The sequence below is a fragment of the Aeromonas sp. YN13HZO-058 genome, from assembly GCF_001921245.1.
Lineage (GTDB): Bacteria > Pseudomonadota > Gammaproteobacteria > Enterobacterales > Aeromonadaceae > Aeromonas > Aeromonas allosaccharophila.
Genome location: NZ_MQSY01000043.1, coordinates 1 through 56,440, shown reverse-complemented (window position 1 = coordinate 56,440; position 56,440 = coordinate 1). Strand labels below are relative to the sequence as shown.

Genomic DNA, 56,440 nt, shown 5'->3' with positions numbered 1-56,440 from the left:
TTGGTCATTACCAGATCCTGCTCCAGATAATCGGCCCCCATGCCATAGGCCAGCGCCTTGGACTCCAGGGTATGCTCGGGCAGGTAGCCGGAGGCGCCACGGTGGGCAATCACCACCTTGCCTTCATCGGCAGCAAACACGGGTAATGAGAGGGATGCCCCAAGGCTCAGGGCGATGAGGGAAACGGCGAGTTTTTTCATAGGTGAGGCTCTTTATTATTGTGTGTAGGTAATTGTTCTATCAGAGGTTTGTTGCATATTTACGGTAAAACGCGGTGGGCAGCAGCGCACTGCCCACCGTCACACATCAGCTCGCCTTGCGCAGAGCGTGATGATATTGGTCGAGCCAGATGTGCAGCATCTGCTGCTCTGACTCGTTCAGGCGCAGCCCCAGCTTGCTGCGGCGCCAGAGGATATCGTCCAGTGAACAGGCCCACTCCCGCTCGATGAGATAGCGCACTTCCGACTCGTAGAGGCCGCCACCGAAGTGAATGCCGCGATCCTCTTTCAGCCAGAGACGGGCATGGGCGCCATAGGCCTCGGCAATGCGCAGGGCGCTGCGATCGTCGAGCCAGTCAAACTCCAGCGCAAAGGCGCGGGCCAGCTCGCGCACCGAGCAGTCGAACTCGCCACCGGGCAGCCGGCTGGTCGCCGTCCAGTCATCCCCCATCTGGCTGAACCAGGGCTTGAGCTTGTTGCAGGCGGCCTGCGCCAGCTTGCGATAGGTGGTGAGCTTGCCGCCAAATACCGAGAGCAGCGGCGCACCGTCCGATTCGCCAGAAAGTTCAAGGGTGTAGTCGCGGGTCACCGCCTGCGGTGAATCTGACTCGTCATCGCACAGCGGACGCACCCCGGCATAGGTCCAGATCACATCCTTCGGGGCGATCTGGCGAGTGAAGTGGGCGTTGACCACCTTGCACAGGTAGGTGATCTCGGCCTCGCTGATCTTCGCTTCCCGCGGGCTGCCGTGGTGTTCCACGTCGGTGGTGCCGATCAGCGAATAGTCCTGCTGGTAAGGGATGACGAAGACGATGCGGTTGTCCTCGTTTTGCAGGATATAGGCCTCTTCGCGCTCATGGATGCGCGGCACTATCATGTGGCTGCCTTTAATAAGGCGAATGCCACGGGGAGATTTCTCGTTCAGGCTCTCGTCGTAGAAGGTCTTGACCCAGGGGCCCGCCGCATTGACCAGACCACGACAGGTGACGGTGAACTGCTCGCCGCCTTCTCGCTCCAGCGTCAGCGTCCAGTGTTTGGATCCGCGCACCGCCTTGATGCAGCGGGTGCGGGTCTGCACATCGGCACCCTTGTCACGAGCCATCATGGCGTTGAGTACCACCAGCCGGGCGTCGTCAACCCAGGCATCCGAGTATTCAAACCCCTTGTTGATCCCCGCAGTCAAGCCATCTTGCGGCAAGAAGCGCACGCCGCAGCTCCCCTTGAGCTTGTCGCGCTTGGCCAGATTGTCATACAGGAACAGACCGGCGCGGATCATCCAGGCCGGACGCAGGTGCGGACGGTGCGGCAGGCGAAAACGCATCGGACGGGCGATGTGAGGCGCCATACCGAGCAGCACCTCACGCTCCGCCAACGCCTCTTTCACCAGCCGGAATTCGTAATGTTCGAGATAGCGCAAACCGCCGTGGATCAGCTTGCTGGAGTTGGAGGAGGTGGCAGAGGCGAGATCTTGCGCCTCAAACAGGGCAACCTTCAGACCCCGTCCTGCCGCATCGGCTGCGATGCCGACCCCGTTGATGCCGCCACCGACGACGACCAGATCATAATGTTCGCTCATGTTCACCTACTTTCATTTTTATGATTGCTATAACAGCAATGTTTGATTTCGCTCATTTTAGAACATGAAAATACAACAAACGAACATTTTATGGCGAAAGTGTGATCGCCACAGCCCGCCAGAGGGGGCAAAAGTGGTACAGCAGGTGAGCGACAGGGATCAGGCTAAAACTGGCTGGTGAATAGCCAAAAAAGCCAGGCTGGAGAGTGGTTTTGGCAATACCCAGAAAGGGGTGAAATGAACGCGGAAATGGGGGCAGGAAAAGAAAGGAGGCCGCCCGAACGGGCGACCGGCACAGCCTTGGCCTCTTCAGCCGTCAGCAGATGTGGCAGGCGATCTGGTGTTGCGCCATCAATCGCGTCAGCTTTTCCGGTGGCTCCTGATCGGTAAAGAGGGCGTGGATCTGGTTGAGATTGCCCAGATTGACCATGGCATTGCGACCGAACTTGGTGTGGTCGGCGGCCAGGAACACCTGACGGGAGTGGGCGATGATGGCCTGGGCGATCTTCACCTCGTGATAGTCGAAATCGAGCAGGGAGCCGTCGTTATCGATCCCCGAAATCCCGATGACGCCATAGTCCATGCGAAACTGACCGATAAAGTCGCGGGTCGCCTCCCCCACGATACCGCCATCGCGGTTGCGGATCTCGCCACCGGCGATGATGACGGTGAAGTCATCCTTGGCCGTCAGGATGCTGGCCACGTTGAGGTTATTGGTGACGATGCGCAGCTCGCGGTGATCGAGCAGGGCGCGGGCAATCGCCTCGGTGGTAGTGCCTATGTCGATAAACAGCGAGGAACCGTCGGGGATATTGGCCGCTACCTCGCGGGCGATGCGCTCTTTCTCCTTGAGTTGCATCACTTTACGGGCGCTGTAGGCGGTATTGACGGTACTCGAATGCAGGGAGGCACCGCCATGATGGCGCCGGATCTTGTTCTGTTCGGCGAGATCGTTCAGATCCCGGCGAATGGTCTGGGGGCTGACGTCAAAGTGGGTCACCAGATCGTCGGTCGAGACAAATCCCTGCCGCGTCAGGACGTCCAGGATCTCCAGATGTCGTTGGGTTTGCTTCACGCTTGCACTCCGATGATGAAACGAAAAAAGGCCCCGGCAGATGCGGGGCCTTTTGGCAGTTTACCTGATCCCCTTTGGGATCAATAAGCTGACGATCACGTTTTATGCCTTATTGGCAGCCGCTTTCTTGGCCGCAACGGCAATGTTCTCGTGTTTGAGGGTCATCGCCAGCAGGATGATGGAGAGCACGCACGATACGGTCAGCACCAGGAAGCCGCCATCCCAACCGAAGTGGTCAACGGTATAACCCAGCATGGCGTTGGCTGCCACAGCGCCGCCCAGATAACCGAACAGACCGGTGAAACCTGCCGCAGTACCGGCAGCTTTCTTCGGTGCCAGCTCAAGGGCATAGAGGCCGATCAGCATGACAGGGCCGTAGATCAGGAAGCCGATAGCCACCAGCGCCATCATGTCGACGGTCGGGTTGCCGGCCGGGTTGAACCAGTAGACCAGCACAGCCACGGTTACCAGCACCATGAACAGGATACCGGCTGGCGCGCGGCGGCCCTGGAACATCTTGTCAGAGATCCAGCCACACAGCAGGGTGCCCGGAATACCGGCCCACTCGTAGAGGAAGTAAGCCCAGGAGGAGTTGTCGACGGTAAAGTGCTTGGCCTCTTTCAGGTAGGTTGGCGCCCAGTCCAGCACACCGTAACGAATGAGGTAAACGAAGGCGTTGGCAATCGCGATGTACCACAGCAGTTTGTTGTGCAGCACGTACTTGACGAAGATCTCCTTGGCGGAAAACTCCTGCTCATGGCTCGCGTTGTAATCCTTCGGATAGTCGTCCTTGTACTCCTCGATGGGAGGCAGACCGACCGATTGCGGGGTATCACGCATCACGAAGAAGGCGATCACCGCGATAGCAGCCGCAGCAGCAGCCGGCACATAGAAGGCACTGCGCCAGTCGTTGAACCAGCCCATCCCGAGGATAAACAGCGGGCCAATCATGCCGCCGCCCACGTTGTGCGCCACGTTCCAGACCGCAACCACTTCGCCGCGCTCTTTCTGTGACCACCAGTGCACCATGGTGCGACCGCAGGGCGGCCAGCCCATGCCCTGTGCCCAGCCGTTCAGGAACAACAGCACGAACATGATGGCGATGCTGGAGGTAGCCCAGTGCATGGTACCCATCATGAACATGATACCGGCCGAGAGCAGCAGACCGGCGGAGAGGAAGTAACGGGCGTTGGAACGGTCAGAGACGTTCCCCATCAGGAACTTGGACAAGCCGTAAGCGATGGACACCCCGGAGAGGGCCAGACCCAGATCGCCACGAGAGAAGCCCTGCTCGACCAGATAGGGCATCGCCAGACTGAAGTTTTTCCGTACCAGGTAGTAACCGGCATAACCGAAGAAGATCCCGAAGAACACCTGCCAACGCATGCGTTTGTAGAAGGGGTCGACCTTGTCAGCCGGGAGCCTGTCGATGTGCGCCGCAGGCCTGAAGAGACTAAGCATGTTCTGCTTCCTTATTGTTGTTATGGGCGGTTGAGGATGCCCTGACCATTCCGACGAACCATGTGAGTCCACTGATTCGTAAGCGAGCCCATTGTGCTCATATGCGCTCATTTAATCTGTGATGCATGCTCAAATATTTCATTTTTATTACAAATAAAAGTTCCAAATGAGCAGTTACTCATCTGCCTCAAACCCTTGCCGGACAAGGGATAGAGAGTACCCCCTTAGTGGTATTTTGCCGCCATCAAGTTGCTATACGTCACATTTTCTTAGCAATGAGTGGGATCTTGTCCACATTTCCCATGGCAGGGGGATGGTGAATTTCGCGGGAAGGTTTATTTTCTCTCTCGTCCGATAACGAGCGCAAACGAGCATAACGTTTGCGCAAGACGCAAAAACAACAAGGAAACGTTTTCGGCCGCAACGGATAGACACAAAAATGAAAAACGGAACATTAAACCTCTATGGCCTCTACGGGTGGATATAAGGAATAAAGATATGAGCATACAAAGACCCAATACCCTGCTTGGCGAATGCATCGCCGAGTTTATCGGAACCGGCTTGCTGATATTTTTCGGCGTCGGTTGTGTCGCCGCTCTGGTGCTGGCAGGCGCCAACTTCGGGCAATGGGAAATCTCCATTACCTGGGGTCTGGGCGTCGCGATCGCCATCTATGTGACCGGTGGCATTTCAGGTGCCCACCTGAACCCGGCCGTTACCCTGGCGCTGATGACCTTCTGCGGGTTCGACAAGCGCAAGGTAGTGCCCTACATCATCGCCCAGATGGCTGGTGCCTTCTGCTTCGCGGCCCTTGTCTACTTCCTTTATGGTAACCTTTTCACCCAGTGGGAAGTGACCCATAACGTGGTGCGCGGCAGCGTCGAGAGCCTCGGCACCGCCGGGATCTTCTCCACCTACCCGAACGCCCTGCTGACCAACATGCAAGCCTTCGCCGTCGAGCTGGTGATCACCGCCGTGCTGATGCTGGGCATCATGGCACTGGGTGACAACAACAACGGCGCCCCCAAAGGGTTCGCGGCCGCCCTGCTGATCGGTATCCTGATCGCCGTGATCGGCGCCTCCCTTGGCCCGTTAACCGGTTTTGCCATGAACCCGGCCCGTGACTTTGGTCCGAAACTGTTCGCGTTCTTTGCTGGCTGGGGTGATGTTGCCCTGACCGGTGGTCGTGACAACCCCTACTTCTGGGTTCCGATCCTTGGCCCCATCGTTGGCGCCCAGCTTGGTACCGCTCTGTATGTCAAAGTGCTGGCTCCCTGCGTCCCGGGCAACCGTGTTGCCGCCGCCGAGCAAGCTACCCAAACCACCAAAGAAGAGGCTGCCGCGTAAGACGGCACCCAACGTAGAAAATAAACGTGGAGAACATCATGTCTGCAGAAAAGAAATATGTCGTCGCTCTGGACCAGGGTACCACCTCTTCCCGCGCCATCGTGTTTGATCAGGACGCCAACATAGTCGCGACCTCACAGCGCGAATTTACCCAGCACTACCCGAAAGCGGGCTGGGTAGAGCACGACCCGATGGAGATCTGGGCGACCCAATCCTCCGTCTTTACCGAAGTGCTGGCCAAGAGCGGCCTGCGCAGCGAAGAGATCGCCGCCATCGGTATCACCAACCAGCGTGAAACCACCGTCGTCTGGGAAAAAGCCACCGGCAAGCCCATCTACAACGCCATCGTCTGGCAGTGCCGCCGTACCGCAGCCATCTGCGAAGAGCTGAAAGCGCGCGGTCTGGAAGAGTACGTCCGTGACAACACCGGCCTGGTGCTGGATGCCTACTTCTCCGGTACCAAGGTGAAGTGGATCCTCGACAACGTGGAAGGTGCCCGCGAGAAGGCAATGAACGGCGAGCTGCTGTTCGGCACCATCGACACCTGGCTGGTCTGGAAGATGACCAATGGCGAAGTACACGTCACTGACCCGACCAACGCCTCCCGTACCATGCTCTACAACATCCGCGACCTGAAGTGGGACGAGAAGATGCTGGACGAGCTGGGCATCCCGATGTCCATGCTGCCGGAAGTGAAACCCTCTTCCGAAGTGTACGGCTACACCACCCGTGGCGGCGGCTCCCGCATCCCCATCGCCGGTATTGCCGGTGACCAGCAGTCTGCCCTGTTCGGTCAGCTCTGCTTTGAAAAAGGGATGGCCAAGAACACCTACGGCACCGGCTGCTTCATGCTGATGAACACCGGCACCGAACCGGTTCGCTCCAATAACGGCCTGCTGACCACCGTTGCCATCGGCCCGAAAGGGGAAGTGAACTACGCGCTGGAAGGTGCGGTGTTTATGGGTGGCGCCACCATCCAGTGGCTGCGTGACGAGCTGAAGATCATTCACGATGCCCGCGATACCGACTACTTCGCCTCCAAGGTGGGTGACACCAACGGCGTCTATCTGGTACCGGCCTTCGTCGGTCTGGGCGCGCCCTACTGGGATCCGTATGCTCGCGGCACCATGGTCGGTCTGACCCGTGGCGCCAACCGCAACCACATCATCCGTGCCGCGCTGGAATCCATCGCCTATCAGAGCCGCGATGTGCTGGATGCGATGCAGCAGGACTCCGGCATCAAGCTGGCAGCGCTGAAAGTGGACGGCGGCGCCGTGGCCAACGACTTCCTGATGCAGTTCCAGGCTGACATGATGCACACCCCGGTGGTACGTCCGACCCGCATCGAGACCACCGCCATGGGCGCCGCCTTCCTGGCAGGTCTGGCAGTCGGCTTCTGGAAGAGCTCCGACGAGCTGGAAGACAAGTTCAGCGTGGACCGCGAGTTCATCCCGCAGATGGACAGAGAAGATCGCGCCAAACGCTACAGCGGCTGGCAGAAAGCGGTCGAGCGTTCACGCCGTTGGGCTGAAGAGGAGTGATCGGGCAACCGATATCCCGTTGAGATGAAAAGCAGAGAGGCCGACAGCAATGTCGGCCTCTTTTTTACTGCCTGCAGGGCGCCGTCTGAATAATTCACACATGCTGCACCAACGCCCTTGCGCGGCTACCCACCGCGCATCCGGGCCCACCGCATCAGAGTGAGTGGCTGCCCAGCTGTTCTTTAAGAAAATCGAGCCAGACCCGCAGCCGGATATCACGCTGGGCATCGGAGTAGAAGACCGCATTGATGGGGCGCGAGGCACCGCTGTTATTGCGGGCCAGCACCTCCACCAGCGCCCCGCTCTCCCGATCCTGCCCGGTCATAAAATCCGACAGACAGACGATCCCCTGCCCCCGCAACGCCAGCTGGCGCAAGGTTTCGCCGCTGCTGGCACGCAGGCTGGGGGTGATGGCAAAGCGATCCCCCTGCTCGGCACTGAGCAGCGGCCAGTGGTTGAGGTGATCGGGATGCAAAAAGCCGAGCAGCTCGTGACCGCTCAGCAGATCCGCCGGTTGGCGCGGGGTGCCACGCTCGCTCAAATAGCCGGGGGAAGCGAGCAGGCGCAGCCGCGAACGGCCCAGCGGCAGCGCCCGCAGGGAGGAGTCGGTCAGCTCGCCGATGCGGATGGCCATGTCCACCCGCCGCTCCATCAGATTGATAAAGCCCTCCGAGCTGTGCAGCTGCAGCTCGATGGCGGGGTAGCGGCGGCGAAACTCCCCGATGATCGGCACCAGCCGGTGCAGGATAAAGGGGGTGGCCGCATCGACCCGCAAGATCCCCTCCGGCTGCTCCCGGCGCATCAGCAAATGCCCCTCCGCCTCGCTCATCTCGGTCAGGATCTTCACCGCCCGCTGATAGAACCAGCTCCCCTCCTCGGTCAGGCTAACCCGCCTCGTGGTGCGGTTGAGCAGCACGGTGGAGAGCTTCTCCTCCAGCCGCTTGATGCCACGGCTCACCACCGAGTTGTCCATGCCGAGGTTCTCCGCCGCCTGGCGAAAGCTGCCCGCCTCCACCACGGCCACAAACAGGGTCAGTTCATCAGAATGGGTCTTCATTGCTGTTATCCGGACAAGAGTAATGGGCCTTTATAGGCGCAGCCGCTGTGGATTGGCAAGTATACGGTGAGGCCAGTTCTTTTTTTCTACAGAGAAAGAACGTGACCGCGAGCCCACATCATACCCACGATTTATCAGTACAATGCAGCCTAAAAAGCACCGTATGGCACCACTTATTTCACAAGGATCAAAACCATGACATTTGAAGCGCGGCTGGCCGCCGCCCATCAGGAGCTGGCTCACAAAGGGGTATGGCAGTCCAACTACAATCCCCCCTTGTTCTGGTTGTTGCGCCAACTGGGTTGGTCTGTCAAACCGCCACATTACGAGAGCTGGCTTACCAACTTTCTGGTATTTGGCATCGGCCTTGGACTGATCTGGAGCATACTGTTGTGGTTTTTCAGCTGGCAACCCATGGGAATGGATCTGCTATTTGCTCTACGTCAAACCGCCATTTTTGCGGGATTAATCGGCCTCATTATGGCCAGTGTCCTCAGGTTACGGCACAAGCAACTTAAACTGACCCCGTGGGAACAACTTGCTGAGCCCAGCGATGCTGATGATGAGGGAGAAAAACGACATGAACGTCCATGAAAAACTGAACTATGTGGAGTTTGCTGCACGGGATCTAGCAGCGACTAAAGCCTTCTTTCAGGCCGTATTTGGCTGGCAGTTTGTCGATTACGGTCCCGACTACTGCGCCTTTGCCGATGAGGGGCTGGATGGCGGATTCTATCGGGCAGATCAGTGCAACCTGACCACTCAGGGCGGCGCCCTGCTGGTGTTCTACAGCGCCGATATTGAAGCGACTCAAGCCAAGGTGAGCCAACACGGTGGCACCATCAGTCGCCCACTATTCGACTTCCCCGGTGGACGCCGTTTCCACTTCGTTGAGCCCAGCGGCAATGAGTTTGCAGTCTGGGCTGACAAAAACTGATGGAATATATTTAAAAACTAAAGGGATTTAATTATGTTTGGATTAGAAGCAGACAGAGGTAAGTTCAACAGTGACCCGTTAAGCTATAGCGCTCAGGGATTTCTTCAATGGCGTATGATTGAGTCAATAGTCACAAATTCAGACTTTGACCCATATACTCCCCCCACATACGAAATATTGAAAAATCCAATTTTATGGATATCACAAGCAGAAGCATTGACTCAAGCTGCAGTTACCATAATTAAGTCGGAGCCTAGGTTTGAAAACATGCCTATTCATTTTAGGGGTATATGTGATAGCCAATTTTGTGCCATAGGTCTGATGCTAGTTGGTTACAGTCTGGAAGTAGCTCTTAAAGCTATGATGGTTATCAAACATGGGACTGATGGTTATAAAGAGATTGAAAAGAAAAATAGACATCATCGCTTGCATGTCTTAGCCGAGCTTGTGCCAGATTTAACAAATAAAGATAAGGCTATCTTACGAGGGATAACACATTTTGTGTATTGGGCTGGCCGCTATCCTGATCCAGGCTCAGGACGAGAAGATGATGCTTCAGAAATATTTTTGATTGCTGAGGAAAATGAAATCACAGCCAAAGATATTTTTGATACAGCGTCAAAAATAATGTCTTACACAGTCAATATCGTTGACGAAAAACACGGATTTTAAAAATAACTCTCATTGTTGAATCCTTATCAATTCACTGTTGCACCAATAGCCCTGTTTCCAGCCAGTCACGGCAGGCATACTGATCCTTCGTTTTTGCCAAGGAGGTTCAGATGTCATCACCCGTGATTGTGATTGCCCAGCTTGAAGCCAAACCCGAATTCGCCGCCCAGTTCCGCGCCGCCCTTGAGCCGCTGATCGCGGCCACCCAGCAAGAAGCGGGCTGCCAGCGCTATCAACTGCATCAGGACTTGGACCATCCCCACAGCTGGATGCTCTACGAAGTGTGGGAGAGCGAAGCCGCCCTCACCGCCCATCAGGGCCAGCCCCACTTTACCGAATTTGTCGCCAAGGCCGAGCCCTGGTTTGCCAGCAGCACCATTCGCCGCTATCAGCCGCTGGTCGCCTGACTGGCCCTTGTGCCGCTTTCCGTTCAGCCCGCAAAGGGCCAACCACCACCCCATTGAGGAACGAGATGATCAATATGCCACCCATGGGTCTGGGCACCTTCCGCCTGAAGGGCGAGCCGCTGCTTGCCACCCTGACCAACGGTCTGGAGCTGGGCTATCGCCATATCGATACCGCCCAGATCTATGACAACGAAGCCGAGGTCGGCGCCGTGCTGACCCGCAGCGCCGTTTCCCGCCAGGATATCTATCTGACCACCAAGGTGTGGACCAGCGAATTTGGCCCAGGCAAGGTGATCCCGAGCCTTGAGGTGAGCCTCGAAAAACTGGGCACCGACTATCTGGATCTGGCGCTCATCCACTGGCCCTCCCCCAAGGATGAGGTGCCGATGGCGGTCTATCTGGAGCAGCTGGCCGAGGCCAAAACACAGGGCCTGACCCGCGAGATCGGGGTCTCCAACTTCACCGTGGCCCAGCTTAAAGAAGCCATCGATATTCTGGGGCCGGGGGCCATCGCCCACCAGCAGATCGAGGTTCATCCTCTGCTGCAAAACCGCAAGGTGGTGGAGTTCTGCAAAGCTCACGGTATCGCCGTCACCGCCTATATGCCGCTGGCCTATGGCAAGGTGCTGAGCGAGCCGCTGCTGATGGAGATTGGCAAACGCCACGGAGTGTCGGCGGCGCAGGTGTCGCTGGCCTGGCTACTGGCCCAGAAGATGGCGGTGATCCCGAGCTCCACCAAGCGGGAAAATCAGGCCGCCAATCTGGCCGCTCTCGATATCACCTTGAGCAGCGAGGAGATGGCCGCTATCGCCACGCTGGATCGGGGCGAGCGCTGCGCCAATCCCGACTTTGCCCCCGCGTGGGACTGACGCGAAAGGCGTGAGACTAACGCGAAAAAAGGGCAGGTTCTGCCGACCAGCCAGATAAAACAGGGAGAGCATCATGCTCTCCCTGTCTCTTTTCTTGCCTCACGCGTTGCCGCGCTTGCTGAACCTCCAGCCAACCTGCTGACGCCAGCTGCAGCCCCGCAATCAGGGTGCGTTCTGACAGAGGGCGGGATCGAACACCTGATTCCAGTCTGATTTCATATCGACCACCACCCAGCCCCGCGCTTTTGCCTGCGCCAGCCCGTCGATCAGCTTGCCGCTGGCTGGCGGATGGCTGTCGTAGGCGTATTCGCGCTTGGCATCGGTGTGGTGTACCAGCAGGCCAAAGGTGTGGTAATCCGGGTTGGTCGAGGTGTATTGCAGCATGGGCACGTCGCCATCACTGTTGCCAAAAGCCGCCACAGGGCGCTGTCCCATAAAGAGGTGAATAGCCGCCGGTTTCGCCTTGCCATCATCAAAGAAGGCGCCGTTCATGGTCTTGCGGATCTCGCTGCCCTCCCCGGTCAGGGCAAACTCGCCGAGGGTAAAGGAGCCAATCACCTGCTGGGGCGGGATGCCATACATCTGCTCGGACATCACCCGCATAAAGTCGACGCCACCGCCGGAGACAATCCAGGTCTGGAAGCCATTATCCCGCAGATACCCCAGCAGCTGCTTCATCGGCAGATAACCGAGCTGATCGTAGTGGCAGTCAAAACGGGGATCCTTGCTGCTGTTGACCCAGCGGCTGACCCGCTCGGCAAACTCGGTGGTGGTCATGCCGCTGTGGGTCAGCCCCACCAGCTTGGCGAGCCCCTTCTCCCCCGATTTGGCCACGGCCTTGAGGTCATTGTTCAGCACTGCCGCGACGATGGGGTCGGTCTTCCACTCCGGGTGTTCAGGGGCCAGGCGCTTGATCTCGTCCATCGCAAACTGCAGCTGATAGGTCATGGGCGCTTCCGGCCAGAGGGTGCCGTCATTGTCAAACACCACATGGCGCTTCTCTGGCGGAATAAAGGTGGGCAGCTGCTGATCGGTGGCATTGGTCACCCAGCGGGTAATCGCCTGCTTGGCTGCCGTGTCATTCCAGGCAGAGAGGGGATCGCTCTGGCCAGCCTGTACCGCAAAGGCACCGCACAGCAGCAAAAGAGAGGAGAGTCGGTTCAATGTCATCATGTTACCTGTCAGCTGGATATTGCCTGTAGATGAAAGCGCGCGGCCATCACACCACCGGCGCACATGGATTCAACACACACGGGTTTAACAGGGACAACCCTATGGCGGCCAGCTTGTACAGGAGCTTAAGCAAGCTCAGAAAAGGAGCAGCGCTTATCCCGTTCTGCGAGGCAGATCACTTCGTTACGCTCGCGCGGCGGGCAACGCAATCCCCTCCCACTCAGCGTTATTGCTGCTGATTTGGCAAAAGTAATTTGATGTCACCGTCATTTTTGCCAACAAATCGCATCGGCATACTGGCGCCATTCTCCCGTCGGGAGTCCCTAACCAAGGAGTTGTTATGCCACTGGCGTTATTTGCCCTCACCCTGAGTGCCTTTGCGATCGGCACCACCGAATTTGTGATCGTGGGGCTCATCCCCACCATAGCCCAGCAGCTCAATGTCTCGCTCCCCTCGGCGGGCCTGTTGGTCAGCCTCTATGCCCTTGGCGTAGCCATCGGCGCCCCCGTGCTCACGGCGCTCACCGGCAAGGTGCCGCGCAAGTGGCTGCTGGTGGGATTGATGGCGCTCTTTACCGCTGGCAACCTGCTGGCCTGGCAGGCCCCCGGTTACGAGAGCCTGATTGTGGCCCGCATCCTCACCGGATTGGCGCACGGGGTCTTCTTCTCGGTGGGCAGCACCATCGCCACCGGCTTGGTAGCCAAAGAGAAGGCGGCGAGCGCCATCGCCATCATGTTCAGTGGCCTTACCGTGGCGCTGGTGACCGGCGTACCGCTTGGCACCTGGATTGGTCAGGTCTTTGGCTGGCGTGAAACCTTTCTGGTGGTCAGCCTGCTCGGCCTGGTCGCCATGGTAGGTAGCCTGCTGCTGATCCCGAACAACCTGCCCAAGGGGGCGGCCTCGACCATCCGCGAACAGCTTTCGGTGCTCACCAAGAAACCGCTGCTGCTGGTCTATGCCAAAACCGCCCTCGGTTACGGCGGCGCCTTCACGGCGTTTACCTTCCTCGCCCCCATCCTGCAGCAGGTGAGCGGCTTTAGCGCCGGTGCAGTGAGCCTGATCCTGTTGGTGTACGGGGTATCGGTCGCCATCGGCAATATCTGGGGCGGCAAGCTGGCCGACAAAATGGGCCCCCTGCCCGCGCTGAAGCTGCTGTTTGCCGGTCTCGCGCTGGTGCTGCTGACCCTCACCTTCACCGCACCCCATCCGGTGCTGGCGGTACTGACCGTACTGGTGTGGGGCGCCTTTGCCTTCGGCAACGTGCCGGGTCTGCAGGTGCTGGTGGTCAAACAGGCCGAGCTGCACACCCCCAACGCAGTGGATGTGGCATCGGGCCTCAATATCGCCGCCTTCAACGTCGGCATTGCGCTGGGATCTGTGGTCGGTGGTTTTGTGGTGGAGCACCTCGGCCTGATGCACACCCCCTGGATCGGTGCCCTTATCGTGCTGCTGGCCTACGGGCTGACCCATGTCAGCGAGCGCCGCGAAGCCGTCCGGCTCGCCGCCTGTCAGGCATAAGCTGCGCCAGCAGGCAGCTCTGCCTTCTCCCGTCATCAAATAAAAACGAGCGGCTTATGCCGCTCGTCTCTTTTCACGCTCTGTTATTTTTGTTGGTTGTTATGCCGTGCGAGAAACCACTGCCCCCTTGTTCACCGCCCGCTTGAGCCAGTAGTCGAGACTGACGTAGCGGCCACCACCGTAAACCAGCAGCACCAGCAGCATCACGAAGTAGGTAGCAGCAAACTCCATCCCGTTGTTGAGCATCACGGGATCCCCGAGCTCGGTGATGTAGTTGTAGCGACCGGGGAAGTTGGCGGCCAGCCACTCGATAAAGCCGTTGAGGCGCACAGTGGCCTCCATGCTGCCGGTGGCGATGGCATCCCAGCCGTGCTTCCAGTGCACCATGGCGCTCGCCACGCTCATCAGGAAGATGGTGGGAATGGCCATGATGCGGGTAAAGAGGCCAAGGGCGATGCAGATGCAGCCCAGCACCTCGGTGCCCGCCGCCAGAAAGGCGAGCAGGGTCGGGAACGGCAGGTTGAGCCCCCCTTCCGAGATCGGCGCGCCAAACCAGGCGACCGTGCCGGCAAAGCCCATCACCTTGGAGTGGGCCCCCACATAGATGACCGGAATGAGATAGAGGCGAATGGCCAGCAGGGCCAGAAAATCGAGCTGCTTGCACTGGGCCACCGCCCGCTCGTACCACTGGATCAGAGTGTTGTTCATGGGAATTCTCCTTGGTGTTTGTTAAATGAGGGGCAAGGGGGCGCCGGTCTGGCGCTCGCCGACGGGCAGGATCAACAGACCCAGCCGGTGAAAATGGCGCGCCCACTCGATCAGATCAAAGTCACTGCGAACCTGTTGCACCTGTTGCTGGAACGCCGCTTGGGTGATCCCCGGCTGCTGTTGCAGCAGCTGGATCAGCGCGACATCCCATTCGCGCAACCGCTGGGTCACCACCTGATGATCCGGACTGCGAAACAGACCATAGAAGTGATTGCCCTGCCGGGTCGGCAGCACGCCGCTGCGACGAATGGCAAAGGGGAGCTCTAGCAGTTGCAGGGTGGGATTGAGCCCAAGCGGACTCTCCGCCGTTACCTCCTCCCCCGGCAACACTGACGGCACCACCCCTTGGTCAATCTCGACACAGAGGCAGGCCCACTCGTACTCCAGCAGCGCCAGCCGCTGTCTGGGCCAGTTGAGAGAGCCCTCGCTGTGGCGATGCTGCACATAGCGGACAAACTCGGTGGCGATATGGTGAAACTCGGGAGCTTCGGCGCCGTGCGCGATAACAAAGCCCTCCACCAGCTGCCACCTGTCCACCTGCGCCCAGTGAGCGTGGGTGAGCGGAAAAGCGCTCTCCAGCACCGACTCCACATTGGCGCGCACGCTGCGGGCATAGTGGCTGGCGATGCCATCCTGCGGTAGCCGCACCCGGCTCGCCAGCCAGGCGGTCTGCTGCTGCATCCGCTGTGGCGCCGTTTTGGGCGCAGTGATCAGTGATAACCGTCTATCCATAGCGTACCTCCCGCACCTGACTGTCGATCGCCTCGCAACAGGCGCCGTGCACCCGCGCCAGCTCGGCCTCCAGCTCTGCCAGCGGTGGCAGATGGTGATCCCGCTCCAGCAGCAGGGGGCGCAGGCCGTGGGTCTGTACCGTATAACGGGCCAGCGCCACCACCTCCTCACAGACCGGACGACCATGGGTATCCAGCAAGGTGCCGTCCGCCTCTTCCAGATGACCGGCGATATGGAAGTAACGGATCGCAGTGCCCGGCAGCCCGGCAATCATCCGCTTGGGGCAGTAACCGTGGTTGCGGCTGTTCACAAAGACGTTGTTGATATCGAGCAGCAGCTCGCAACCGCTGCGCGCCACCAGCTCGGCGAGAAAATCCTCCTCCGGCATCTCGTAGTCATAGCCGTGGTAGTAGGAGATATTTTCCAGCACCAGCGGGCGGGCCAGCGCCTCCTGCACCGGCGCGATCCGCTCTGCCAGATAGGGGATGTTCTCCCACTGGCGCGGCACCGGTAGCAGTTCGTAGAGATAACCCTGTTGGTCGCGGGAAAAGCTCAGGTGCTCGCTGTAGATCCCGATACCGAACTCATCCAGAAAGGTGCGGATCTGGCTGAGCAGGGTGCGGTTGAGGGGCTGACAATCGCCGAGGGAGAGGCTGAGGCCGTGGGCCACCAGCGGGTAACGCTCGGCCAGCTGATGCAGCTGCGCCCGCTTGGCTCCGCCTATAGCCATCCAGTTCTCCGGTGCCAGCTCGAGAAAGTCGATGCCGGGGCGGACGGGGCCGGAGCAGAGCGCATCCAGATGCTCCTGACGCAGCCCGATCCCCCGACTGCGGGAGCTTATTGGCCGCATACCCCCTCCGTCATCTTGCTGCCCTTGCTGGATGTATTGCCATCAATCCCCTCGCCCGCCACGCCACACTTGCCATCGCGGGCGCGCACCAGCCGCCCCTGCGGATCACTGTCGAGGGCCTGCTTCTCGAAGCGCTTCTCGGTGCCGCACTTGCCCGCCGCACACTTGCCGCCGTGCTGTTCGCTGGGGGCGGCCTTGACCGGCGCATCGCTCGGGGTGGCCGCCAGCGCCAGCCCCGGAGTCAGGGCAATCAGGCTGGTCATGGCGATGGAGAGGGTCAGTTTGCCGGTGGTTTTGTTGCTGCTTGAGTTACTCATGGGCGGACTCCTTGACGGATGAAACGGGATAGCTGGAGAGATCGCGGGCGGCCACGATCTGGCCGTGGAATTGCTGTTTGACGATGGCCATCGCCTCTTTCTTGTGATTGAGGCCAACCCCCATCCAGTGGTTGAGCACCAGCAGCTTGGGGTTTACCTCGGCGGCAATTTTGGCCACCACAGATGGCTTGGCATGAAGCGAGGCGGAGACCGGGTCGGCCCCTTCGTGGATGGCGAGCGGCATCACCAGAATGTCGGCCCCCTTGGCAAACGGCACAAAGGCCGGGTTGCTGCCGTTCTGATCTGCCGAGATAACGATGGTCCCCTCGGCGCTCTCGATGCGATAGGCCAGACAGGGCACGTCACCGTGAGGGATGCCGAGCGCCGTGATGGTCAGCCCATCCTGCTGATAGACGGTGTGAGGCTGCGGGCTCTGGTAGGGCACATCGTGCAAGGTGATGGGGAAGAGGCCATCGGTGCCATCCTTGAAGCCGCTCAGGTAGGCATAAGCGCCCTTGTCCTTGTTGAAGAGGGCATCGAAGTAGCCGCTCATGCTGGGGAAGGCCGAGCCGGCCTCTGGCCCCGCCAGATCCAGCGGATCGCTGCGCTCGAAGAAGTAGGCTCCCTTGAGCAGGGCGGGCAGGTCGGTCACATGGTCGGTGTGAAAGTGGGTGATGCCGATAAAATCGACCTCTTCGAGCTTGGCCCCCGCCTGGCCGAAGCGCAGGTAGACGCCGCCACCGGCATCGATCAGGATGCGGGATTTCCCCTTCCACCAGATCACCTCGCTGGAGGAGGCGCGAAGGTCGTCGGAGATGGGGCCGCCACTGCCGAGCACCTGCAGGGTGAAGGTTTTATCCAGTGGCGTCAGTTGTACCGGTTCGGCACAGGCCGGGGCGACGGTGAGCGCGCACCCGATGGCCAGCGCCACCGCTTTCAATCTCTGTTTCATCACAATTACCTGTCGGTTGGTTGTCGGTTGAAAGTGTGTCGTTTAAAGAGGGGGAGAGAGGGGCCGATGGCGACGTGTGAACGCCAGACACCGGCCGTGGCGGGGCGCGAGCCCCCCGCCGTCAGTTACCGTCCCGTTCGTCCGCCTGCCAGCGCGCTTCCAGCCAGAGCAGGTTGCACAGGCCCAGCAGCAGGGCGAATCCGAGGCCCAAAATCCAGGTGAAGTACCACATAGCAGATCCCTTGAGGTCAGTAGAGTTGATGGCTGTCGCGCTTGATGCGGGCGCGGTCAAGCTTGCCGCGCACCACCCGATAGACCCAGCCGGTGTAGCCGAGGTTGACCGGCATCAGCACCAGCACGATGCCAAACATGATGGCCAACGTCTTGTAGCTGGAGGTGCCATCCCACAGGGTCAGGCTGCTGACCGCATCAAGGGATGAGGGCAGCACGAAGGGGAACAGGGCGATGGCCACCGAGCAGAGCATGGCGGCGCAGGCCATGGCGCTGGCCAGCAGCGCCATCCGGCCCCGCTCCAGCCAGGCGGCAATCCCGCTCACCAGCGGCGCCAGCGCCCCGATGATCGGCACCAGCCACAGCAGCGGCTGCTCGTGGTAGTTGTGCAGCCAGCCAGCGACATACGGGGTGACCCCCTTCATCAACGGGCTGATGGCGGCATTCGGGTCAAAGGGTTGTGTGCCCACACCGGTCAGCTGAAACCCTTGCAGATCCACCAGATGCCAACCGGCCAGCAGGTAGCAGAGGGTCACCAGCGGGGCCAGCAGGATGGCGATACCCCGTGCGCGCAGGGCGGGCGTCCCCGTGACCTTGGCTTGCAAGAAGCTGGCGCCGTGCAGCAGCAACAGGCTGATAGCGGTGGCCAGCACCGAGAGCAGCCAACCCCAGTGGAAGTCGAACGCGCCATAGTGCAGACGCAGCGCCGTGTCGAAGCGAAACGGCAGCCCCTCCATCACCAGACCGATAGCAGCACCGAGGATCAAGGTTGGTATCAGGCCACCGGCCACCAGCGCCCGATCCCACCAGCGGCGCCACACCGGATCGGCCAGCTTGCTGCGATAGTCAAAACCGACCGGACGCAGGAAGAGCCCGAGCAGCAGCACCACCATGGGGATATACAGCGCCGAGAAAGCGGCGGCATAGACCAGCGGCCAGGCGGCGAACAGGGCGCCGGCCCCGGCGATCAGCCACACCTGATTGCCCTCCCACACCGGCCCCACGCTGTTGATCACCAGTCGGCGGTCGTCGTCATCTTTCGACACCACCGGCAGCAGCATGGCGATGCCGAGATCGAAGCCATCCATCACGATAAAACCGACCATCATGAAGAGCACCAGCGCCCACCAGATGAGTTTCAGGGTTGCGTAATCCATCAGGCGATCCTCGCAAGTTCGGGTTGTTCACCGCTGTAGCGGCCGGTATGGAGAATGGCGGGCCCCTTGCGGATCACATGGCGCAACAGGAACAGCTCCACCACCAGCAACAGGGTGTAGATGGAACAGATAGCAATCAGGCTGAACCAGAGTTGGCCCGGCTGAAGCAAAGAGACCGAGGCCGATACCGGCAGCACGTCGCTGATGGTCCAGGGTTGACGGCCGAGTTCGGCCACCAGCCAGCCTGCCTCGATGGCAATCCAGGGCAGCGGAATGCTCCAGAGCAGGGTCTTGAGCAGCCGTGGCGAGTCTTGCAGCCGGTTGCGACAGAGCTGGACAAAGCTCACCACCATCAGCCCCAGCATGGTGACACCAAGCCCCACCATCACCCGAAAGCCCCAGAAGAGCGGCGCCACTGGCGGGATGGAGTCATCGACCGCTTTGGCAATCTCCGCCTCACCGGCCTTGGCGATATTGCTGGCATAGGGGGTCAGCAGCATGCCGTAGCCGAGATCCTTGCCGTGCTGCTCGAAGCGGGCACGGTTGGCCGGGGTGTCATCGCCCTGCCGGATCTGGTCGAGGGCTTCGGCCGCCACCATGCCGCTGCGAATGCGCGCCTCGTTCTGCACCTTGATATCCTTGAGGCCGGTCACCGCCTCGTCGATGGAGCGGGTAGCGATGATCCCCATCAGATACGGGATCTTGATGGCTGCGTGGGTGGTTTCCGCCTGCTGATCCGGGAAGCCGAACAGGGTAAAGGAAGCCGGGGCTGGCTCGGTCTCCCACTCCGCCTCGATGGCGGCGAGCTTCACCTTCTGCACCTCGCCGGTGCGATAGCCAGACTCATCCCCCAGCACAATGACCGAGAGGATGGCCGCCAGCCCGAAGCCGGAGGCAATGGCAAAAGAGCGCAGGGCAAACTGCACTTCCGTCTTGCGCAGCAGATACCAGCTGCTCACCCCCATCACAAACATGGAGGCGGCCACATAGCCCGCCGCAACGGTGTGAACGAACTTCACCTGCGCCACCGGGTTGAACAGCACGGCGGCGATATCCACCAGCTCCATCCGCTGGGTCAGCAGGTTGAACTCGGCCCCCACCGGGTTTTGCATCCAGCCGTTGCCGATCAGGATCCACAGTGCCGAGAGGTTGGAGCCGAGCGCCACCAGCATGGTCACCAGCAGGTGCTTGCCGCGGGAGAGCTTGTCCCAGCCGAAGAAGAAGAGCCCCACCAGGGTCGATTCGAGGAAGAAGGCCATCAGCCCCTCGATGGCCAGCGGGGTACCGAAGATGTCCCCTACATAGTGGGAGTAATAAGCCCAGTTGGTGCCAAACTGAAACTCCATGGTGATCCCCGTGGTGACCCCCATGACGAAGTTGATGCCAAACAGTTTGCCCCAGAAGCGGGTGATGTCCTGATAGATCACCTTGCCGGTCATCACATAAGCCGACTCGGCGATCACCAGGATCCAGGACAGCCCCAGCGTGAGGGGCACAAACAGGAAGTGGAACAGGGCCGTGGCGCCAAATTGCAGGCGCGACAGGCTGACCACGTCATCCGGATTGATCATGCGTCACTCTCTTTTGTTGTATTTGCCTTGCACGTTTCGTGCGTGACAAGTACATCACGGAGCATGACACCTATAACAGATGCAGTTATATTGAATTACACCTATAACAGTTGATCCAGATCATGTCCCTTTACCAGCAGTTGGCCGACCGCCTGCAAAGCCAGATCGACGATGGCATCTGGCAACCGGGGGAGCGCATCCCCTCCATTCGCCAGAGCTGCAAGACCCACGGGCTCAGCCCCATGACGGTGTTGCAGGCCTATCAACTGCTCGAAAGTCAGGGGCGGATCCTCGCCCGCCCCCAGTCCGGCTACTACGTCAAAGCCGCCTCACCACAGGTCGTGCAGCACACGCCGAGCCAGACTCACTACAGCGGCTCGGTGGATATCAACGATCTGGTGTTCGAGGTGTTGCAGGCGAGCAAATCACGGGATCTGGTGCCCCTTGGCATGTCGGTAGCAGACCCGACCCTGTTCCCCCATCCCCAGCTCGGGCGGGCGATGGCCAGCTGCATGCGCAAGCTCGATCCCTTCAGCACGGTGGCCGACCTGCCCCCCGGCAACGAGGCGCTGCGCCGCGCCATCGCCCAGCGCTACGCCAGCGACGGGGTGGCGGTCAATCCGCAGGAGATCATCATCACCACAGGCGCCATGGAGGCACTCTCCCTCAGTCTGCAGGTGCTGACCGAGCCCGGTGACTGGGTAGTGGTGGAGTCCCCCACCTTCTATGGTGCCCTGCAGGCCATCGAGCGGCTGAAACTCAAGGCGGTGGAGATCCCGGTCATTCCGGGGGTGGGCATCGATCTCGACCTGCTGGCCGACGCCCTCACCCGTATTCCGGTCAAGGCGTGCTGGCTGATGGGCAATGTGCAGCACCCGCTGGGCCACACCATGCCGGATAGTCACAAAGCGCGGCTGATGGCACTGCTCAACAGCCATGGGGTGCCGCTGGTGGAGGATGACGTCTATGCGGAGGTCTACTTCGGCCGCGAGCGCCCCAAACCCATCAAGCACTGGGATCAGCGCGGTGACAGCCTGCTCTGCAGCTCCTTTTCCAAGTGTCTGGCGCCGGGCTTTCGGGTCGGCTGGGTGGTGGCGGGGCCCCATGCCGAGCGGGTGCAACGGTTGCAACTGATGTCCACCCTCTCCACCAATGTGCCGAGCCAGCTGGCGCTGGCCGAGATGCTGCGCCAGGGCGGGGTCGATGCCCACTTTCGCCGCCTGCGCCACACCCTGGCCCAGCGCCAGCAGCAGATGCGGGCGGCCCTGCAACGGCTGTTGCCGGGTGAAGTGAGCATCTCCTCCCCCGATGGCGGCTACTTCCTCTGGCTGGCGCTGCCTGCCCATTTCGACAGCCGTACCCTGCACGCCCAGGCACTTGGCAGCGGTTTTTCAGTGGCCCCCGGCGCGCTCTTCTCCAGTCAGGGGCAACACAACCACTGCTTGCGCCTCAATAGCTCCCATCCCTGGAGCGAGCAGCTGGAGCAGGCCCTCACCCGGCTGGCGGCACTGATTGCCGTACAGCTAGGCAAAGATCAACTTGGCGAAAACTGAAAACAACAACGCCCCTTGAGCGGGGCGTTATCGGCAATCCATGGCGGTGAGGGGTATCAGGCGGGGGCGTTAAGTTGCGCCACCTGCCGCTCGATACTTCCTTTCAGGTTCTCATCGAGCTTGAGGGCGCGTGCCAGCTCGTCGAGATAGCCTCGCTCCATAAAGTGATCCACCTCGATGGCAAGCAGGGAGGCGAGATAGACCTCGGTGGCCAGCTCCATGTCGGTCACTTCCCGCGCCAGCGCGTGGGGATCGAGGGGACGGGCCAGCTCAGCGTCAATCCAGCGGGCCACATCGCTCTGGCCCTGCTCGGTCAGGTACTCCTGAATTTTCTGGCGCTCGGCGCCGTCGATATGACCGTCGGCCCGGGCTGCCGCCACCATGGCGCGCACCAAAAGCGCCGCGCGGGCATCCAGCGCATTGCCTTCAAGAGAGCTGATGGGATGAGTGGGCTGGGCGGGTGCCGCCTGCTGGGCCTGCCAATCCTGATAGAGCTTGAAGGCCAGCCCGCCAAGGGCTGCAGCGCCGCCCACGGCAGCGGCCTTGCCACCATATTTGCGCACCTTTTTATTGCCCAGCAGCAGACCGAGCGCGCCACCGGCCAGCGCCCCCTGCATCTGCCCCTTGCGCTTGTCGCCCCCGTCATTGAGCCAGCCTTTGCCAGCCCCCAGCAACTGTTCCAGCATCTGTTTCATGGTGTCACTCCTGCGGCTATGTTCGCGTCGATAGAGCAAGATAGTGACCCCGCCCCCCTGAATCGGGGATGAACCCTTGACCGGGCAGCGCGATAGGGCAAAGCTCAGGGAAACTCTTCAGGCAATAAGGATGTGACTGTGCCCAATCGCGAACTGACCCTGCAATTTCTGGCCGAACCTTCCGACGTCAATTTCGGCGGCAAGGTTCATGGCGGCATGGTGATGAAGTGGATCGATCAGGCGGGCTATGCCTGCGCCGCGGGCTGGTGCGGCGGCTATGCGGTGACCGTCTATGTGGGGGGGATCCGCTTTTTGCGCCCCATCCAGATTGGCCAGCTGGTGGAGGTGCACGCTCAGGTGATCCACACCGGCACCACCAGCATGCATCTGGCGGTGGATGTCTACAGCCGCCACCCCACCGAGACCGAGCGCCACAAGACCACCCACTGCATCATCATCTTTGTGGCGATGGACGAGCAGGGCAAACCGACCCCGGTGCCCCAGTGGCAGCCACTGAGCGAGAGCGATCTGCAGTTGCAGCTCTACGCCAAAAAGCTGATTGCCCTGCGCGAGGAGATCGACAAGGAGATGCGCCAGCACCTCTGACCCGGGTGCCTCACAGCCCGATACCACGGGCGCTTTCGGCCAACGGCGGCGCCCCTGTATAATCCCCCCTCTTCCCGCAACCGGAACCCTGCCCATGACACTGGAAACTGCCCCGCCCGAGGTAAAACTCGCGGTGGATCTGATTGAACTGCTGGAAACCAATAAGCTGGCCCCAGAGCTGGTGCTGGCAGCGCTGGCCATCGTGAAAAAGGATTACGAGCGCAAGTTGGCGGAGGGGAAGGATCTCTAATCCAATCCTGCCCTTTGTCTCGCTTCTCGTCGCCTTCTCTTCCCGCCCAAACCTTTCCCCGCATCGTCACTCATTGCGGCCCCATCACCTCGTCGCAGAGGGCGATCAGGGCTGCACTCAGGCGGCTGAGCGGCTCGTCCCCGCTTCCCCCGGCATGCAGCGCCAGCTCCACCGGCGCCACCTTGGGCCACTGGGTCAGGGCCAGCTGATCGGCTGGCATCAGCCGTTTGGGCAGCAAGCTCACGCCGATGCCTGCACTCACAGCCCCCTGCAAGCTGGCGAGACTGGCGCTGACATAGGCGATGCGCCAACGCCGTCCCAGACCATCGAGCACCTCGGTCATCTGCCGCCGATAGAGCCCTTCGCTCGGGAACACCACCAGCGGCAGCGGATCCCGTTCCCGGGCGGGCCAGTCGCGGCTATCGACCCACACCAGCGGTTCGCGCCAGCTGGCAAGGGGCGAACCCTGCCCACGCGTCTGCTTGACCAGCGCCAGATCCAGCTCTCCCGCCGCGAAGCGCTGCCAGATCTCGTGGCTCAGGCCGCTTTGCACCTCCAGCCGCACCTCGGGGTAGTCGCGGGCAAAGGCGGCCAGCACAGGGGTGATGGCACCTGCGGCGAAATCCTCCGGCACCCCGAGGCTGAGCGCCACGCTCCCCTCGGTCACCTGCTCCTCGGCCTGCGCCAGCAGCGCCAGAATGCGGCGTGCCAGCCCCAGCAATTTTTCCCCCTCCGCCGTTGCGACCACCTGACGGCCAGCGCGATCCAGCAGCGGGCAGCCGAGCTGCTGCTCAAGCCTGCGGATCTGCTGGCTGATGGTGGATTGGGTCAGATGGACCCGTTCACCGGCGCGGGTAAAGCTGCCGGTGTCGATAATGGCGACAAAACTGCGCAGTAACAGGGGATCCAGCATGGGGCGCTCCATTTACAAAACCACTGAAACCTATTCTATCATTTAATTTCCAAATGACTTTAGACCCCGCTAGGCTGGCGTTTCTTCCGTCAAATCAGGGTTTGTCACCATGTCACAGCCTCTTGTAGCGTCTACCCCTCTTCGCTCGCTCACCCCATCGACCTCACTCCAGACTCACCAACAGTGGCTGGAGCAGGCGGTGCAGCTGGCCAGAGCAAATCACCGGCAGGGGGGCCGCCCCTTCGCCACGCTGCTGGTGCGAGATGGCCAGTTGGTGGCGAGCGCGGTCAACGGCATCCATCTGGATGGGGATCCCACCCGTCACGCCGAGCTGGAAGCGCTGCGCAAGGCAAGCCAGTGCGGGCCGCTGGCGGGGGCCATCGTCTATGCCAGCGGCCACCCCTGCCCCATGTGCCTCGGCGCGCTGGTGATGAACGGCATCGCCGCCGTCTATTACGCCTTTGATAACGCCGATGCGGCCCCGTTCGGCTTTGACAGCACCGCCGCCTATCAACAGCTGGGGCTGACCCTTGCGCCGCAACCGCTGCCGCTGATCAAATTGTCCGTCTCCATGACGGCGGCTGATCTCTACGGCCCCCAGTTGCAACAAGCCACGCAAGCAGCGCCTGAACATGAATAAAGGGACAAGCGAACGCCCGGCAGAGGCGCACCGCCAGCAGTTTGCCCTGCTGGTGCTGGTGATCCTGATTGGCCTGAATCTGCGCCCCTTTCTCACCGCCATCGGCCCGCTGGCCCAAGCCATTGACCAGCGGCTGGCACTGGGGATGGACACTCTCGCCTGGCTCACCCTGCTGCCGCTGTGGCTGATCGGGATTGGTGTGCTGCTCACCCCCAGCCTGCGTCGGCGCGCCAGTGCGCGCCAACTGCTGGGGGCGGCCCTGCTGCTGCTCGGCATTGGCAGCGCCATCCGCTTCGATGCCCAAAGCGGCGCCTTGCTGATCGCCAGCGCAGCGCTCTGTGGATTGGGGTCGGCACTGGTGCAGGGGGTGCTACCGGCACTGATCAAGCAAGCGTTCGCCCACAAGGTGCCGCTGGTGATGGGGATCTTTTCTGCCTGCATGATGGGGGGCGGGGCATTGGGGGCCAGTCTCACGCCACGGCTGGCGGCCAGCCTCGACTGGTCACGGGCACTGGCGCTCTGGAGCCTGCCGGTGCTGCTGGCCCTCGTCTGGCTAGGGTGGAAAGTGCGTCTGCCACGGGCCGCTGCGGTCGCGATTCCCCACGGCGAGCAGCGGCTGATCACCCTGCCCCGCAGCTGGTTGCTGATCGTCTGCTTTGGCATCATCAACAGTGGTTACGGCATCGTGGTGGCCTGGCTGGCCCCCGCCTATATGGCGCAGGGCTGGAGCGCCGCGCAGGCGGGCGAGCTGGTCGCCTGGTTGGCACTGGCGCAGACCGCCAGCGGCCTCGGCCTGCCGCTGCTGGCCGCCCGCAGTCTGGATCGGCGGCCGTGGATGGGGCTTACCATCGCCATGCAGCTGGCGGGATTTGGTGGTCTCTGGCTGGCGCCAGCCAGTGCCCCCATTCTCTGGTGCATGCTGTGCGGCGCCGGTCTTGGCGGAAGCTTTTCCCTCATCATGGTGATTGCGCTCGATCACCTGCCCGACCCGCGCCGCGCCGGTACCCTGAGCGCCTTGATGCAGGGATTCGGCTTTATGCTGGCGGCCACCGGACCCTGGGTGGCCGCACGGCTCTATCACTATGTGGGCGACTTCGCGGCCGCCTGGCAGTGGCAACTGGGGGGCTTGCTGCTGATGAGCCTGCTGGTAGTGCGCCTCGACCCGCGCCACTATCCCAAGGTGATGCGACTGCCTTTCCATCTGTCAGATAGCAGTGAGCCAGATAGCCCTCAGCCAAATAACGGATTGACCGTAACCGGGGAGAAACGGCCAGCCTGATCTGGCGCAAGCAGCCCCACTATCCGGTGGGCAACAAACAACACAAACAAAACACCGGCCAAAGGCCGGTGTTTTTATGCTCTAAAGCGAGGGATAGCGGTGAAACTCAGCGCCCCTTCTTTTGCCGCCCGGCGTTAGCGGTGCGCGGCTTGCCGGCGGCCGGTTTGCCACCCTTGGGGGCCGCTTTTCCGGCGCCGCCCTTATTGGCAGCCCCTTTACCCGCGCCGACCTTGCCCACCGGAGGCTTCTTCTCGAAGGCTTCCGGGCCCGGCACATTGGGGCGACCGCCAATCTCGTGGTCGTCATCGCGGCGCAGCTTCTTGCCCTGCCCCGGCTTGGCGGCTTGCGCCGCTGGGGCCTTGGCCGCCTTCGGTTTTTCACCCTTCGCCGGTTTTACCTCGGAGGAGGAGTCCTCAATCAGCTTGAACAGCTCGATCAGCTCGTCGTCGGTCAGATCGCGCCACTCGCCCACCGGCAGCCCCTTGAGGCTGACGTTCATGATGCGGATGCGTTCCAGCTTGGTCACTTCAAAACCGAAGTGCTCGCACATGCGGCGGATCTGGCGGTTCAGCCCCTGCACCAGGGTGATGCGAAAGACGAACGGCGCCTCTTTCTTCACCTTGCACTTCTTGGTGACAGCACCGAGGATCGGCACCCCGGCCGCCATGCCGCGCACAAACTCGTCGGTCACCGGCTTGTCGACGGTCACCAGATACTCTTTCTCGTGATCGTTGCCCGCCCGCAGGATCTTGTTGACCAGATCGCCGTGGTTGGTGAGGAAAATAAGGCCCTGCGAATCCTTGTCCAGTCGCCCGATGGGGAAGACCCGGGTGCTGTGGTTGACGAAATCGACGATGTTGTCCTTCTCGCCCGCCTCTGTGGTACTGACGATGCCCACCGGCTTGTTAAGGGCGATAAAGACCAGACTGTCCGCCTCGCGCGGCTCAATCACTTGCCCGTTCACCTTGACCAGATCGCCAACCTGTACCTGATCGCCAATCCCGGCCCGCTTGCCGTTGATAAAGACGTGGCCCTGCTCGATAAAGCGGTCGGCCTCGCGGCGCGAGCAGATGCCGCTCTCGCTGATGTATTTGTTCAGGCGCATGGATTCGTTAGCCAGCATGGGTCACCTGCCACAGGGTCTGGGCCGCGCCCGGTTGTGCCATTGCCTGTTCCGGCTGCGCCGGGGAGGCTGTCTGCTGCATCAGCCAATTCACTACGTCAAAGTTCTGCATACCATTCCATCTTCAAAAAAGGCCAATGCCAGCTTATCCATCAAAAAACGCCGCTACATTAGCATATTGCCCCGTCCAGCACGCCGGATAGTTCACTGATCGCCCCAGCCAAAGGCACAAATTGGGGCAGTATCACGGTCACAAGGGGGTAAACAAGGATACCGCCAAGGAGGAACAGAGAGGATTTAACCGGCAAAGCGGCAATGAAAATCAGGAGCTCATAAGGCATCGGGCGTATCAGCGCTGTCAGGGGTAGCGGCTGACCTCAATCAGGTTCTGGTCCGGGTCGAGGAAGTAGACAGATTCTATCGGCCCACAGGCACCGCTTTTGGTCACCGGCCCCTCGACAATCTCCACCCCGTGGCAGGCAAGCTGGGCCATCACCTGCTCCAGCGGCCAGCGGGTGATAAGGCAGATATCTCCCGACCCCACCTGCGCCCGATTGCGCGGCTCCTGCCCCAGCAGTTGCAGATTGATCTTCTGGTTGCCAAACCCCACCGCCCGGCGCCCTGCACCGAAGGTGATGGCCTCCATATTGAGCACCGAGCTGTAAAATGCCACGGCCCGTTCGATATCGCTGACCGTCAATACCAGATGGTCGATATGGCTGATCATGGTTACCTCCTGGTGGTGATCTGGCTGATGTGACCGACATCTGCCCGCAAGCATCCGACTGTCGCCGCCACGGCGGGCAACCCCATCTTACCCGGCAAGGGGAAGCCCATGTGTGCCGTGGCGCGCAAAGCGAGCGCAAATGATCTGGTCAGATAAACTCGCCTCACTGCACCGCTGCGCACGCTTTATTCCGCTGGGCCAGCAGAGCTTCATCGTCACTGTCCATTGCCGCCAGAATCGCCTGATTGCAGGCGCGCTCCGCCAGCTTGGCAGGACTCTGCTTGGCATCCCCAATCTCTGCAATCATCGGCCGATAACTGACGGCCGCCGAGCAGTACATGGTGCGAAATTTGGGCAGTTGCCAACTGCTGTCATCCTGCCGGGTCAAGTCATCACACAGCTTGTGAAACAGGGCGGACGCCTTGACCGTGCACTGGCTAAAGCGCCGCACATCCTGCTGGTAGGGACGACAGACGCTCGGCTGCTGGATCTGCCACAGCTGAAACGAGAAGGGTACTGATTCCCCCTCATACTGCACCGCCACGGTTTTAAGCTCGGTGCCATAGATATCTGAAATCTGCTGCTGAACCAGATTGAGATAAGCCGAAAAAAGATAGGAAACCGGATCCATCACCACCTCCCTGTGGTTGTCACTGCCGGGCTTTATTACCGAAAACCGGGGCGATTTTCAAACGAGTAACAGGCGACAACAGCTTACTGATTTGGTTGGAAAAAATGATACTCTTCTCGCCACCCTCATGTACAACGTTCAAGGCTAAAGTGCGATGCAACAATGCGGTATTTATGAACAGCTCATTACTCAACTGCTGACATCTCGACTCGACCGCGAGCGCTTTTACGTAGGGGAACGCCAACTTGAACCTGCCGAAGCGGCAGTCTGGTTATCCAGATTTCTGAGCCGGGTTTTGGAATATGCGGTGGGCTCGGTAACTGGAGAGGATCAGCTACAACGGCAGATCGAGCTGGCTAACCAGTTATTGCTTTGGCTAAAGGATCGCACCCAAGACCCAGACTTTATTGGCGAGAACCTCATCGATAGTCAGGGAAAAATTCTGACAGCGCTCTACCAGTTGGATAACCCCATCTCCGCCAATTTAAAGCAATATGCCGAGGATATTTTCCCTCTGACAGGTCTCACTCAGAGCGAACTGTTTTGTGGCAGCAATGCGGGTTTGTCGATGGAGTCGGAGATTAAACGGGAAATTTTATCGGCAGATAGCATCTGCTGGCTGGTCTCATTTATCAAATGGGCAGGTATCCGGATTTTCCGTCATGAGCTGGAAGAGTTCACTCGCAGCGGCCGCCAATTAAAAGTAATTACTACCTCTTATATGGGGGCGACCGATGCCAAGGCAGTTGAATTTTTAGCCAGCCTCCCAAATACCGAAGTCAAACTCAGCTATAACACCCAGCGCGAGCGGTTGCATGCCAAGAGCTATCTCTTTTGCCGAAATACCGGCTTTCATACCGGCTATATAGGTTCCTCCAATCTCTCTCACTCTGCCCTCACCAGCGGCTTGGAGTGGAACCTAAAAATCACCTCGCAAGAGATCCCTCATATTATCGAGAAATCCCTGAGTACCTTTGAAACCTATTGGGAATCCGATGATTTTGAGCTGTTTGATGGCAAGCTCGAAAGCCGTACAAAATTGCAGCATGCACTGCAAGAGGCCCGTGGGGATGGTGACAAAAATAGCCCTGCCTATTTCTTTGATATCACGCCGTTTCCCCATCAACAGGAGATCCTTGAACAATTGGCGATGGAGCGCGCTTTACACCAGCGCTTCCGTAACTTGGTGGTTGCGGCCACCGGTACAGGGAAAACCCTGATCTCCGCTTTTGATTTTGCGCGTTTTCTGAAAACCAAACCCGACGCCAAGTTCCTGTTTGTCGCCCACAAAGAGGAGATCTTGCGCCAAGCATTAGCCTCGTACCGCGGTGTGCTCAAGCAATCCAATTTTGGCGAACTCTTAGTCGGCGGCGCCGTGCCAACCCACTACCGTCAACTATTTGCCTCGGTGCAATCCTTGAATAACCAGCTGGCTAATTTACGTCTTAGCCCAGATTATTTCGATTACATCGTCATTGATGAGGTTCACCATATTGCGGCGGCCAGTTATCGCGGTCTGCTCGCCGCCTTTGAACCTCACATTCTGTTGGGATTAACCGCAACGCCAGAGCGCCATGATGGCGGTGATATTCTTGCCGACTTTTGTGGTGTCATCGCAGCAGAGATCCGCTTGCCCGAGGCCATCAATCGTCGCCATCTCTGTCCGTTCCAATATTTTGGTATCGATGATGATACTGACTTGCGCCAAGTGGCTTGGAAAAATGGCCGTTATGACATCACTGAACTCACCAATATCTATACCCACAATCAGCAGCGGGTACAGAAAATAGTCCAGAGCCTCAATGAGATCGTCACCGATATTACCAAGATCAAAGCGCTGGCATTTTGTGTGAGCCGTGAACATGCCAACTTTATGTGCAAGGCATTTTTATTGAAGGGCATCAAGGCTGACATCCTCACCAGCGATAATCGAGACGAGCGGCATAGTAAACAACAAGATTTGCGCACTGGGGTTATCAATATTCTCTGCGTGGTGGACATCTTCAACGAAGGGGTTGATATCCCGGAAGTCGATACCTTGCTGTTTTTACGACCAACGGAAAGCCTCACTATCTTCTTGCAGCAATTAGGGCGCGGCCTGCGGCTGGCGAGCGATAAAGAGTGCTGCACCGTGTTGGACTTTGTTGGCAATGCCCGTGCTGAGTATGACTTTGCCCAGAAATTCCGGGCACTGGTGGGTAAAACTAATAAGGCGATCAGCCACGAGATCAAACAGGGCTTCCCTCACGCCCCCTTGGGCTGCCGCATCGAACTCTCAAAACAGACCCAAGAGTTAATTCTGAGCAATATCAAAAAGGCGACCCTCAATACCTCACGCCTAATGTGCCTGATCCGCCGTTTCTCACAGGATTGCGATTTACCGCTGACGCTGGCGAACTTTTTGAAGTTCTACCCTCACATCAGCCTTGAGGAGATCTACAAGCGCGGTAACTGGAGCGCCTTGGTCAAACAGGCTAGCAACCATACCATTTCTGAAATGAGCGATGAGAAGCTGTCGACCCTCTACACCCGGGCCATCAAAACCCGGCTATTGGGCTGCGATGCGCTCCATTACTTGAAATTCTTACAAACCTTGGTGGCAGACGCCTTTACCTTAACGGCCGAACACGATGAACGGATGGCCTTGATGTGCCATTACGACTTCTGGCAACAGAGCGGCCCCAATGCAGGCTTTAGCTCCTTGGCGCACAGCCTGAAACAACTCAATCAACCAGAGTTAAGGGCCGAGCTGGCAGATCTGTTGCCCATGCTGCTCAACCGGGTGCAACACGAACAAAGCGCCATGCCAAACCTTCCCGGTAATCCGCTACAACTGCATGCTCGCTATGCCAGAGAGCTGGTGCTGGTTGGCTTTGGCGCGACCACCTTCGCGCAGCAACCCACGGCTCGCGAAGGGGTCTATGTCATCGCAGAGCAAAATATCGAGTTGCTGTTCGTGACCTTGAACAAAACGGAACAGCACTTCTCCCCCACTACCCGTTATCACGACTACGCCATCAACGAGTCGCTGTTTCATTGGCAGAGCCAAAACAGCGCTCGCCCAGAACGGGGTAAGGGGCTGAGTTACATAAACCACAGAGCAGAAGGTAAGCGCTTGTTTCTGTTCGTTCGTGAGCAGAGCAAAGATGAATTTGGCCGCACCCTTGGCTTTGTGAACTTTGGTGAGGTGGAGTACGTATCCCACACTGGCAGCCAACCGATGAACATTAAATGGCGTCTCACTACTCCGATGCCGCCATTTATGTGGAAAGAAGCCGCCAAACTGGCTGTTGGTTAGTAAGGCTTCTCACCCGGTGGGGATATGGCGCAAAACCCACCGGATTCTGGCCCAAAACCCCGGCTAAATTATCCAGTTGCATAATAACCATGCGGCCTTGCGGTTGTTTAACTGGCCCTAACGTCAGATAATACCGCCCGCCTTCAAACCCCGATAACCCGACTTTCAGTGACGGTAATTGATGACTGAGTACCTGCTTTTATTGATCGGCACCGTGCTGGTTAACAACTTCGTGCTGGTGAAATTCCTCGGCCTCTGCCCCTTTATGGGGGTCTCCGGCAAGCTGGAAACCGCCATCGGCATGGGGCTGGCGACCACCTTCGTGATGACCCTCGCCAGTGCCAGCTCCTATCTAGTGGAGCACTATATCCTGCTGCCGCTGGATATCGCCTATCTGCGCACCCTCGCCTTTATTCTGGTGATCGCCGTGGTGGTGCAGTTTACCGAGATGGTGGTGCGCAAGAGCAGCCCGACCCTCTATCGCCTGCTGGGGATCTTCCTGCCCCTCATCACCACCAACTGCGCGGTGCTCGGGGTGGCGCTGCTCAGCATCAATGAGCGACACGACTTTATCCAGAGCGTGATCTACGGCTTTGGCGCCGCCACCGGCTTCTCGCTGGTGTTGATCCTGTTCGCCGCCATGCGCGAGCGTCTGGTCGCCGCCGATGTGCCCGCCCCGTTTCGCGGGGTGTCGATTGCCATGATCACCGCCGGTCTGATGTCGCTGGCCTTTATGGGCTTTACCGGCCTTATCAAGATATAACCATGATCCATATTCTCTTTGCCATTCTGGTGCTCACCCTGCTGGCGCTGGCGTTCGGGATTATCCTGGGCTTTGCCGCCGTCAAGTTTCATGTGGAAGCAGACCCCATCGTCGATCAGCTCGATGCCCTGCTGCCCCAGACCCAGTGTGGCCAGTGCGGCTATCCCGGCTGCAAACCCTACGCCGAGGCGCTCGCCAACGGCGATCAGATCAACAAGTGCGTGCCCGGTGGCGAGGCCACCATGCGCAAGATTGCCGATCTGATGGGGGTCGAGCCCCAGCCACTGGGGGGCAGTGACGAGGCCGCAGTGCCGGTCAAGAAGGTCGCCTTTATCCACGAAGATCAGTGCATCGGCTGCACCAAGTGCATTCAGGCCTGCCCGGTGGATGCCATCGTCGGCGCCACCAAGGCGATGCATACCGTGATTGCCAACGAGTGCACCGGTTGCGATCTCTGTGTCGATCCCTGCCCGACCGACTGCATCGAGATGATCCCGGTGCCTACCACGGTCGATAACTGGAAGTGGGATCTCAATAACGTGCATGTTCCGGGCAAGATTCCGGTCAAGATAGTGGAATAAACAGCGGAGCAACCATGCATTCCTTACTCGAACGTATCAAAGCCGGCACGCTCTGGGACTTTCACGGTGGCATTCACCCCGCCGACAACAAGCTGCAATCAAGCCAGAGCCCGGTGGTAGACGCCGGTCTGCCGCCGCGCCTCATCATTCCGCTGCGCCAGCACGCAGGCCCCGCCGGCGATCTGCTGGTGCAGGTGGGCGACAAGGTCAAAAAAGGGCAGCCGCTGACCCGTTATGCCAAAGGGCGCACGGTGCCGGTGCATGCCTCCACCTCCGGCACCATCACCGAGATTGGCAACCACACGGTTGCCCACCCCTCCGGACTCGGCGATCTCTGCGTCATTCTCACCCCCGACGGCGAAGATGCCTGGGGCGAGCGCAATGGCAAACCCGATTACTGGAATCTGGAGCGGAGCGAGCTGCTCGAGCGCATCCAGCAGGCGGGGGTGGCGGGTCTTGGCGGTGCCGTGTTCCCGACCCACAGCAAGCTCGATGGCCGCGGCCAGCTCACCGAGATCCTGATCGTCAACGGGCTGGAGTGCGAACCCTATATCACCACCGACGATCGGTTGATGCAGCAGTATGCCGACGAGATCATGGATGGCATCCGGGTGCTCAAGCACCTGCTCAAACCGAAACTCACCCTGATCGGGGTGGAAGACAACAAGCCCGAGGCGATCGAGCAACTGACCCGCCACGCCACAGACGAGGATGTGCTGGTCAAGACGGTGCCGACCAAGTACCCCTCGGGCGGTGCCAAGCAGACCATCGAGCTGCTCACCGGCCGTCAGGTGCCCAAAGGCGGCCGCGCGGTCGATATCGGCATCATGGTGCTCAACGTCGCCACCGTGTTTGCCATCAAGCGCGCCATTATCGACGGCGAGCCGCTGATCGAGCGGATCGTTACCCTCACCGGGGACAGCTTCAAGAAGCCCGGCAACGCCTGGGTGCGCCTGGGGACGCCGGTGCGCTGGCTGTTGCAGCGTTTCGAGCTGCAACCGGAAGCGGAGCAGCGGGTCATCATGGGTGGCCCCATGATGGGCTTTACCCTGCCCCACGCCATGGTGCCTGTGGTCAAGGCCACCAACTGCCTGCTGGCGCCGACGCAGGCCGAACTGCCCGCCCCCGGCCCGGAGCAGCCCTGCATCCGTTGCAGTGCCTGCGCCGATGCCTGTCCGGCCACCCTGCTGCCGCAAGAGCTCTACTGGTACAGCCGGGCCAAGGAGTATGACAAGGCCGAGAAGCTCAACCTGATGGACTGCATCGAGTGTGGCGCCTGCGCCTGGGTTTGCCCGAGCGAAATCCCGCTGGTGCAGTACTACAAGATCGCCAAGGATGACATTCGCGAAGCCCGCGCCGAGGCCGAAAAAGCCGAGCGCGCCAAGCAGCGTTTCGAGGCCAAGCAGGCCCGTTTCGAGCGGGAGAAAGCGGCCCGCGAAGCGCGTCATGCCGAAGCTGCTGCCCAGCGCCGTCAGACCATGACGGCCGCAGGCGGGGAAGATCCGGTGGCCGCTGCGCTGGCCCGCATCAAGGCCAAGCAGGATGCCCCCATCACTGCCATTACCGCCACCGCCGAGGGCGTGCCCGACAACAGCGCCGTGATTGCCGCCCGCGAAGCCCGCAAACGGGAAGCGGAAGCCCGCCGCGCCGCCAAGCTGGCGGAAAGCGCAAACAGCGACACTGCCGCCGCTGCGCCGCAATCTGCCGAGGCGGTTGACCCCGCCAGCGATCCCAAGAAAGCGGCCATCGCCGCCGCACTGGCCCGCGCCAAGGCCAAGAAAGCCGCACAAGCGGGTGATAGCGCCGAGCCTGCGGCTACCGAAGCTGCGGCTGCGGCTGCGGTAGATGCTGATCAGCAAAAGGCAGAGGTTGATCCGAAAAAAGCGGCGATTGCCGCTGCCATCGCCCGTGCCAAAGCCAAAAAGGCCGAGGCCAGTGGCGAGCCGGTAAGCACAGATCACAGCGTGACAGCCGAGGCTGACACGCCAAGCGATGCGCCCACTGATCCCAAGAAAGCCGCAATTGCGGCCGCCATCGCTCGTGCCAAGGCCAAAAAGGCAGCCCAGCAGGGTGACGGCGCTGAGGGCGACCTGACTGCAAACGCAGGCACCAGCGAATCCGCTGCAACCCAAAGCGATGCGCCATCTGCGGTCAGCGAAGCGGTTGATCCCAAGAAGGCGGCAATTGCCGCAGCCATCGCTCGTGCCAAGGCCAAAAAGCTGGCGCTGCAGGGCGAAAGTGTCGGTGCTGAGGATGCGAAGAGTGAGCCTACTGCAAGCGCAGAGACCCGCGATGTGGCAGTAGCCAAGAGCGAAGTAAACACCAGCCAAAGCGATACGCCTGAAAGCGAAGCGGTCGATCCCAAGAAAGCCGCTATCGCCGCAGCCATCGCCCGGGCCAAGGCCAAAAAGCTGGCGCAACAGAGCGCAAGTACCAGTGCTGAAGTAGAGAGTGCCGGTACTCAGGTAGACAGTGCTGGAACTGAGGGTGAGCGCGCACCGGCTGAGCCGATGCAAAGCGATGCTGCCAGCAGTGAGCAACCACTTGCCGTCGCTGCCACGCCTGAAGCAAGCGCCCCTGAGGCTGATGTCCCGGTTGATCCGAAAAAAGCGGCCATTGCAGCCGCCGTGGCCCGCGCCAAGGCGAAGAAGCTGGCGGCCGAGGCAGCCAGAGCCGCAGAGACCGCCGCTGAAGATGTACCGTCAGCCGACCGAACAACCACAAGGTAATCGACAGACTCATGTTCAATATTGCGACTGCGCCGTTTGCCCATAACCGCAAACAGACCCGAACCCTGATGCTGCTGGTGATCCTGGCCTGTGTGCCGGGCTTGCTGGCCCAGACCTGGTTCTTCGGCTGGGGCTCCTTTATCCAGATCCTGCTGGCGCTGGTCACTGCGCTGCTGTGCGAGACGCTGGTGCTCAAGCTCCGTGGCCGCGCCATCAAGCCTGCCCTGATGGATGGCAGTGCGGCGCTCACCGCCGTGCTAATTGGTCTCTCCCTGCCGCCGCTGCTGCCGTGGTGGATGCTGGTGGTGGGCACGGCCTTTGCCATTATCGTCGCCAAACACCTTTATGGCGGGCTGGGCCAGAACCTGTTCAACCCGGCCATGGTCGCCTATGTGCTGCTGCTGGTCTCCTTCCCGGTGCAGATGACCAGCTGGCTGCCGCCAGAGAGCGTGCGCGCCTACAGCCTCGGCTTTGGCGATGCCGCATCGGTGATCTTCACCGGCTTTAGCCTCGACGGCTACAGCATGGCCCAGCTCAAGCAGGGGGTGGATGGCCTCACCATGGCGACGCCCCTCGATACCCTGAAAACCGGCCTGACTCAGGGGCTCACCACTGGCGAGATCCTGAGCGGCCCGCTGTTTGAGGGCTGGGGCGGCATCGGCTGGAGCTGGGTCAACCTCGGCTATCTGCTGGGCGGCCTGTTCCTGCTGCAACAGAAGGTGATCAACTGGCGCATTCCCACCGCGATTCTGGGTGCCCTGCTGGCGGCTTCGACCATCGGCTATCTGGTGAGCCCGGATGCGACCGCCACGCCGATCTTCCATCTCTTTAGCGGCGCGACCATGCTGGGGGCCTTCTTTATCGCCACCGATCCGGTCAGTGCCTGCACCACGCCGCGCGGCCGACTGGTCTATGGCGTGCTGATCGGGGTGCTGGTCTACATCATTCGCCGCTTTGGCGGCTATCCGGATGCGTTCGCCTTCGCCGTGCTGCTGGCCAACCTCTGTGTGCCATTTATCGACAGCCTGACTCGCCCGAAAGTGTATGGAGCCCGTCGCCAATGATGTTTCTGCTCTCTCTCCCTATCACCACTGACGGAGCCCGGACATGTTAAAGAGCATGCGCAAGAACGGCCTTATTCTGGCGATGTTCGCGCTCGGCTGTACCGCGCTGGTGGTACTGACCAACGAGCTGACCAAGGATAAAATCGCCCACCAGCAACAGCTGGAGAAGCAACAGACCCTCTCGGTATTGCTGCCGGAGGGAAGCTATGACAACGATCTGGTGGCCAGTTGCAAGCAGGTCACCAGCAGGAAGTATCTGGGCAGCGATCAGCCGCAGGCCCTCTATACCGCCAGCAAGAATGGCGTGGTGACCGGTTATGCGCTGGAGGCCATCGCGCCGGATGGCTATAGCGGGGCGATCCGCATCGTGGCGGGTTTTGATGCCAAGGGCACCATCACCGCCGTGCGCGTGCTCGCTCACAACGAGACCCCGGGCCTCGGTGACAAGATCGAGCTGAAAAAATCGGACTGGATCAACCGCTTTGCCGGAAAATTCCTGACCCATGACAACGAGCCCCAGTGGGCGGTGAAGAAGGATGGCGGCGAATTCGATGCCTTTACGGGCGCCACCATCACCCCGCGAGCCGTGGTCAAGGCGGTGAAGAACCTGCTGAAACTGCAGCAGGAGCAACCCGAACTGCTCAGCAACGCCCCGGCTTGTCCGGCGGCGAACTAACGGAGTCGAGCCATCATGAACCAGATGGAACAGATTGAAACGGGCGCAGCCCCGATTGCCGAGCTGGAAAGCCGCAAGGGCGAGCTCAAGGAGCTGATGAGTCAGGGGCTATGGAAGAACAACCCCTCGCTGGTGCAGGTGCTGGGGCTCTGCCCGACCCTCGCCGTCTCATCCACCTTTACCAATGCGCTGGGGCTGGGCCTTGCCACCATGGCGGTGCTGGTCTGCTCCAACCTCGCCGTCTCGCTGGTGCGCAACTGGGTGCCGAAGGATATTCGTATCCCGGTCTATGTGATGATCATCGCCTCGCTGGTGACCAGCGTGCAGCTGCTGATGAACGCCTACACCTACGGCCTCTATCAGGCGCTCGGCATCTTTATCGCCCTGATCGTCACCAACTGCATCATCATCGGCCGCGCCGAGGCATATGCCTCCAAGAACCCGCCGCTGCTGGCGGCCCTCGACGGCCTGATGATGGGCCTTGGCTTTACTCTGGTGCTGCTGGTACTGGGCGGCATGCGCGAAATCATCGGCATGGGCACCTTGTTTGATGGCGCCGAGCTGCTGCTGGGCGAGTGGGCCAAGTCCCTGCGCATCGAGCTGTTCCATGCCGATGCCAGCCTGCTGCTGGCGATTTTACCGCCGGGCGGCTTTATCGGGCTGGGGCTGCTGATCGCCGGCAAGAACGCCATCAATAACTGGCGGGATCGCAAACAGGCGACCACTGTGGCCCACTGCAACGTTGCCCCGGCCCGCGTCCGGGCGACCGAGCTATGACCGGACGCAAGGCATGAACAACCAGAAACGCAGAGAGATCCTCGAGCGGCTGCGGGAAAACAACCCTCACCCCACCACCGAGCTCAATTTCAGCACGCCGTTCGAGCTGTTGATCGCCGTGCTGCTCTCGGCGCAGGCGACCGATGTCAGCGTCAACAAGGCGACCGACAAGCTCTATCCGGTGGCCAACACCCCGCAGGCGATGCTGGATCTCGGCGTGGATAGGCTCAAGGAGTACATCAAGACCATTGGCCTGTTCAACACCAAGGCCGAGAACGTCATCAAGACCTGCGCCATCCTGCTGGAACGCCACGGCGGCGAGGTGCCGGAAAACCGCGAAGCGCTGGAGGCTCTGCCCGGTGTCGGCCGCAAGACCGCCAACGTGGTGCTCAACACCGCCTTTGGCTGGCCCACCATCGCGGTCGATACCCATATCTTCCGGGTATCGAACCGCACCGGTTTTGCGGTAGGCAAGAACGTGGATCAGGTGGAGGAGAAGCTGCTTAAAGTGGTGCCCGCCGAGTTCAAGCTGGATGTCCACCACTGGCTGATCCTGCACGGGCGTTACACCTGTCTGGCTCGCAAGCCGCGCTGCGGTTCCTGTATCATCGAAGACCTGTGCGAGTATAAAGAGAAGGTCTATCCGGAAAACTGACCGATCTACTTTCTAGCCTCACGGCATACGAATCACCAACCCGGAGAACTGAGCAATGAGAATTCTGCATACCATGCTGCGTGTCGGCGATCTGCAACGCTCCATCGACTTCTACACCCGCGTGCTCGGCATGAAGCTGCTGCGCAAGAGCGAGAACAGCGAGTACAAGTACACCCTGGCCTTCGTCGGCTACGGTGACGAGAAAGATGATGCGGTGATCGAGCTGACCTACAACTGGGGGGTGAGCGAGTACGAACTGGGCTCTGCCTACGGCCATATCGCGCTGGAAGCGGACGACATCTATGCCACCTGCGACGCCCTGCGTGCCGCCGGTGCCAAGCTCACCCGCGAGCCGGGCCCGGTCAAGGGTGGCACCACCGTCATCGCCTTCGTCGAAGATCCGGACGGTTACAAGATTGAACTGATCGCCAAGAAAGATGCCGGCACCGGCCTGGGTGACAGCATCTAAGCAGCCCAACTCCGCTGCCAAATGGCAGGATCAAAAAAGAGCGCACATGCGCTCTTTTTTATGTCTGACTGCCGATGGCGACGCTAGATCTCGCCGTTGCGCCCCATGCTGATCACCACCCGCCGGTTCTTGGCACGGCCCTGCTCGGTTTCATTGGAGGAGACATGCTGCTTCTCGCCATGCCCCTCCACCGAGATCTTGCCGGGCTCCAGCCCCAGATCGACAAACACCTTCTTGATGGCATCGGCCCGCTTCTCGGAGAGTTTCTGGTTCGGCCAGCGACCGCCGTAGCTGTCGCTGTAGGCGTCGATCACCACCACGTCGATGCTCTTGTCCGCCTTGATAAACTCGCTGATCATCGCCAGCCGCCGTTTGGAGGGGATGGAGAGCTGATCGCTGTTCTTGTCGTAGGTGAGCACGCTAAAGGCGATATCGTTGAAGCTGTAGGGCAAGAGCCCGCTCAGACAGTCGATAAAGGCCTGATATTTGACCCGAAAGTTGACTGACGAGAGCGACACCCGCACCGCGCGGTTCTGGCGATACCAGTCCCGATACTGGAAGGTCGGCATCCGCCCCCCCTCCAGCTCGTCGAGCATGGTCCAGGCGGTTTGCCCCTCCACCAGACCATCGAACTGCTGATAGAAGCGCAGCTGGCTCACTTCTCGCCCGGCAATCCCCGGACGCCATACCGGCGGCATGATGCCAAGGCTCACCGTCTGGGTCTGGGCCTGTGGCCGCTTGCCCTTGAGCTCGAAGTCGAGGTTGATCTTGCGCCCGGCACGGCTGACAAAAGCCCCCGTCCCCCAGTTGGGAATGGGGTGCTCAAGGCGACACTCAATCTGGGTATCGGAGGTCAAACGCCAGACGGATTGATCCAGACCGGCACCAAATTCGGTGACCCCAGCCTGTAACTGCATACTCACGGATATGCTGACCAACCCCAACAACCAAGCGTTCAATTGCCTGCCCTCCACACGATCTCACAAGAGATATCGGCGGCAAGGCGCCAAGCTTTAGCGACAAACTGCAAAGCGCTGCCGTGTGTGTGGCAAACGCTTGCCCCGTTGGCAGCCAGCAACAATCGGCTCTCATTGGCCACATTTACCCCGTGCCAACCAACGGGAAGCTCGCTACAGTAAAGCCAGAACAACCAGAGGCCGATTATCGGGAACCACGCGCATGCTCCGACCTTTATCCTCTTTATTGCTGATGTTGTTACCGATGCTGTTGGCGCTATCCGGCAGCGCCGTCCATGCCGCGACACAGGATCAGGAGTGGGCACAGGATCGTGCCAATGCGGTGCTCTCGCTGATGACGTTCACCGTGGTGCCCGACATTACCGCCAGCAACCTGGACATCGGCAGCGGCACCGATCAATCCGCCGCCCTCAACATGACCCAGATCGGTGGCGGTGCCACCATGAGCGAGGCAGTGCCCATCTATCTGGAAGGGGCGATCGGTTTTAGCCGCTACGATCCCCAGTTTGTGGTGAGCAACGGCACCGATAGCCGCACCATCCCGACCAAATGGAACAGCGTGACCGCCTCTGGCGGGGTCGGCTGGGATATCGCCCTTCATGAAGACCCGCATGGTGGCCACTGGGTACTGCGCCCCATCGCCAACGTCTCGCTGGGCACCATGGCCAGCGATCTGCGGATCGGCAACTGGCTGCTGGATCGCACCAAGGGCTACTCGCTGGATTTTCTCGATAACGGTCAGCTCAATATGTACGGGCTGGGGGGCTCGCTGATGCTCGACTACGAGCTTTTTTCCAAAACCCAGGATATCGATGCCGAATTGCGTTACTCCTACCAGCACCTGCAGAGCTTTGGCAACACCACGCAAAGCGTGCGCGGCAGCGCCGAGGCGGAGAACCTCGGCCTCTATCTGCGCCGCCGGGCCCCGGTGTTTGACTGGACCCTGCTCGATCGTCCGCTGCGCTATGTGATGGAGGGGGCGCGCACCGAATACCTCGGCGAACAACGCGGCCTGCTCGGTTTCAACTCCCTCAACTCCCTTGGTCTCGGGCTGGAGATCGACAGCAGCAAATACGACATCATCGTCAGCCGCACCCGTCTGGTCGCCCGCTACATGTTCAGCCACAACACCAACGGTTATTCCATCGGGCTGGCCATGAGTTTTTAAGCCGTTATTGTGTGCCTGCCAATCGATGGCAATCAGGTCAAGCCGAGCCACAGCGGCCGCATCCTGTTCGATTGATAATCCCTAAACATGCCTTGGCAGACACCAAGCCCCGCCAAGGGGCTTTTTTACACTTGCGATTTGCCATCAACCGCTGCCCCCCAAAAAATCCAGCCTTGTCACAGAGTTAGTGCAATCAATCACATATTCCTTTTGATGGAATGGGTAGAATGGTTCACTTCGAAGCCCTATTGCCCATCTATCCAGGAGAGATCATGCGTTTCAAAGTCTTGCTGCTCTGCACCAGCCTGCTGACCCCGGCCGCCATGGCGATCCCGAATGTCTGGAGTAGCGGCTTCGGCCAGGGGATCGCAGAACATCTCATCAAGAATGAACAGGGGGATACCTTCACCCTCAGCTGCGACGTGGGCTATTCAGAGAATGGCGAACTCACCGGTGTCAGTTTTGCCCTGGCGAACGGACAGGATCTTTCCCCCGCCGATAACCGCAAGGTAGAACTGCTGATCGATGGCAATGGCTACTGGCTACCGGAGAAACTGGGTTGGCGCAATGGAGACAATGCCTGGGCCTCTTTCCTTGAAGTCATCACCAAGGCCAGCGCATTCGACGTCTATGTCGATGACAAGAAGGTGGCCAGTTTTGCTCCCACCCCGCAGAGCACCAAAACGGTGCTTGGCGACCTGAGTGACTGCGTCTATCGGCCGGCGGGGATGTAATCCCCTCCGCAACATCTCAATCCTGACAAGCGAGCTGACATGGACGTCACTGCCATCATTGTCCTTCTGCTGGGCCAGCTCTGGTATCTGCTGCCCCTGCTGTTGATTGCCACCCTGATCAAAACGCCCTGGTTCAAAGGGATGATCGGGGAGGCATTTATCCATTTTGGCATCCGGCTTTTTCTCGATGTGCGGGAATACCACCTGCTCAAGAATGTGACGCTGCCAACCCCGCAGGGCACTACCCAGATCGACCATGTGATCGTCTCGCGCTTCGGGCTGTTTGTGATCGAGACCAAAAATATCAAGGGGTGGATATTTGGCAATCCGGCCCACAAGAGCTGGACCCAGCAGATCTATCGCCGCAGGCATACCTTTCAAAATCCGCTGCGCCAAAACTATCTGCACCTGATGACGCTCAAATCCTTGCTGGGTCTTGCGGATCATCAGCTCCATTCGATTATCTACTTTATTGGTGACTGCACCTTTAAAACCCCGATGCCGGATAACGTGATGAACCGCGGGCTTATTCACTATATCAAGGGAAAAACCACGCCGGTGTTGACCCCTGCCGAGGTCACTCGGGTGATCGACACCATCCAGCGGGGACGACTGGCCGCCAATTGGCAGACCCATAAACAGCATGTGGCACAGTTAAAAGCGCGTCACAGCGAGGTTCCCCACCCGCCTTTATCCGTAGCTGCGATGCCAGTCGTCAATCAGGTGGTGAACGCCGCGCCAACCATCACCGAATCGCTCACCAAGCCAAATCCGCTATGCCCCAAATGCGGCAACCTGATGGTATTACGTACGGCCAAACGGGGGGATAACAAAGGCAATCAGTTTTGGGGATGCAGTGGATATCCAACATGTCGGGGAATTACACCACACCAATAAACATGCCGACTTAAAGTACGGCCCGAGCCATAAAATTTTCACCCATATTCACATTCACAAACCAAAACACATCTATTCAAAGGGAGTTGATTAATGAACATCAAGAAAATGTCGGTATTAGCAGCAGTGGCCAGCATCAGCATGCTAATGACATCCTGTGCATCACCACCACAACCGACATGGAAAAAAGAAGGCGTTACAGATGACGATACCCTCACTGCATTATCTCAATGCAAATATGAGATACGTCTTAACGATATTTCTGCTGAAGAAAAAAACGAAGTCATCACGGATTGCATGCAAGCTAAAGGCTTCCGTTGGAGAGTCTATTAAGCATGTCTGCTGGTTGCCATTAACAATGGCAACCAGCATGGCAAGTGTCTCGAAGTAAACCCAGTCCTACCTAATCGTCGCCATCTGCCGCACACAGCGTTGCTCTCTGTCATCCACCCGCTTGGCAAACCAGGCGGTGGTGAGGTTGCGGGTGATTTTCGGGCTCTTTAGCACAATGCCGGGCAGGATGGCGCGTGGCTGCCGCTTGCCCGCTTGCTTGTCGGCCAGGGTAAAGATGCGATGGTAAAGATCGGTCTCGGCAAACTCGGCGGTATCGCCAAGTTTGAGGCTCTGGTGGATCGCCTGTTTGCTCATATTGACCCGGTTGGCGAGGGTGTAGACGGCAAGCTCAGTGTTGCCCGGCAGATCCGAGTCATAGCGGATAAGGTCTCCGTCCAGCGCCAGGGTTTTGCCACTCAAACGGCTGACGGCGGCCTGAAAGGCGGCGTTGCGGCTGGCATACCAACCGGCGTTGAAGTCGGCAAAACGATAGAGGGTATCGGGGTACTCCGCCTCATAGCCGAAGATATGCTTGGTGCCAAACCAGATGCCGCCGCGACGGGTAAAGACTTCGTGGCGAATGGAGTCCTTGACGGGATAGGGGTAGCCACGGGTGTTGGCCTCGGCAAAGGCGATACTCACCTGCATCGGGCCGCCGGTATGCACCGGGTTGAGGTTGCCAAACAGGGTCTTGCCCATCGGCAGCATGCTGATCATGTCTTCGAAAATTTCGCTCATCTCCCGTTCGGTACGCAACTTGTCGATCCGCTCGGCGTAGCTCTTGCCGGTGGGCGAGTTGATGGAGAGCGCGGCCCGCACCATAAATTCGGGGATCAGCAGCTTGGCCGCCCGTGAGTTGATCTCCTTCCAGGCGATCTTGCCAAGACCCGGCACCACGGGGTCGGCCTGATAGGTGGCCTCCTGCTCCGCCACCGCCAGCACGGTACAGACGTTGTGGTCATTGACCGTCACCCCCTGGGTGGTGAGCGCCGTCACCACGTCGTTGGCCCACCCCTGTTTATCAGGCACCTGACGGGGCAAGAAGCGCACGATGCGGCTCTTCATATCCGCCGGTTTGCGCGGCTGCATGGCGGGTGGTGTCGCTTTTGGGGCTGGCGTGGTTGTGTCCGTTGCGTCGCTCGGCGTAGGGGCAGAAGCAGGATCGCTGGCACAACCGGCCAGCAGCAAGGCAGAGCAGAAGGCGAGAAGACGACAGGAAGGCAAAGCGGTCATAAGCATATCCATTTTTGTAGGCCCTACAGGCAGAGCCTCGGCACTGCACTGACAAGCAAAGTGGCGCCATTGTAGAGGATTGGCTGCTGCAGTTGAAACCCGCGCTCGCGACATCCCCTCCCCTTGTCTGCTTTTGCCACACCACACGCCATCCGCTGTCTGCGATGCAGCACTCATCACCGTCATCTATGACTCTCTCGGCCCGAACCAAACGGTTAGCGACAGATAAAAAGAAACCCCCGCCATCGCTGGCGGGGGTTGGTCGTCTGGCGAGTCGGGCGGATGCCCGCGGCAAACCGCTTAGCGATTTTTCACCTTCTGGTGCAGCTCCTGCACCGAGTTGACGTTGGCGGTGGCATCCACGCTGATGGCCATGCAGGTGGCAAACGCCTCATTCATGGTGGTGGTATACGCCACTTTGTTCTGCAGGGCGGCGCGGCGCAATTGCTTGGAGTCCTGGATCGCCACCCGCCCTTCGGCGGTGTTGACGATGTAGGTGTACTCACCATTCTTGATGCGGTCGAGAATGTGCGGACGCCCCTCGTGCACCTTGTTGACCAGGCGCGGGTTGATGCTCGCCTCGCCCAGCGCCACTGCGGTGCCGTGAGTGGCATCCAGCTCGTAGCCCAGTTCCAGCAGCTTGGCAGCCAAGTCGACCACCTGCGCCTTGTCACTGTGACGCACTGACAACAGGGCGCGACCCTCTTTCGGTACGGCGTGGTTGGCACCCAACTGCGCCTTGGCATAGGCCTCGGCAAAGCTGCTGCCTACACCCATTACCTCACCGGTAGAGCGCATCTCAGGCCCCAGCAGCGGGTCAACCCCCGGGAACTTGGCGAACGGCAGTACCACCTCTTTCACCGAGTAGTAGGGCGGGATGATCTCTTTGGTGAAGCCCTGTTCTTTCAGGCTCTGACCGGCCATGACGCGGGCGGCAATCTTGGCCAGCGGGGCACCGGTCGCCTTGGAGACGAACGGCACGGTACGGGCGGCGCGCGGGTTCACCTCGATGAGGTAGATGTCATCACCCTTGACCGCGAACTGCACGTTCATCAGACCGATAACACCGAGCTCCAGCGCCAGCTTGCGTACCTGCTCGCGGATCTCGTCCTGAATCTTCTTGGACAAGGTGTAGGGCGGCAGGGAGCAACCGGAGTCACCGGAGTGGATACCGGCCTGCTCGATGTGCTCCATGATGCCGCCGATGACTACGTCAGTGCCATCGCAGATGGCATCCACATCCAGCTCGGTAGCATCGTCCAGGAAGCGGTCCAGCAGTACCGGCGATTCGTTGGAGACGCTCACCGCCTCGGCGAAGTAGCGACGCAGGTCGGTCTCGTCATAGACGATCTCCATGGCGCGGCCACCCAGCACGTAGGAGGGACGCACCACCAGCGGATAGGTGATCCGCTCGGCGGTCAGCACCGCCTGCTCCAGCGCGGTGACTGTGCCATTTTCCGGCTGCTTGAGGCCGAGGCGCTCAACGGCAGACTGGAAGCGCTCGCGGTCTTCGGCGCGGTCGATGGCATCCGGGCTGGTACCGATAATCGGCACGCCGTTGGCTTCCAGCGCACGGGCCAGTTTCAGCGGGGTCTGGCCACCGTACTGGACGATGACACCCTTGGGTTTTTCGATGCGCACGATTTCCAGCACATCTTCCAGGGTCACCGGCTCGAAGTAGAGGCGATCCGAGGTGTCGTAGTCGGTGGAGACGGTCTCGGGGTTACAGTTGACCATGATGGTCTCGTAACCGTCTTCGCGCAGGGCCAGCGCCGCGTGCACGCAGCAGTAGTCGAACTCGATACCCTGACCGATACGGTTCGGACCGCCGCCGATGATCATGATCTTGTCGCGGTTGCTCGGCGCCGCTTCGCACTCCTCGTCATAGCTTGAGTACATGTAGGCGGTGTTGGTGGCGAACTCGGCGGCGCAGGTATCGACCCGCTTGTAGACCGGGAAGATGTTGTGGCGGGCACGCAGCTTGCGCACTTCGCCCTCGGCCACACCGAGGATCTTGGCCAGACGGGCATCGGCAAAGCCCTTGCGCTTGAGGGCGCGCAGGAAGTCGGCATCGAGACCGGCCATGCCGCGCTCTTTCACCTCTTCTTCCAGCTTCACCAGATCTTCAATCTGCACCAGGAACCAGGGGTCAATCTTGGTCAGCTTGAAGATACCGTCCATGGAGAGACCGGCGCGGAACGCATCGGCGATGTACCAGATCCGGTCGCAGCCAGCGTCCTGCAGCTCGTGACGGATGCGGGTCAGGGAGTCCGGGGCATTGAGGTCAACCATGGGGTCGAAGCCGGTTTTACCGGTCTCGAGGCTGCGCAGCGCCTTGTGCAGGGACTCCTGGAAGTTGCGACCGATGGCCATCACTTCACCGACCGATTTCATCTGGGTAGTCAGGCGGTCGTTGGCACCGGCAAATTTTTCGAAGTTGAAGCGCGGCACCTTGGTGACCACGTAGTCGATGGCCGGCTCGAAGGAGGCCGGGGTACGACCGCCTGTAATGTCGTTCATCAGCTCGTCCAGGGTGTAACCAATGGCGAGCTTGGCCGCGATCTTGGCGATGGGGAAACCGGTCGCCTTGGAGGCCAGCGCGGAGGAGCGCGACACCCGCGGGTTCATCTCGATAATGACCATGCGGCCATCTTTCGGGTTGATACCGAACTGGACGTTGGAGCCGCCGGTCTCGACGCCGATCTCGCGCAGCACCGCCATGGAGGCGTTGCGCATCAGCTGGTACTCCTTGTCGGTCAGCGTCTGGGCTGGCGCGACAGTGATGGAGTCACCGGTGTGGATACCCATGGGGTCGAAGTTTTCGATGGCGCAGACGATGATGCAGTTGTCGTTGCGATCCCGCACCACTTCCATCTCATACTCTTTCCAGCCGATCAGCGACTCGTCGATGAGCAGCTCTTTGGTCGGCGACAAGTCCAGACCGCGCTCGCAGATCTCGACGAACTCTTCGGTGTTGTAGGCGATGCCGCCACCTGAGCCGCCCATGGTAAAGGAGGGACGGATGATGCAGGGGAAACCGACCATCTGCTGCACACCCCACGCCTCTTCCATGTTGTGGGCGATGCCGGCACGCGGGCACTCCAGGCCAATGCTCTTCATGGCAATGTCAAAGCGACGGCGATCTTCGGCCTTGTCGATGGCATCGGCAGTGGCGCCGATCATCTCGACACCGAACTCGGCCAGCACGCCGTGCTTCTCCAGATCCAGTGCGCAGTTGAGCGCAGTCTGGCCGCCCATGGTGGGCAGGATGGCGTCCGGGCGCTCTTTCTTGATGATTTCGCGCACCACTTCCCAGGTAATGGGCTCGATGTAGGTGGCGTCGGCCATCTCCGGGTCGGTCATGATGGTGGCCGGGTTGGAGTTGACCAGAATGACGCGGTAGCCCTCCTCGCGCAGGGCTTTGCACGCCTGGGCGCCGGAGTAGTCAAATTCGCAGGCCTGGCCGATGACGATGGGGCCGGCGCCGAGGATCAGGATGCTCTGAAGGTCGTTACGTTTTGGCATGGCTTCTCTTTTCCTCTTAAGCGCGATACTGCTTGATCAATTCAATAAAATGGTCAAAGAGACCGGCACAATCGTGCGGGCCCGGGCTCGCTTCGGGGTGACCCTGGAAGCTGAAGGCCGGACGGTCGGTGCGATGGATGCCTTGCAGGGAGCCATCGAACAGGGAGACGTGGGTGGCGCGCAGGCAATCCGGCAGGCTGTTCTCGTCTACCGCAAAACCGTGGTTCTGGGCAGTGATCATCACGGTGTTGTCGTCGAGGCTCTTGACCGGATGGTTGGCACCGTGGTGGCCAAACTTCATCTTGACGGTCTTGGCGCCGGAAGCCAGACCCAGCAGCTGGTGACCCAGACAGATGCCAAACACCGGCGTGTTGGTATTGAGGAAAGCCTTGATGGCCTCGATGGCGTAGTCGCAGGGCTCGGGGTCGCCGGGGCCGTTAGAGAGGAAGATGCCATCCGGGTTCATCGCCAGTACCTCGGCGGCCGGAGTCTTGGCAGGCACCACGGTCAGGCGGCAGCCACGGTCAACCAACATCCGCAGGATGTTGCGCTTGACGCCGAAGTCATAGGCCACCACGTGGTATTTCAGCTGGTCGGCATCCGGGGTGACGTGCCCCTTGCCAAGCTGCCAGCTCCCGGTCGTCCAGTTGTACGCCTCACCAACCGTCACCTCTTTGGCCAAGTCCATCCCCTTCAGACCGGGGAAGGCGCGAGCCTGCTCGAGGGCGAACCCTTCATCTATCTGCTTGCCCGCCAGAATGCAGCCAGCCTGGGCGCCTTTCTCGCGCAGGATGCGGGTCAGTTTACGGGTGTCGATGTCGGCGATGCCAACGATGTTGTGAGACTTGAGGTATTCGGAGAGGGATTGCTGATTGCGGAAATTGGAGGCAAGTATCGGAAGGTCCCGGATGATCAATCCCTGAGCATGGATTTGACTGGACTCTTCATCTTCGCTGTTGGTGCCGGTGTTGCCTATATGGGGGTAAGTGAGGGTGACTATCTGACGGGAATAAGAGGGATCGGTGAGGATTTCCTGATAGCCCGTCATCGACGTATTGAAAACCACTTCACCAACGGAACATCCCTCGGCGCCTATCGACACGCCTTTGAACACAGTTCCATCTTCCAGCACTAGCAATGCAGTGTGATTCAAGACAACCTCCAGTTATTTAGCTTTAAATTCAGCAATTTACCTGGGTGTTGCGGGCTCGGTTCCGGTCTTGGACAGGACTCGAACCCGGCAGATTTCTGGCAAATTGGGCGCATTCTACTTAAAAAAAGTGGCATTTCAACGTCTTTTCTCAGATGAAATGCATCTAAATTCAATAAACAAGCAACATTACCCATTATCTATGCACTCCATTGCTTTGCAACCCCCTCTCATAAAAGAAAAGGAAAAACCACCACCAAAAGACACACCCAAGCCCGCAATAGCGACAAAAACCAACAAAAAACCCAATAAAAACAATGCAGTTATTTTCAAAACAAAAATGATTAATGATGAATATGACTTCTTTTCGGTGACAAGATTGAATGAGAAAAATAGAAAACGTTTTTCCGTGTTTGAATTTTTAGTCTTTTTCGCGATGTGTAAAAAAATGGCTGTGCCAGCCATAAAGATGCTCAAATCCGTTACCTGGCGATGACATTCAGAAAGGAAAAATCTGGAGGATAAATCAATAATGCGATTTATGAGGCATTCATAGATAAAACAGCGGCAGATCCTTATTTTTCACACACTCTGGATTGCAGGCAGCAAAAACCCCGGCAAGCCGGGGTTCTTCACTGGATACAAGTCGCACAAGCGTGCCGCACAGAGGCATCACTTGAGATTGAGCACGTCCTGCATGTCATAAAGACCGGCACCCTGCTGGCCAAGCCATTTGCCCGCCCGCACCGCACCGTTGGCGAAGGTCAGGCGGCTGGAGGCCTTGTGGCTGATCTCCACCCGCTCGCCGATATCGGCAAACATGACGGTGTGCTCACCCACCAGATCGCCGGCGCGGATGGTGGCAAAGCCGATGGTGTTGCGATCCCGCTCACCGGTGATCCCCTCGCGGCCATAGACGGCGCACTCCTTGAGATCGCGACCCAGCGTTTTGGCGACCACCTCCCCCATGGAGAGCGCTGTGCCGGACGGCGCATCCACCTTGTGGCGATGATGGCCTTCGATGATCTCGATGTCGGTGTAGTCGCCCATCACCTTGGCGGCCTGCTCCAGCAGCTTGAACACCAGGTTGACCCCGACCGAGTAGTTGGAGGCGAAGACGATACCGATCTGCTTACCCGCCTCTTTCAGGGCGGCCTTGCCTGCCTCGTCAAAGCCGGTGGTACCGATCACCATCTGCTTGTGGTGGGCCTGCGCAAAGGCCAGATTGGCCAGCGTCACCTCGGGGCGGGTAAAGTCGATGATAAGATCAAACTCATCGCGCACCTTGTCGAGACTGTCGCTGATCGCCACCCCCAGATGGCCCAGCCCGCCCAGCTCACCGGCATCGAGACCGATCACCGCAGAGCCCGGCCGCTCCAGCGCTGCCCCGACCACCACGCCATCGGCATGAGTAATGGCCTCCAGCAGCACCTTGCCCATACGACCATTACAGCCCATCACGGCCACACGGATCGGATTGTCCATCTCCACCCTCTCATCTCTTTATTATGGAAAGAGACCGTTTTACCAGCCCGCGCCCGCTTTGAAAAGCTCACTCTGCGCCGCCACACCACCTCGACATATAAACGGAAATATTGGATAAATCAGAATATTTGACGGATTTATTCACACAGACAAAATCACCAAACAAAAACACCTATCCGTCTGGACGTCTATCTTGACCTTGCAGGGTTGACTCACTACTGTGGGCCCCCCAATGCGGCAGGATGCCCGCCCTGTTTTCCCCCTATCCCTATCCGATACAGGCACAAAGCAGTTCATGACAGGAGGTCATTGTTCAATTTCAGAGGAACACATGATCCAGACTCAACCCAGTGCCAGGGCCTTGCTGCCACTTCTGGTTTTTCTCGCACTCTTTATCGGTACCGGTACCTGGCTGACCCTGCAGGGGGTCGAGTTCGCCTTCTATCAGCTGCCCGCCCCCGTGGCGGCCCTGCCTGCCGTGATGCTCGCCCTGCTGCTTGGCAAAGAGGGCTTCAACAGCAATCTGGAGACCTTTTTCAAAGGGGTCGGCCACAGCAACATCATGGCGATGTGCCTTATCTATCTGCTGGCGGGGGCCTTCGCCAGCGTGGCCAAGGCCACCGGCGGGGTTGATGCCACTGTGGCGCTGGGTCTGTCGCTCATCCCCGGCTGGGCGCTGTTGCCCGGGCTGTTCCTGATCTCTGCCTTTATTGCTACCGCCATGGGCACCTCCATGGGCACCATTGGTGCCGTAGCGCCGGTGGCCCTTGGCGTGGCGCAGGCAGCCGGTATCGATCCGGTGCTGATGGCAGGCACCATTCTCTCCGGCGCCATGTTTGGCGATAACCTCTCCATCATCTCCGACACCACCATTGCGGCCACCCGCAGCCAGGGCTGCGAGATGAAGGACAAGTTCCGCGAGAACTTCAAGATTGCCGCCCCCGCCGCCATCACGGTGATCCTGCTCTATCTGACCCTGGGGTCTGTGGGTGAAGCCCCTGCCAACGACACTGCCATCGAGCTGTTCAAGGTGATGCCTTACCTGCTCATTCTGGGGCTGGCGCTCGCCGGGGTGAATGTGTTCGTGGTACTGGGGATCGGCATTCTGGCCGCCGGTGCAGTGGGCATGATCAACGGCTACGCCATCGGTCAGTTCAGCAAGGATATCTATCAGGGCTTTACCGGCATGCAGGAGATCTTCCTGCTCTCAATGCTGATCGGTGGCCTCGGCGCCCTGATGGAGCGTCAGGGGGGGCTGGCCTGGATCAGCGAGCGCATCAGCGCCCTGATTGCCCGCTTTACCCGCGAGCATAACGGTGAACAGAACGAGAAAGCGGCCGAGCTCGGCATCGCAGGGGTGGTGAGCCTCACCAACCTCTGCACCGCCAACAACACGGTGGCCATTATCGTCGCCAGCAAGGTAGCCCGCGATCTGGCCGAACACCACGGTGTCACCCCGCGCCGCGCCGCCTCCATGCTCGATATCTTCTCCTGCGTGGTACAGGGTCTGATCCCCTGGGGCGCACAGGCGCTGCTGCTGGGCTCCATCTTCGCCCTGTCGCCGCTGGCGGTGGTGAGCATGAGTTTCTACCCGATGGCGCTCGCTGTAGCGGCACTCATTGCCGTGTTCGTGAAGCACCAGATGCGCAGCAAGGCTGACAAGTAACAGGATAACGTCCATGCGTTTCTACACAGGATTAGCGCTCGCGGTAGCGGCACTGATTGCCGTGTTCGTGAAGCACCAGATGCGCAGCAAGGCTGACAAGTAACAGACCCGACGCTGGCGTGCTGACATGCCATCAACAGAGGCCATACCGCAGCCCTTGTTGATCCTGTATCGGATACGCCAGCATTTATCCCACCGCCCCTTGGCATCAGCCGTCCGGGGCGAGTGTTCCCCTGTCCCCCCCCCCTTAACGTCCAGAGTGAATGTGCTAAGGTAGAGCGCGTTCAAGCCATCGATGCGCAGCTATACCAGAGGTTCCCCATGCATGAGTCCCAACCCGAACGTCAATCCCTGCGCCAACTGGTTCGTCAACGCCGCAAAAATCTGAGTCCGGCCGAGCAGCAAGCGGCGGCCCAACAGCTGCTGGCCCAGTTCAAGCAACACCCCGAGATCCTCGCCGCCAAGCGCATTGCCCTCTATCTGGCCAATGACGGGGAGATCAATCCCCTGCCCACCATCCACTGGCTGTGGGCCCAGCACAAAGAGGTCTACCTGCCGGTGCTCCACCCCTTTACCCCGGGTCACCTGCTCTTTTTGCGCTACACCGCCACCAGCCCCATGGTGCGCAACCGCTACGGCATCGAAGAGCCGGAGCTGGATATCCTGCAGGTGGTGCCCCACAGCACCCTTGACCTGATTTGCACCCCGCTGGTTGCCTTCGATGCCCAGGGCAATCGCCTTGGCATGGGTGGCGGCTACTACGATCGCACCCTCGCCATCTGGCATGAGCACAAACTGGGCCCCAAGCCACTCGGTATTGCCCACGACTGCCAGCAGGTGGATGCGGTCCCGCAAGAGGAGTGGGATGTGCCACTGCCCCAGATCATCACCCCGAGCTACTGCTGGCGCTTTGAATAGGCTGTTTTTGGCCGGCAACCCCGGCTTTGTGCGCGCAAACGCAGAATAAACAGGCAAACGATTTACCTATCACCGCTTTTTGCCCCGGAACGTGAGCAACAAGGTCGCGACGGGGTACAGGGTTGGATATAATGCGCCCGCTTTTTTCTTAAGGAACGATCATGACTCAAGATGAAATGAAGAAGGCGGCCGGTTGGGCTGCGCTCAAGTATGTGGTTCCCGGCACCATCGTCGGGGTGGGTACCGGCTCTACCGTCAACCACTTTATCGACGCGCTGGCGACCATGAAGGACGAGATCAAGGGGGCGGTATCCAGCTCCGTGGCCTCCACCGAGCGCCTCAAGGGCTTCGGCATCACCGTGTATGATCTCAACGAGATCGACGCCCTCTCCGTCTATGTGGATGGCGCCGACGAGATCAACGGCACCCGCGACATGATCAAGGGCGGTGGCGCGGCCCTGACCCGCGAGAAAATTGTTGCCGCCGTGGCTGACAAGTTCATCTGCATCATCGACAACACCAAAACCGTCGAGGTGCTGGGCCAGTTCCCGCTGCCGGTGGAAGTGATCCCGATGGCCCGCGAATACGTGGCCCGCGAAATCCGCAAACTGGGTGGCAACCCGGTCTGGCGTGAAGGGGTGGTCACCGACAACGGCAACCACATTCTGGATGTGAAAGGCATGGCCATTACCGACGCCAAGGCGCTGGAAGTGCAGCTCAACGCCATCGTAGGCACCGTCACCAACGGCCTGTTCGCCGCCCGTGGCGCCGATGTGGTCCTGATCGGTACGCCGGATGGCGTGATTACCCAGTAATCCCGACCCCGATGGCACAGTGCAGCGGCATAGTCCCTCGTCCGCCATCGCCACTCTGCCCGTTCTGGAGCAGCAGCGGCGTTGATTGGCCCCCGGGATGGGATACTGACCCAAACATTGCACTGTGAATAAATGACGGCGCCTGATGGCGCCGTTTTTATTTATCCCTCAACAAGTTGCATACGGATGTTTACAACAATCGTTGATAACTTCAAAGAATTTGACTTTCGTCACAAATATTCCCTCTCCCAAACGTTTTTGCTACTTTACGGTTTTCTTCGCACACCAAATCTGCACTTACGTTTGCACATACAGAGGGATCGTCATGACTGCCAAGTTTTCGTTGGACAAGGATAAAATCAAGGTTCTGCTGCTGGAGGGAGTCCATCCCAACACCGTAGAGACCTTTCGTGCCGCAGGTTACACCAGTGTGGAGTATCTGAAGACCTCTCTCTCCGAAGAGGAGCTGATCGAGCAGATCCGCGACGTTCATTTCATCGGGCTGCGCTCCCGCACCCAGATCACCGAGAAGGTACTCGACGCCGCCAACAAGCTGGTCGCCATCGGCTGCTTCTGCATCGGCACCAACCAGGTCGAGCTGGAAGCGGCCCAGATCCGCGGCATTCCGGTCTTCAACGCCCCCTTCTCCAACACCCGCTCGGTCGCCGAGCTGGTACTGGGTGAGATCCTGCTGCTGCTGCGCGGCATCCCCGAGAAAAACGCCAAGTGCCATCGCGGCGTGTGGGAAAAACTGGCCAATCGCTCGGTGGAAGCGCGCGGCAAGAAGCTTGGCATCATCGGCTATGGCCACATCGGTACCCAGCTTGGCATCATCGCCGAGAGCATCGGCATGAAGGTTTATTACTACGATATCGAGAACAAGCTCTCGCTGGGTAACGCCATTCAGGTGCCGAGCATGATCGAGCTGCTCAATATGTCTGACGTCATCAGCCTGCACGTGCCGGAGACCGCCTCCACCAAGAACATGATCGGTGCCGAGCAGCTGCGGATGATGAAACCGGGCGCCATCTTCATCAACGCCGCCCGCGGTACCGTGGTGGATATCGACGCGCTGGCAGACGTGATCAAGAGCGGCCATATCGCCGGCGCCGCCATCGACGTCTTCCCGGTCGAGCCCAAGTCCAATGACGAGGAGTTCCAAAGCCCGCTGCGTGGGCTGGAGAACGTCATCCTTACCCCGCACATCGGTGGCACCACCCATGAAGCGCAGGAGAACATCGGGCTGGAAGTGGCCAACAAGCTGGTCAAATACTCCGACAACGGCTCCACCCTCTCCGCCGTCAACTTCCCGGAGGTGTCGCTGCCGGGCCACAAGGGCTCCAGCCGCCTGCTGCACATTCACCGCAACCAGCCGGGCGTGATGAACAAGATCAACCAGATCTTCGCCGAAGAGGGGATCAACATCGCCGGTCAATACCTGCAGACCAGCAGTCATATCGGTTACGTGGTGATCGACGTGGAGACCGAGCACAGCGAGAAGGCGCTCGCCAAGCTCAAGGAGATCAGCGGCACCATCCGCGCCCGCATCCTGCACTGATTAACCTGCAGAGCCACCCAGCAAAAAGCCCGTCGTGATGACGGGCTTTTTTATGGCGCTGTCCCAATTACGTGTTGAAAGGCTAATCTTGAAGTAGGCCATCACCTTGAGGTCTACCATCA

The 56,440-nt window shown here is 59.7% G+C and carries 56 protein-coding genes (1 of these 56 cut by a window edge); 31 read left to right on the top strand and 25 right to left on the bottom strand.

The features are described from left to right. The 4 genes from glpQ to glpT all read right to left on the bottom strand — a co-directional run. On the bottom strand, positions 1–200 hold the beginning of the coding sequence (gene glpQ, locus BSP75_RS10480) for a glycerophosphodiester phosphodiesterase (protein WP_075113127.1). Its footprint begins 889 nt before the window's first position; the window shows 200 of its 1,089 coding nt (coding positions 1–200); the start codon lies at positions 198–200; its stop codon lies off the left edge, out of view. Positions 201–306: 106 nt separating this feature from the next. Then, a complete protein-coding gene (glpD, locus tag BSP75_RS10475) occupies positions 307–1,794 on the bottom strand; it encodes a glycerol-3-phosphate dehydrogenase (protein WP_058054012.1) in 1,488 nt (495 codons plus the stop codon). Positions 1,795–2,110: 316 nt separating this feature from the next. Then, positions 2,111–2,869, bottom strand: coding sequence for a DeoR/GlpR family transcriptional regulator (locus BSP75_RS10470; protein WP_042012039.1), 759 nt, complete (start codon positions 2,867–2,869; stop codon positions 2,111–2,113). Between the two features lie 102 nt (positions 2,870–2,971). Beyond that, on the bottom strand, positions 2,972–4,330 hold the full coding sequence (glpT, locus tag BSP75_RS10465; RefSeq protein ID WP_075113126.1) for a glycerol-3-phosphate transporter: 1,359 nt from the start codon (positions 4,328–4,330) through the stop codon (positions 2,972–2,974). Positions 4,331–4,828: 498 nt separating this feature from the next. Here glpT and BSP75_RS10460 point away from each other — a divergent pair, with 498 nt between their 5' ends. Beyond that, on the top strand, positions 4,829–5,677 hold the full coding sequence (locus BSP75_RS10460) for an MIP/aquaporin family protein (protein WP_042057673.1): 849 nt from the start codon (positions 4,829–4,831) through the stop codon (positions 5,675–5,677). 38 nt (positions 5,678–5,715) lie between these two features. Next, the gene (gene glpK, locus BSP75_RS10455; RefSeq protein ID WP_042057675.1) at positions 5,716–7,218 is read left to right on the top strand and encodes a glycerol kinase GlpK; all 1,503 of its coding nucleotides are present in this window, start codon (positions 5,716–5,718) and stop codon (positions 7,216–7,218) included. A gap of 154 nt (positions 7,219–7,372) precedes the next feature. Here the strand turns inward: glpK and BSP75_RS10450 are convergent, their stop codons facing one another. Continuing rightward, on the bottom strand, positions 7,373–8,275 hold the full coding sequence (locus tag BSP75_RS10450; protein ID WP_075113125.1) for a LysR substrate-binding domain-containing protein: 903 nt from the start codon (positions 8,273–8,275) through the stop codon (positions 7,373–7,375). A 195-nt stretch (positions 8,276–8,470) separates the two neighbouring features. Here BSP75_RS10450 and BSP75_RS10445 point away from each other — a divergent pair, with 195 nt between their 5' ends. The 5 genes from BSP75_RS10445 to dkgB all read left to right on the top strand — a co-directional run bounded on the left by BSP75_RS10445 (position 8,471) and on the right by dkgB (position 11,160). Continuing rightward, positions 8,471–8,869 carry a DUF6404 family protein gene (locus BSP75_RS10445; RefSeq protein WP_075113124.1) on the top strand — a complete coding sequence of 133 codons (399 nt, stop codon included), beginning with the start codon at positions 8,471–8,473 and terminating at the stop codon, positions 8,867–8,869. Then, entirely contained in the window at positions 8,856–9,212 is a 357-nt protein-coding gene (locus BSP75_RS10440) for a VOC family protein (RefSeq protein ID WP_075113123.1), read from the top strand. Before BSP75_RS10445 ends, BSP75_RS10440 begins: the two co-directional genes overlap by 14 nt. A gap of 33 nt (positions 9,213–9,245) precedes the next feature. Beyond that, positions 9,246–9,884 carry a hypothetical protein gene (locus tag BSP75_RS10435; protein WP_075113122.1) on the top strand — a complete coding sequence of 213 codons (639 nt, stop codon included), beginning with the start codon at positions 9,246–9,248 and terminating at the stop codon, positions 9,882–9,884. Positions 9,885–9,994: 110 nt separating this feature from the next. Then, entirely contained in the window at positions 9,995–10,291 is a 297-nt protein-coding gene (locus BSP75_RS10430) for a putative quinol monooxygenase (protein WP_075113121.1), read from the top strand. Positions 10,292–10,356: 65 nt separating this feature from the next. Then, a complete protein-coding gene (dkgB, locus tag BSP75_RS10425; protein ID WP_075113120.1) occupies positions 10,357–11,160 on the top strand; it encodes a 2,5-didehydrogluconate reductase DkgB in 804 nt (267 codons plus the stop codon). 162 nt (positions 11,161–11,322) lie between these two features. On the opposite strand, the gene BSP75_RS10420 is transcribed toward dkgB, so the two are convergent. After that, positions 11,323–12,333, bottom strand: coding sequence for an HAD family hydrolase (locus tag BSP75_RS10420; protein ID WP_253186625.1), 1,011 nt, complete (start codon positions 12,331–12,333; stop codon positions 11,323–11,325). A 340-nt stretch (positions 12,334–12,673) separates the two neighbouring features. Between BSP75_RS10420 and BSP75_RS10415 the strand changes: the two genes are divergently transcribed. Beyond that, a complete protein-coding gene (locus BSP75_RS10415) occupies positions 12,674–13,852 on the top strand; it encodes an MFS transporter (protein WP_075113118.1) in 1,179 nt (392 codons plus the stop codon). Between the two features lie 99 nt (positions 13,853–13,951). On the opposite strand, the gene BSP75_RS10410 is transcribed toward BSP75_RS10415, so the two are convergent. The 8 genes from BSP75_RS10410 to BSP75_RS10375 all read right to left on the bottom strand — a co-directional run bounded on the left by BSP75_RS10410 (position 13,952) and on the right by BSP75_RS10375 (position 20,430). Then, a complete protein-coding gene (locus tag BSP75_RS10410; protein WP_075113117.1) occupies positions 13,952–14,560 on the bottom strand; it encodes a DoxX family protein in 609 nt (202 codons plus the stop codon). A gap of 21 nt (positions 14,561–14,581) precedes the next feature. Beyond that, positions 14,582–15,352 (bottom strand): putative DNA-binding domain-containing protein, encoded by a 771-nt coding sequence (locus tag BSP75_RS10405; protein WP_075113116.1) that lies wholly within the window; start codon positions 15,350–15,352, stop codon positions 14,582–14,584. Then, positions 15,345–16,202, bottom strand: coding sequence for a DUF692 domain-containing protein (locus tag BSP75_RS10400; protein WP_075113115.1), 858 nt, complete (start codon positions 16,200–16,202; stop codon positions 15,345–15,347). Before BSP75_RS10400 ends, BSP75_RS10405 begins: the two co-directional genes overlap by 8 nt. Then, a complete protein-coding gene (locus BSP75_RS10395; protein ID WP_005337569.1) occupies positions 16,190–16,519 on the bottom strand; it encodes a hypothetical protein in 330 nt (109 codons plus the stop codon). The genes BSP75_RS10400 and BSP75_RS10395 overlap by 13 nt, the downstream gene beginning before the upstream one ends. Continuing rightward, a complete protein-coding gene (locus BSP75_RS10390) occupies positions 16,512–17,471 on the bottom strand; it encodes an MBL fold metallo-hydrolase (RefSeq protein ID WP_042081514.1) in 960 nt (319 codons plus the stop codon). Before BSP75_RS10390 ends, BSP75_RS10395 begins: the two co-directional genes overlap by 8 nt. 121 nt (positions 17,472–17,592) lie before the next feature. Next, a complete protein-coding gene (cydX, locus tag BSP75_RS10385) occupies positions 17,593–17,703 on the bottom strand; it encodes a cytochrome bd-I oxidase subunit CydX (RefSeq protein ID WP_005337572.1) in 111 nt (36 codons plus the stop codon). A gap of 16 nt (positions 17,704–17,719) precedes the next feature. Further along, positions 17,720–18,859: a cytochrome d ubiquinol oxidase subunit II gene (gene cydB / locus BSP75_RS10380; RefSeq protein WP_075113114.1), complete on the bottom strand. Its 1,140-nt coding sequence runs from the start codon at positions 18,857–18,859 to the stop codon at positions 17,720–17,722. Further along, on the bottom strand, positions 18,859–20,430 hold the full coding sequence (locus BSP75_RS10375; protein ID WP_075113113.1) for a cytochrome ubiquinol oxidase subunit I: 1,572 nt from the start codon (positions 20,428–20,430) through the stop codon (positions 18,859–18,861). The genes cydB and BSP75_RS10375 overlap by 1 nt, the downstream gene beginning before the upstream one ends. Before the next feature lie 122 nt (positions 20,431–20,552). Between BSP75_RS10375 and BSP75_RS10370 the strand changes: the two genes are divergently transcribed. After that, positions 20,553–21,983, top strand: a complete 1,431-nt coding sequence (locus tag BSP75_RS10370; RefSeq protein ID WP_075113140.1) for a PLP-dependent aminotransferase family protein — start codon at positions 20,553–20,555, stop codon at positions 21,981–21,983. Between the two features lie 56 nt (positions 21,984–22,039). Here BSP75_RS10370 and BSP75_RS10365 read toward each other — a convergent pair whose 3' ends face one another. Next, positions 22,040–22,678 (bottom strand): tellurite resistance TerB family protein, encoded by a 639-nt coding sequence (locus BSP75_RS10365; RefSeq protein WP_075113112.1) that lies wholly within the window; start codon positions 22,676–22,678, stop codon positions 22,040–22,042. Between the two features lie 138 nt (positions 22,679–22,816). Between BSP75_RS10365 and BSP75_RS10360 the strand changes: the two genes are divergently transcribed. Continuing rightward, positions 22,817–23,284, top strand: a complete 468-nt coding sequence (locus tag BSP75_RS10360) for an acyl-CoA thioesterase (protein WP_075113111.1) — start codon at positions 22,817–22,819, stop codon at positions 23,282–23,284. 94 nt (positions 23,285–23,378) lie between these two features. Continuing rightward, a complete protein-coding gene (rsmS, locus tag BSP75_RS10355; RefSeq protein WP_075113110.1) occupies positions 23,379–23,534 on the top strand; it encodes a pleiotropic regulatory protein RsmS in 156 nt (51 codons plus the stop codon). 70 nt (positions 23,535–23,604) lie between these two features. On the opposite strand, the gene BSP75_RS10350 is transcribed toward rsmS, so the two are convergent. Then, positions 23,605–24,447, bottom strand: a complete 843-nt coding sequence (locus BSP75_RS10350; protein WP_075113109.1) for a LysR family transcriptional regulator — start codon at positions 24,445–24,447, stop codon at positions 23,605–23,607. 109 nt (positions 24,448–24,556) lie between these two features. Here BSP75_RS10350 and BSP75_RS10345 point away from each other — a divergent pair, with 109 nt between their 5' ends. After that, positions 24,557–25,087, top strand: coding sequence for a nucleoside deaminase (locus BSP75_RS10345; protein ID WP_075113108.1), 531 nt, complete (start codon positions 24,557–24,559; stop codon positions 25,085–25,087). Continuing rightward, positions 25,080–26,366, top strand: coding sequence for a cyanate transporter (locus tag BSP75_RS10340; RefSeq protein ID WP_075113107.1), 1,287 nt, complete (start codon positions 25,080–25,082; stop codon positions 26,364–26,366). The genes BSP75_RS10345 and BSP75_RS10340 overlap by 8 nt, the downstream gene beginning before the upstream one ends. 106 nt (positions 26,367–26,472) lie before the next feature. On the opposite strand, the gene rluF is transcribed toward BSP75_RS10340, so the two are convergent. The 4 genes from rluF to BSP75_RS10325 all read right to left on the bottom strand — a co-directional run bounded on the left by rluF (position 26,473) and on the right by BSP75_RS10325 (position 28,847). After that, complete coding sequence (rluF, locus tag BSP75_RS10335) at positions 26,473–27,489, bottom strand: 23S rRNA pseudouridine(2604) synthase RluF (RefSeq protein WP_075113106.1); 1,017 nt, start codon at positions 27,487–27,489, stop codon at positions 26,473–26,475. Beyond that, positions 27,479–27,601: a hypothetical protein gene (locus BSP75_RS22090; protein WP_005350832.1), complete on the bottom strand. Its 123-nt coding sequence runs from the start codon at positions 27,599–27,601 to the stop codon at positions 27,479–27,481. The genes rluF and BSP75_RS22090 overlap by 11 nt, the downstream gene beginning before the upstream one ends. Positions 27,602–27,847: 246 nt before the next feature. Then, complete coding sequence (locus BSP75_RS10330; RefSeq protein ID WP_075113105.1) at positions 27,848–28,216, bottom strand: VOC family protein; 369 nt, start codon at positions 28,214–28,216, stop codon at positions 27,848–27,850. Between the two features lie 163 nt (positions 28,217–28,379). After that, the gene (locus BSP75_RS10325) at positions 28,380–28,847 is read right to left on the bottom strand and encodes a hypothetical protein (protein WP_075113104.1); all 468 of its coding nucleotides are present in this window, start codon (positions 28,845–28,847) and stop codon (positions 28,380–28,382) included. Positions 28,848–29,001: 154 nt separating this feature from the next. Here BSP75_RS10325 and BSP75_RS10320 point away from each other — a divergent pair, with 154 nt between their 5' ends. The 9 genes from BSP75_RS10320 to gloA all read left to right on the top strand — a co-directional run bounded on the left by BSP75_RS10320 (position 29,002) and on the right by gloA (position 39,859). Further along, positions 29,002–32,145 carry a DEAD/DEAH box helicase gene (locus tag BSP75_RS10320; RefSeq protein WP_075113103.1) on the top strand — a complete coding sequence of 1,048 codons (3,144 nt, stop codon included), beginning with the start codon at positions 29,002–29,004 and terminating at the stop codon, positions 32,143–32,145. Between the two features lie 181 nt (positions 32,146–32,326). After that, positions 32,327–32,908 carry an electron transport complex subunit RsxA gene (gene rsxA / locus BSP75_RS10315; protein ID WP_005337600.1) on the top strand — a complete coding sequence of 194 codons (582 nt, stop codon included), beginning with the start codon at positions 32,327–32,329 and terminating at the stop codon, positions 32,906–32,908. Positions 32,909–32,910: 2 nt separating this feature from the next. After that, positions 32,911–33,489, top strand: a complete 579-nt coding sequence (rsxB, locus tag BSP75_RS10310; protein WP_005350799.1) for an electron transport complex subunit RsxB — start codon at positions 32,911–32,913, stop codon at positions 33,487–33,489. Positions 33,490–33,503: 14 nt separating this feature from the next. Further along, positions 33,504–36,218 (top strand): electron transport complex subunit RsxC, encoded by a 2,715-nt coding sequence (gene rsxC / locus BSP75_RS10305; protein ID WP_075113102.1) that lies wholly within the window; start codon positions 33,504–33,506, stop codon positions 36,216–36,218. A gap of 11 nt (positions 36,219–36,229) precedes the next feature. After that, positions 36,230–37,282 (top strand): electron transport complex subunit RsxD, encoded by a 1,053-nt coding sequence (gene rsxD, locus BSP75_RS10300; RefSeq protein ID WP_075113101.1) that lies wholly within the window; start codon positions 36,230–36,232, stop codon positions 37,280–37,282. A 43-nt stretch (positions 37,283–37,325) separates the two neighbouring features. Further along, entirely contained in the window at positions 37,326–37,958 is a 633-nt protein-coding gene (gene rsxG, locus BSP75_RS10295; RefSeq protein ID WP_021230643.1) for an electron transport complex subunit RsxG, read from the top strand. Positions 37,959–37,982: 24 nt separating this feature from the next. Further along, complete coding sequence (locus BSP75_RS10290; RefSeq protein ID WP_075113139.1) at positions 37,983–38,735, top strand: electron transport complex subunit E; 753 nt, start codon at positions 37,983–37,985, stop codon at positions 38,733–38,735. A gap of 13 nt (positions 38,736–38,748) precedes the next feature. Further along, a complete protein-coding gene (nth, locus tag BSP75_RS10285) occupies positions 38,749–39,390 on the top strand; it encodes an endonuclease III (protein ID WP_075113100.1) in 642 nt (213 codons plus the stop codon). Between the two features lie 55 nt (positions 39,391–39,445). After that, on the top strand, positions 39,446–39,859 hold the full coding sequence (gene gloA, locus BSP75_RS10280; RefSeq protein ID WP_075113099.1) for a lactoylglutathione lyase: 414 nt from the start codon (positions 39,446–39,448) through the stop codon (positions 39,857–39,859). Between the two features lie 83 nt (positions 39,860–39,942). Here the strand turns inward: gloA and BSP75_RS10275 are convergent, their stop codons facing one another. Then, entirely contained in the window at positions 39,943–40,818 is an 876-nt protein-coding gene (locus BSP75_RS10275) for an OmpA family protein (RefSeq protein WP_171971590.1), read from the bottom strand. A gap of 220 nt (positions 40,819–41,038) precedes the next feature. Between BSP75_RS10275 and BSP75_RS10270 the strand changes: the two genes are divergently transcribed. The 4 genes from BSP75_RS10270 to BSP75_RS10255 all read left to right on the top strand — a co-directional run bounded on the left by BSP75_RS10270 (position 41,039) and on the right by BSP75_RS10255 (position 43,968). Further along, on the top strand, positions 41,039–42,004 hold the full coding sequence (locus BSP75_RS10270) for an autotransporter domain-containing protein (RefSeq protein WP_075113098.1): 966 nt from the start codon (positions 41,039–41,041) through the stop codon (positions 42,002–42,004). Between the two features lie 272 nt (positions 42,005–42,276). Continuing rightward, positions 42,277–42,738 (top strand): hypothetical protein, encoded by a 462-nt coding sequence (locus BSP75_RS10265; RefSeq protein ID WP_075113138.1) that lies wholly within the window; start codon positions 42,277–42,279, stop codon positions 42,736–42,738. A gap of 39 nt (positions 42,739–42,777) precedes the next feature. Beyond that, a complete protein-coding gene (locus BSP75_RS10260; protein WP_075113097.1) occupies positions 42,778–43,635 on the top strand; it encodes an NERD domain-containing protein in 858 nt (285 codons plus the stop codon). 93 nt (positions 43,636–43,728) lie between these two features. Beyond that, on the top strand, positions 43,729–43,968 hold the full coding sequence (locus tag BSP75_RS10255; protein WP_075113096.1) for a hypothetical protein: 240 nt from the start codon (positions 43,729–43,731) through the stop codon (positions 43,966–43,968). Between the two features lie 66 nt (positions 43,969–44,034). On the opposite strand, the gene BSP75_RS10250 is transcribed toward BSP75_RS10255, so the two are convergent. The 3 genes from BSP75_RS10250 to carA all read right to left on the bottom strand — a co-directional run bounded on the left by BSP75_RS10250 (position 44,035) and on the right by carA (position 49,879). Further along, on the bottom strand, positions 44,035–45,201 hold the full coding sequence (locus tag BSP75_RS10250) for a DUF1615 family protein (protein WP_075113095.1): 1,167 nt from the start codon (positions 45,199–45,201) through the stop codon (positions 44,035–44,037). Positions 45,202–45,501: 300 nt separating this feature from the next. Beyond that, the gene (gene carB, locus BSP75_RS10245; protein ID WP_075113094.1) at positions 45,502–48,726 is read right to left on the bottom strand and encodes a carbamoyl-phosphate synthase large subunit; all 3,225 of its coding nucleotides are present in this window, start codon (positions 48,724–48,726) and stop codon (positions 45,502–45,504) included. Positions 48,727–48,742: 16 nt separating this feature from the next. Continuing rightward, complete coding sequence (gene carA, locus BSP75_RS10240) at positions 48,743–49,879, bottom strand: glutamine-hydrolyzing carbamoyl-phosphate synthase small subunit (protein ID WP_075113093.1); 1,137 nt, start codon at positions 49,877–49,879, stop codon at positions 48,743–48,745. A 67-nt stretch (positions 49,880–49,946) separates the two neighbouring features. Between carA and BSP75_RS21545 the strand changes: the two genes are divergently transcribed. Further along, positions 49,947–50,372, top strand: a complete 426-nt coding sequence (locus BSP75_RS21545) for a hypothetical protein (RefSeq protein ID WP_148140684.1) — start codon at positions 49,947–49,949, stop codon at positions 50,370–50,372. 176 nt (positions 50,373–50,548) lie between these two features. On the opposite strand, the gene dapB is transcribed toward BSP75_RS21545, so the two are convergent. After that, a complete protein-coding gene (gene dapB / locus BSP75_RS10230; RefSeq protein WP_075113137.1) occupies positions 50,549–51,361 on the bottom strand; it encodes a 4-hydroxy-tetrahydrodipicolinate reductase in 813 nt (270 codons plus the stop codon). Between the two features lie 331 nt (positions 51,362–51,692). Between dapB and BSP75_RS10225 the strand changes: the two genes are divergently transcribed. The 4 genes from BSP75_RS10225 (at position 51,693) to serA (ending at position 56,318) form a co-directional block, all read left to right on the top strand. Further along, positions 51,693–53,027 (top strand): Na+/H+ antiporter NhaC family protein, encoded by a 1,335-nt coding sequence (locus tag BSP75_RS10225; RefSeq protein ID WP_075113091.1) that lies wholly within the window; start codon positions 51,693–51,695, stop codon positions 53,025–53,027. A gap of 321 nt (positions 53,028–53,348) precedes the next feature. Continuing rightward, on the top strand, positions 53,349–53,945 hold the full coding sequence (locus tag BSP75_RS10220) for a 5-formyltetrahydrofolate cyclo-ligase (protein WP_042057745.1): 597 nt from the start codon (positions 53,349–53,351) through the stop codon (positions 53,943–53,945). A 161-nt stretch (positions 53,946–54,106) separates the two neighbouring features. After that, positions 54,107–54,760, top strand: coding sequence for a ribose-5-phosphate isomerase RpiA (gene rpiA / locus BSP75_RS10215; RefSeq protein WP_042656049.1), 654 nt, complete (start codon positions 54,107–54,109; stop codon positions 54,758–54,760). A gap of 325 nt (positions 54,761–55,085) precedes the next feature. Then, positions 55,086–56,318 (top strand): phosphoglycerate dehydrogenase, encoded by a 1,233-nt coding sequence (gene serA, locus BSP75_RS10210; protein WP_075113090.1) that lies wholly within the window; start codon positions 55,086–55,088, stop codon positions 56,316–56,318. Positions 56,319–56,440: the final 122 nt, after the last annotated feature.

Bases quoted from the DNA above. Each gene is read 5' to 3' on its own strand.
- rsxC (WP_075113102.1), top strand. From the start codon at position 33,504: ATGCATTCCTTACTCGAACGTATCAAAGCCGGCACGCTCTGGGACTTT.
- carB (WP_075113094.1), bottom strand. From the start codon at position 48,726: ATGCCAAAACGTAACGACCTTCAGAGCATCCTGATCCTCGGCGCCGGC.
- rsxB (WP_005350799.1), top strand. From the start codon at position 32,911: ATGATCCATATTCTCTTTGCCATTCTGGTGCTCACCCTGCTGGCGCTG.
- BSP75_RS10460 (WP_042057673.1), top strand. From the start codon at position 4,829: ATGAGCATACAAAGACCCAATACCCTGCTTGGCGAATGCATCGCCGAG.
- cydX (WP_005337572.1), bottom strand. From the start codon at position 17,703: ATGTGGTACTTCACCTGGATTTTGGGCCTCGGATTCGCCCTGCTGCTG.
- glpK (WP_042057675.1), top strand. From the start codon at position 5,716: ATGTCTGCAGAAAAGAAATATGTCGTCGCTCTGGACCAGGGTACCACC.
- BSP75_RS10325 (WP_075113104.1), bottom strand. From the start codon at position 28,847: ATGGATCCGGTTTCCTATCTTTTTTCGGCTTATCTCAATCTGGTTCAG.
- dkgB (WP_075113120.1), top strand. From the start codon at position 10,357: ATGATCAATATGCCACCCATGGGTCTGGGCACCTTCCGCCTGAAGGGC.
- BSP75_RS10445 (WP_075113124.1), top strand. From the start codon at position 8,471: ATGACATTTGAAGCGCGGCTGGCCGCCGCCCATCAGGAGCTGGCTCAC.
- BSP75_RS10405 (WP_075113116.1), bottom strand. From the start codon at position 15,352: ATGGATAGACGGTTATCACTGATCACTGCGCCCAAAACGGCGCCACAG.
- BSP75_RS10255 (WP_075113096.1), top strand. From the start codon at position 43,729: ATGAACATCAAGAAAATGTCGGTATTAGCAGCAGTGGCCAGCATCAGC.
- BSP75_RS10450 (WP_075113125.1), bottom strand. From the start codon at position 8,275: ATGAAGACCCATTCTGATGAACTGACCCTGTTTGTGGCCGTGGTGGAG.
- BSP75_RS10370 (WP_075113140.1), top strand. From the start codon at position 20,553: ATGTCCCTTTACCAGCAGTTGGCCGACCGCCTGCAAAGCCAGATCGAC.
- nth (WP_075113100.1), top strand. From the start codon at position 38,749: ATGAACAACCAGAAACGCAGAGAGATCCTCGAGCGGCTGCGGGAAAAC.
- gloA (WP_075113099.1), top strand. From the start codon at position 39,446: ATGAGAATTCTGCATACCATGCTGCGTGTCGGCGATCTGCAACGCTCC.
- rsxG (WP_021230643.1), top strand. From the start codon at position 37,326: ATGTTAAAGAGCATGCGCAAGAACGGCCTTATTCTGGCGATGTTCGCG.
- BSP75_RS10415 (WP_075113118.1), top strand. From the start codon at position 12,674: ATGCCACTGGCGTTATTTGCCCTCACCCTGAGTGCCTTTGCGATCGGC.
- BSP75_RS10390 (WP_042081514.1), bottom strand. From the start codon at position 17,471: ATGAAACAGAGATTGAAAGCGGTGGCGCTGGCCATCGGGTGCGCGCTC.
- BSP75_RS10270 (WP_075113098.1), top strand. From the start codon at position 41,039: ATGCTCCGACCTTTATCCTCTTTATTGCTGATGTTGTTACCGATGCTG.
- glpT (WP_075113126.1), bottom strand. From the start codon at position 4,330: ATGCTTAGTCTCTTCAGGCCTGCGGCGCACATCGACAGGCTCCCGGCT.
- BSP75_RS10410 (WP_075113117.1), bottom strand. From the start codon at position 14,560: ATGAACAACACTCTGATCCAGTGGTACGAGCGGGCGGTGGCCCAGTGC.
- BSP75_RS10225 (WP_075113091.1), top strand. From the start codon at position 51,693: ATGATCCAGACTCAACCCAGTGCCAGGGCCTTGCTGCCACTTCTGGTT.
- BSP75_RS10350 (WP_075113109.1), bottom strand. From the start codon at position 24,447: ATGCTGGATCCCCTGTTACTGCGCAGTTTTGTCGCCATTATCGACACC.
- dapB (WP_075113137.1), bottom strand. From the start codon at position 51,361: ATGGACAATCCGATCCGTGTGGCCGTGATGGGCTGTAATGGTCGTATG.
- rsxD (WP_075113101.1), top strand. From the start codon at position 36,230: ATGTTCAATATTGCGACTGCGCCGTTTGCCCATAACCGCAAACAGACC.
- BSP75_RS22090 (WP_005350832.1), bottom strand. From the start codon at position 27,601: ATGCAGAACTTTGACGTAGTGAATTGGCTGATGCAGCAGACAGCCTCC.
- serA (WP_075113090.1), top strand. From the start codon at position 55,086: ATGACTGCCAAGTTTTCGTTGGACAAGGATAAAATCAAGGTTCTGCTG.
- BSP75_RS10435 (WP_075113122.1), top strand. From the start codon at position 9,246: ATGTTTGGATTAGAAGCAGACAGAGGTAAGTTCAACAGTGACCCGTTA.
- glpD (WP_058054012.1), bottom strand. From the start codon at position 1,794: ATGAGCGAACATTATGATCTGGTCGTCGTCGGTGGCGGCATCAACGGG.
- BSP75_RS10330 (WP_075113105.1), bottom strand. From the start codon at position 28,216: ATGATCAGCCATATCGACCATCTGGTATTGACGGTCAGCGATATCGAA.
- BSP75_RS10250 (WP_075113095.1), bottom strand. From the start codon at position 45,201: ATGACCGCTTTGCCTTCCTGTCGTCTTCTCGCCTTCTGCTCTGCCTTG.
- BSP75_RS10420 (WP_253186625.1), bottom strand. From the start codon at position 12,333: ATGATGACATTGAACCGACTCTCCTCTCTTTTGCTGCTGTGCGGTGCC.
- BSP75_RS10365 (WP_075113112.1), bottom strand. From the start codon at position 22,678: ATGAAACAGATGCTGGAACAGTTGCTGGGGGCTGGCAAAGGCTGGCTC.
- BSP75_RS10320 (WP_075113103.1), top strand. From the start codon at position 29,002: ATGCAACAATGCGGTATTTATGAACAGCTCATTACTCAACTGCTGACA.
- BSP75_RS10260 (WP_075113097.1), top strand. From the start codon at position 42,778: ATGGACGTCACTGCCATCATTGTCCTTCTGCTGGGCCAGCTCTGGTAT.
- BSP75_RS10375 (WP_075113113.1), bottom strand. From the start codon at position 20,430: ATGATCAATCCGGATGACGTGGTCAGCCTGTCGCGCCTGCAATTTGGC.
- BSP75_RS10395 (WP_005337569.1), bottom strand. From the start codon at position 16,519: ATGAGTAACTCAAGCAGCAACAAAACCACCGGCAAACTGACCCTCTCC.
- BSP75_RS10430 (WP_075113121.1), top strand. From the start codon at position 9,995: ATGTCATCACCCGTGATTGTGATTGCCCAGCTTGAAGCCAAACCCGAA.
- rsxA (WP_005337600.1), top strand. From the start codon at position 32,327: ATGACTGAGTACCTGCTTTTATTGATCGGCACCGTGCTGGTTAACAAC.
- BSP75_RS10400 (WP_075113115.1), bottom strand. From the start codon at position 16,202: ATGCGGCCAATAAGCTCCCGCAGTCGGGGGATCGGGCTGCGTCAGGAG.
- BSP75_RS10290 (WP_075113139.1), top strand. From the start codon at position 37,983: ATGGAACAGATTGAAACGGGCGCAGCCCCGATTGCCGAGCTGGAAAGC.
- BSP75_RS10340 (WP_075113107.1), top strand. From the start codon at position 25,080: ATGAATAAAGGGACAAGCGAACGCCCGGCAGAGGCGCACCGCCAGCAG.
- rluF (WP_075113106.1), bottom strand. From the start codon at position 27,489: ATGCTGGCTAACGAATCCATGCGCCTGAACAAATACATCAGCGAGAGC.
- rsmS (WP_075113110.1), top strand. From the start codon at position 23,379: ATGACACTGGAAACTGCCCCGCCCGAGGTAAAACTCGCGGTGGATCTG.
- BSP75_RS10265 (WP_075113138.1), top strand. From the start codon at position 42,277: ATGCGTTTCAAAGTCTTGCTGCTCTGCACCAGCCTGCTGACCCCGGCC.
- rpiA (WP_042656049.1), top strand. From the start codon at position 54,107: ATGACTCAAGATGAAATGAAGAAGGCGGCCGGTTGGGCTGCGCTCAAG.
- BSP75_RS10440 (WP_075113123.1), top strand. From the start codon at position 8,856: ATGAACGTCCATGAAAAACTGAACTATGTGGAGTTTGCTGCACGGGAT.
- cydB (WP_075113114.1), bottom strand. From the start codon at position 18,859: ATGGATTACGCAACCCTGAAACTCATCTGGTGGGCGCTGGTGCTCTTC.
- BSP75_RS10220 (WP_042057745.1), top strand. From the start codon at position 53,349: ATGCATGAGTCCCAACCCGAACGTCAATCCCTGCGCCAACTGGTTCGT.
- BSP75_RS10345 (WP_075113108.1), top strand. From the start codon at position 24,557: ATGTCACAGCCTCTTGTAGCGTCTACCCCTCTTCGCTCGCTCACCCCA.